Origin of the sequence: Micrococcus sp. KT16 (assembly GCF_003315015.1) — a bacterium.
GTDB classification, from domain to species: Bacteria; Actinomycetota; Actinomycetes; order Actinomycetales; family Micrococcaceae; genus Micrococcus; species Micrococcus luteus.
The window spans coordinates 1-55393 of the sequence record NZ_QNRG01000007.1 but is presented as its reverse complement, the minus strand read 5'-3'; the positions used below and the strand labels follow the sequence as shown (position 1 = coordinate 55393).

Below are 55393 nucleotides of genomic sequence, written 5' to 3'. Positions count from 1 at the left end.
TCCTCCGGCGGCGCGTCCTTGAGCAGGAACCCGCTGGCCCCGGCCTCGATCGCGTCGAACGCGTACTCGTCCAGGTCGAAGGTGGTCAGCACCACGACGCGCGGGGCGTCCGGGCGCTGCAGCAGCGTCCGGGTGGCCTCGATGCCGTCCATCTCCGGCATGCGCACGTCCATCAGCACGACGTCGGCGCCCGCCACGGACACCGACGCCACCGCCTCGCGCCCGCTGCCCGCCTCCGCCACGACCGTCAGGTCCGGCTGCGAGTCCACGAGCATGGCCAGCCCGGAGCGGATCAGTGCCTGGTCGTCCACCAGGGCCACGCGGACGGGGACGGTCTCCTCAGAGCTCATGGGGTCATCCTCTCAAGTCGGGCGGGGTGAGCGGGCGAGACGGGGGCGGCCACCCCTCACACCGCCGAGTACGGCAGGTGGGCGGACACGCGGTACCCGGCCCCGACGCGCGGCCCCGTCTCGAGCGTCCCGCCGAACAGGGCCGTCCGCTCGGCGGCCCCCCGCAGACCCTGGCCGCTGCCCCGGGTGGCGGGGTCGGCGGCGGCGCCGCAGCCGTCGTCGTCGATCTGCAGGTCCAGGCCGTGCGCCGTCCAGGCGAGCGTGACGAAGGCGTCCGCGTCCGGCCCGCCGTGGCGCAGCGTGTTGGTGAGCGCCTCCTGCACGATCCGGTACGCCGCCAGCTCCCCACCCGCCGGCAGCGTGCGGCGGGGTGTGCCGGTCTCCAGCAGGGACACCTCGAGCCCGGACAGGCGCATCGTCTCCACGAGGGCGGGCAGGTCCGCGAGTCGCGGCTGGGGCCGGCGGCCCGGGGGCAGGCGGGTGCCGCGGCCGTCGGGGGAGGCGACGACGTCGGCGGCGGGTCGCCGGGCGTCGTCGTCGGTCACGCCGGGCACCCCGGCCACGGTCTCGCCGGTCTCGCGGAGCACGCCGAGCAGCTGGCGCATGTCCGCGAGCGCGGAACGGCCGGTCTGGCCGATGGTCTCGAGCGCGGTGACCGCGAGCGCGGGCTTGGCGGCGGCGGCGTACCGGGCGCCGTCGGCCTGGGAGATGATCACCTGCAGGGAGTGGGCGACGATGTCGTGCATCTCCCGGGCGATGTGGCTGCGCTCGTCGGCGGCGGCGAGCTCGCGCTCCTGCCGGGACTGCACCTCGAGGCGGTGGGCGCGGTCCTCGAGGGCGCGCACGGTGAGGCGGCGGTTGCGCACGACGTCGCCGAACGCCCACGCGGTGAGCACCATGAGCCCGCAGCCGATCGCCATGATGACCATGGCCAGCGGCTCCGCGGGGGAGCGGACGGTGAGGCCGTCGGGGGTGACGAACTGCGCCGGGAACAGCCACACCTTCACCCCGTTGGCCACGCCGCCGACCAGCCCCAGGAGGAGCCCGGCCACGGAGACGCTCCGGGGCGCGTTCGCAGCGAGGTTGTAGACGGTGAGCGGCACCATCAGCAGGGACAGGCTGAACTCGGGCCCGGCGAGCAGGTGCAGGACGGCCGCGGCCGTCACGACGGCGGCCGAGGCCACCGGGCGCACCCGACGCACGGCCCACGGCAGGACCATGCCGGCCCCGGCCAGGAGGGAGACGGCCGTCTGCCGGCCCTGGGGGTCCGGGGCGACCATCGGCCCGAGCGCGATCCACGGGAGCGCCACGAGTACGGTGAACAGGGCTGCGGCGGCCATCACGTCCGTGCGCACGGGGTGCAGGCGCGTCCACTGGTCGAGGCGGCGCAGGGGGTTCACGCGGGCCAGCCTAGGCCGCAGGCGGAGGGGCCGGCGTCAGCCCGCGGGATGATCCGGGGCGGTCCTCAGGGCGTGAGGGAGGCGAGGACGTCGGCGGCCGGCGCCTCACGGACCCGGTGCGCCTCGGTGCCGGCCCACAGGTGGACGCGTTCGAGGTCGCCGACGGCCGCGGCGGCGGCGCGCAGCCCCTTCGTCAGGACGTTGACCTCGGGGTACGCGGCGGGGGCGTCCGGGTGCTCCGCCATGAACGCGGTGGCCAGCGACCGCGCCCACCGCCCCGTGTAGGCGCGGGTCAGGGCGGTGCGGGCCCGGCCGTCGTCGGCGGAGAAGCGTGTCCCGGCCGCACACGCCGCGACGGCGGCCCGGTGCGCCGCCGAGGTGCCCGCCTCCGGGGTGAGGAGGAACGCGGTGCCGGCCGCGACGGCGTCCGCGCCGGCGGTGAGCAGGGCGCGCACGTCCTCGGCGGTGCCCACGCCGCCGGCGGCCACCACGGGCATGGCGCTCGCGGCCCCCGTCCCGACGACGTCGCGCACCGCCGCCAGCACCGTCGGCATCTCGGCGCGGGTCGGCTCCGCGGCCGGGTCCGACGTGCCCCGGTGCCCGCCGGCGCGGTGGCCCTGCACCACGAGGAACGCGGCCCCGTGGTCGAGGGCGGCCCGCGCCTCGGTCGCGTCCGTCACGGTGGCTCCGGCCGGGATACCCGCGGCGGCGAGCCGGGCGAACACGTCGGCGGCCGGCAGGCCGAACGTGAAGGAGACCAGCGGCCACGCCTGCTCCTCGGCGGCGGTGAGCAGGGCGTCGAAGTCGGCCCGTTCGGCGTCCGGGTCCGGGACGACGTCCGCGGCGGTGGGCAGGCCGGCGGCGCCGTCGGCCGTCAGGCCCGCCCGGTACGCGGCGACGGCCGCCGTCCGCGCCGACCGTGCCGCCTCCGTGCGCGCCGCGTCCGGGATGGCCGTGTTCACCGCGTCCGGCACGAACAGGTTCACGCCCCAGCGGTCCGGCCCCTCCGCGCCCAGCAGCGCGCGCAGCGCGTCCACCTGCGCGCGCATCTGCGCGGCCGTCCGCATGCCGCCGGCGAGAAACCCGCCGCCGCCTGCGCCGACGACGGCGGCCACCAGCTCCGGGGTCGAGGGGCCGCCGGCCATCGGGGCCACCGCCACGGGCACGGGCGGGATCAGGCGGGCGCGGGTGACGTCGTCGGGGTGGGATGGCTGCGTCATGACCCCCAGAGTAAAGGGGAGGGGTGTCGGCCCCACCCCGCGCCTACAGTGGGGCGCAGTACACGAGGAGAGGGGGTGCGCCGTGGAGGTGCTGCTCGCGCTCTCACCCATCCTGCTCACCCTCGTGCTGCTGCTCACCCGGCTGCCCGCGTGGGTGGCCCCGGCCGCCGGGACGGCCGTGGCCGTGCTGCTGGCCCTCACGGCCTTCGGCGTGGCCCCGGGCGACCTGGGCGGCGCGATCGGCGCCGGCGTGCCCACGCTGCTCGAGATCCTGGCGATCATCGCTGGCGGTATCACCCTGTCCCGCGTCATGGAGTACTCGGGCGGGCACGCGCGCCTGGCCGCGTGGCTGTCGGCGGGCAACGGCCCCACGATCGCGACCGCGCTGCTCATGGTGCACGGCGTCATCCCGTTCCTCGAGACCGTGACCGGGTTCGGCGTCTCCCTGATCGTGGGTGTGCCGCTGCTGCTGGGTCTGGGCTACACGGCGTTCCGGTCCGCGCTGATCTCCGTCCTCGCGCTCACCATCGGCCCGTGGGGGTCCATGGCGCCGGGCACGCTCATGGGCGCCCGCCTGTTCGGCCTGGACTTCCGGGAGATCGGGGTCACCGCCGCGGTGTTCAACCTGCCGGCCTGCCTGGTGGCGGGCGTGGCCACGGTGCTGCTGCTGCGCGGGGCGCGCGGCATGCGAGTCGACGTCGGCCCGGCCCGGACACTGCCCTGGCTCGGCGTCGCCGTGCTCTCCGGGGTCGCCCAGTGGGCGCTGATCCTGGGGGCGAACCTCGTGGTCGGCACCGCGCCGGCGGGCGCCGTCGCCACGTTCGTGCTCACCGTGGCCTGGCTGCTCGTGATCCGCGGCGGCCGGCTGCTGCCCGGGCCGGGGCGGGACGTGGTGCCGTACCTGACGCTCATGGCCGGCACCGTGCTGGGCACCACCGTGAAGGGCGCGTTCGGGCTCGAGGGGGCGGCGGCCCTCGTGGGGACGCCGGCGCTGTGGGCGTTCGTGGCGGTGGGCGTGGGCGTGCAGCTGCTCCACCTCGACGCCGCCGCCCGCCGCCGCGTCCCCCGCGAGGCCGGGAAGCTGTGGGTGGGCACCGCCATCCCCAACGCGCTCTACGTGGCGTTCGGGCTCATCCTCTCCGCCGGCGGGGTCTCGCAGGCGCTCGCGGGCGCGCTCAGCGGGATGGGGGAGTCCTACCTGGTGGCGATGCCGTTCCTCGGTGCGTTCGCAGGCTTCATCACGGCCTCGAACACCGGGGCCATGGCCCTGATCGGCCCCCTGCAGATGGACACAGGCGCCGCCCTGGGCGTCCCCCCGCCCTGGTCCAACGGCCTGCACAACGCGGCCGCGGGCTGGGGCATCGTCGCCGGGCCCGCTCGCATCCAGGTGGCCCACGGCATGGCCGCGGGGGCGCAGTCGCCGCAGATGCCCGGCTGGGCCGTGACGCGGCGGAACCTGTTCGTGGTGCTGCTGCCGGCCATGCTCGCCGGGATCCTCGGCATGGCCGTGATGGGCTGGTTCCTGCTGCCGCGGTGACGCGCGGGGGGTGGAGCGGGGCCCGGGTGGGGCGGCCCGGTTCCGTGGGCGGAAGCGGCAGGCCAGAGCGTTCCGTGGGCAGAAGTGCCCTCTCTTCTGCCCACGGAGGCGACGGGGTTGTGGGTTCTGCCCACGGAGGCGATGGGGTTGTGGGTTCTGCCCACGGAGGCGATGGGGTTGTGGGTTCTGCCCACGGAGGCGCCGGGACTGCGGTGGCCGGCCGGGCGCGGGAGCCGGCCCGGTCCGCCCCGAGGCGGGGGCCGACGTCGACCTTCGGTGGACGCGCGGCGGCCTGTGCGCCTCCTAGGCTGGGCGCCATGATCCGAGTAGTCGTGGCCGACGACCAGGCGTTGATGCGCACCGCCCTCGAGCACTTCGTGGCCCAGGCCGAGGACCTCGAGGTGGTCGGCTCCGCCGAGGACGGGGTCCAGGCCCTCGAGGCGGCCCGCACGCTGGCCCCCGACGTCGTGCTGATGGACATGCAGATGCCCCGCATGGACGGCGTCGAGGCCACCGCGCGCATCTCCGCCGAGGCCCCCGGCGTGCGCGTCCTGGCGATCACCACCTTCTCCTCCGAGCAGTACCTCGTGCCCGCCCTGCGCGCCGGCGCCGCCGGCTACCTCGTGAAGGACGCCCCGCCGGCCGAGGTGGTGGACGCCATCCGCCGCGTCCATGCCGGGGACGCCGTGTTCTCCGCCCGCGTGGCCGCGGACCTGGTGGAGGCCGTCACCGCGGCCCCCGAGCACACCGCCCCCTGCCCGGCCGAGCCCCTCGCCCCGCACGAGCGCCTCACCGAGCGCGAGCTGGACGTGGTCCGCGAGCTCGCCAAGGGCGCCTCCAACGCGGAGATCGCCGGCGCCCTGTTCCTCGCGGAGGCCACGGTGAAGTCCCACATCGGCAAGGTCCTGGACAAGTGGCAGGTCCGTGACCGCGTGCAGATCCTCATCCGCGCCGCCCGCGCGGGCCTCGTGGACATCGGATGAGCATCGCGGCGCCCGCCCCGGCTCGGACGACGACGGCGACGTCGCCCCCGCCTGCCGAGTCTCCCCTGGGCTCCCGCCTGCCGGCGATCCTGCGCACGGAACCCGTCTCCCGGCACACGCGGATCGTCCTCTACGTGATCGTCGGGCTCATGGTGCTGGGGGAGATCCTCACCCTGATGCTGGGGCCCACGGTGGCCGCCGGGCTGAGCGCCGACCCCGAACTCGCGGGCATCCTCGAGGAGGACGGCGGGCTGACGGGTGAGGGGCGGGAGCCGCTCCTGCGCTGGGTCCTGTTCCTGGCGAGCGTGCTGGTCACGCTGCTGTTCGGGTGGCAGCCCACCCTCGCGGCGGTGTTCGTGCTGCTCGGGTGCACGTTCGGTCTGGTGGGCCTCGTGGAGGCGGACCACGCGCACCTCACCCCGCAGGCGTTCAGTGGCGGGGTCGTCCTGGGCGCGGCCATGGTGACGCGGTACTCGCACCGGGTGTTCGTCTGGTTCGCCCTGGGCGCCCTCATCCTGCTCACCGTCGCGGGCGAGGTCCTCACCGACGGCACGTGGGCGGACGAGGACTGCCTCAAGGGCGTCATGGTCATCACGCTCATCGTCGCGCTGTGCGTGGCGGTGCCGGCCTTCATGATCCGCCGATCCCGGCATCGGGCCCGGGACCGCGAGGCGGCCCTGCGCCGGGCCGAGGAGGCCGCCGCCTGCGCCGCGGAGGCCGAGCGGCAGCGGATCGCGGCGGAGCTGCACGACGTCGTCGCGCACGGGCTCACCGTGATCTCGATGCAGGCCGCCATGCTGCCCACCCAGAGGGACCCGGACAAACGGGCCGCCGCGGAGAAGGCCATCGAGGAGGCCGCCCGGCAGTCCCTCGTGGACCTGCGCCGCATGCTCACCGCGCTGCGCGGCTCCTCCCGCAACGCGCAGACGGCGGAGGGGGACGCCGTCGTGGACCTGCCGGCCCGCCTCGACGAGTTCGAGGCCCAGCTGCACGCGGCCGGGTTCGCGGTCGAGCGCTCGCTGACCGAGCTGGACGAGCTGCCGCGCTCCCTGGAGCTGACCGTGCTGCGTGTGGTGCAGGAGTCGGTGACGAACATCCTCAAGCACGCCCCGCGCCGCGGCACGGTGCGCCTGACCTCGCAGCTCGAGGGCGCGGACCGCCTCGTGCTGTGCATCGCCAGCCCCATGGACGAGGGCGAGCCCCGCCGCGACCGCGTGGTGGTCGCGATGGCCAGCGGCTTCGGCCTGGCCGGCATGCGCGAGCGCGTGGCCGTGTTCGGCGGCACCCTCACGGCCGGCCCGCTGGGCGGCTGCTGGGTGGTCCGCGCCGAGCTGCCGCTGCGCTGAGCCGGGGCGGCAGCCGCGTCCTCCCGCGTCCTCCCGCGTCCGGGGGCGAAAGTGGGCGGTATCCGCGCGGGATACCGCCCACTTTCGCCCCCAAAGGGACGGGGTGGGGTGGCCGACGACGGCGGCCCTCAGCCCAGCGGGACCGTCAGCTTCTCGCCGGGGGACAGGGTGTGCTCGCGGCCGGCGATGATCATCGGCACGTCGTGCCACATGCCCTCGCCCGCGGACACCGTCACCTCCCGCTGGGTCATGTGGATGACCACGGGCTGCTGGCGGAACCGGATGGTGAACCGGGCGCCGGGCAGCTGGGCGGGCATGCGGGGGTGCAGCCGGACGACGTCGTCGCGCGTCTCGAGGCCCGCGTAGCAGCGGATCACCGTGTCCACGGTGCCCGCCATCAGGCCCAGGTGGATGCCCTCCTTGGTGGTGCCGCCCTGCGTGTCCGAGAGGTCCGACTCGAGGGCCTCCGTGAACAGGTCCCACGACCGGTCCGGGTCCGTGCGGGCCGCCACCCACGCGTGCACCAGACGGGAGAGCGTGGAGCCGTGCGTCGAGCGGGCCTCGTAGTACGTGACCATCCGCTCGAACGCCTCCTGCGGCAGCTCGTAGCCCATGCGGCGCAGGATCCGGTCCAGCTCCTCGGCGGAGAACAGGTAGCCGAGCATGAGGGTGTCGGCCTGCTTGGAGAGCTTGTACCGGTTGGTGGCGTCGCCCTCGGCCTGCAGGATCAGGTCCATGCGGCCGATGTTCCCGTACTTGGCGCGGTAGGCCTCCCAGTCGAACTCGAGCAGGTCCTGGTAGCCCTCGAACTGGGCGAGGATGCCGGCCTCCTCGCCCTCCTCGAAGAACGGCACGGTCAGGCGGGTGCTGACCTCCTCCCAGCGCTCGATCTCCTCCTCGGAGATCTCCATGAGCTCGGGCAGGCCGTCGTCGATCGTGTCCAGCCAGCGGACCAGGCGGGCGGTCTCCGCGAGCACCCACGAGGTCAGCACGTTCGTGTACGCGTTGTTGCGCAGGCCGGAGCCGGGGGTCTCGGGATAGCCGTCGTGGAACTCGTCCGGGCCCATGACGCCGTGGATCTCGTAGCGGTCCGTGACGGCGTTGTGCAGGGTCATGGACATGAAGAACCGGGAGATCTCCACGAGCATCTCCGCGCCGTAGTCCGAGATGAAGGACGTGTCCTTCGTGATCTCGATGTACCGCAGCACCGAGTAGGCGATGTCCAGGGAGACGTGCCGCTGGTTGTGGGAGTTGTCCGGCATCCACATGCGCGAGCGCGGGTTCCACAGCTCGGTGGGCGTCTCCTCGGAGCCGTCCGCGCCGGACTGCCACGGGTACATGGCGCCGGCCCAGCCCGCGGCCTGGGCGTTGGCGCGGGCCTCGTTGAGACGCCGGTAGCGGTACATCAGCAGGCCCCGGGTGATCTCGGGGCGGCGCAGCGTGAGCATCGGGTAGACGTAGATCTCGTCCCAGAAGATGTGGCCGCGGTAGCCCTCGCCGTGCAGGCCGCGTGCCCCCACGGAGGCGTCCAGGTCCCGGCGGCGGCCGTAGGCCGTCTGGAGCACGTGGAACGTGTGCAGGTTCAGGGCGAGCTGCTGGCGCAGCGACGCGCCGTCCTTGCCCATCGGGACCGCGGACCCCACCGGGGCCGAGTGGCCGGCGTCGACGACGGGCGGCGCGTATTCGCCGCCGGCCTCCGCCGCCGTGGAGCGGCGCTGATGCCGGTACGGCTCGGCCAGGTCGATGCGCACGGAGAACCGGTCCCAGTTGGTGCCCCAGCGCTGCTCGTGCAGGGTCAGCAGGTTGCGGAAGTTCTGGGCGCGCTGGACGTCCTTCACCGCCGACTCCCACACGGAGGCGTTGGCGTGGTCGTGGCTCGTGGCGACGGCGGCGATCTTCTCCAGCACGAGCGGCACGCCCTCGTCCACGTGGAGGAGGATGTCCTGGCCGACCACCAGGTCCGAGCCGTCCACGGGGCGGCGGATGGGCTCGTGGTGGCCCACCGGCGCCACCTGGCGGGTGCGGGTGGCCACGGCCACGTGGATGCCGGACTGGTTGGTGGCGGTCTCGAGCAGGACGGTCTCGCCGTCGATCTCCCGGGCCTGGACCGGCTCGAGGTGCTGGTTGGCGAGGGTGCGGTCGTCGGAGACGTTGAGGTTGGCCACGCGGCCCTCGATCTTCGAGCGCACCGTGAGGTCCCCGGACCAGTTCTCCGCCACCACGGTCAGCTCGATCGCGGCGAGGTGCCGGTTGGCCAGCGAGGTGAACTGCCGGGTGTGGAGCGTGGTGCGCCGGCCCTGCTCGTCCTCGAAGGTCATGGTGCGGGAGAGCACGCCGCGGCGCAGGTCCATCTCCTGGCCGTACTCCACGAGGTTCTCCTCGCCGGGCAGCAGCGGGCGGCCGTGGCGCGGGGTCACCACGAGCGGGGTCCAGTCCTGGATGTTGACCATGTGCTCGGTCTCCACGACCCGGCCCTGGACCATCGAGGTCAGCCGGTTGAACACCCCGGCCATGTAGGTGCCGGGGTAGTGGACGGAGGAGATGCGCGTGCCGGGCACGGCGCCGCGGGTGCCCCAGTACCCGTTGGCCAGGGTGCACAGCACCTCGCGCGTGCCCTCGGAGGCCGGGTCGAAGCGGTCCCAGCGCAGCACCCACGCGGGGTCGAACGGGGTGGTGGTGCGGTCCTCCAGATGCAGGGTCCCGTAGTCCTGGACCACCAGGTGGGCGCCGGCCGCCTTGAGTCGGCCCTTGCCGAGCTCGGGTTCGCGGTCCACGCCGATCACGAGGCCGAAGCGGCCGTCCGAGGCGGCCTTCACACCGGAGACGGCGTCCTCGAGGACCATCGCGTCCGCGACGTCGACGCCCAGCTCGCGGGCGGCCTCCCAGAACATCGCCGGGTCCGGCTTGCCCGGCAGCCCGCGCTCGACGGCGGTGTTCCCGTCCACGATCACGGGGAAGAAGTCCAGCACGCCGCCGGCCGTGAGCACGGCGCGGGAGTTCTTGGAGCTGGTGACCAGTGCGACCGGCACACCCTTGGCCCGCAGCCGCTCGAGGAGGTCCTGGGCCTCCGGGAACACGCGGACGCCGTCGCGCTCGAGGACCTGCTCGAAGTAGCCCTGCTTGCGCTCGGCGAGGGCGAGGACGGTCAGCTCCGGGGCGGCGTCCGCCTCGGGGGCGTCGGCCTCCGGCACCCTCAGGCCGCGGGAGGCGAAGAACGTGCGGACCCCGTCCTCGCGGGGGCGCCCGTCCACGTGGTGCAGGTAGTCGGCGGCGGCGTCGAAGGGACGCAGCACGTCCGGGTCCGCGGCGACGACGGCGGCGTTGGCGGGCAGCGCGCCCACGGCGGGCAGCGCCCCGTCGAAGAGCTCCTTCCACGCCTGCGCGTGCACGCCGGCGGTGTCCGTGATGACCCCGTCCATGTCGAAGATGACGGCGCGGTAGCGGCGGAGCCGGTGACGGCGGGCGTTCAGGTCCTGCGGAGCGGCGGGGGTGAGCGTCTGCGACATGGGAACCAGCCTACGGGCGGGGAAGTGGGGCCGCACGGGGAGTGCCGCGGCGATGGTCACCGCAGCGAGCGCGCCGTCGTTCCGGCCGACCGCACCGCAGCGACATCACAGCGGTTCTCAGCTGCGGTGATGTCGCTGCGGCGCGGTGGGTTCCGGGAATAGGGTCGTGCCGACGGGGCGGACGTGTGCCCCCGCGCGCCGGAAGCGTGGCCCGGGAACGAGCAGGACACACTCGGCGGAGATGGCCGGGGGGCGAAGGGCTCATGAACTGGATGATGAGCAAGTGATGGATGCTAAGCCGACGCGGTTGCGGAAGAAGGCGACGCGGGAGGAGATCCTGGCGAGTCTGCCGGTGCAGGCGCGGGTGCGTCCGGCGCGGTGGTTGCTCCTGTGGCTGATCGTCGTGGTGTGCATCGCGGTGTTCGTGTGGGTGATCTTCCGGCCGCCGGAGGATGTCTCGGCCGGGTTCGGGGTGTGGCGTGTGGCGTCGTTCATCGGGTTGGCGCTGGCGTTGGCGGTGCTTCCCGCCGCGACGATGGGTCTGTTCCGGCCTCGGCATGTCACGTTCGATGAGCGACGGGTGTGGACGCGGGACTGGTCCGTGGACTGGGCGGACGTGAAGGAAGTCCGTGCTGTGGCGCCAGAGTCGGAGCACACGATGAAGGTGGCGCTCAAGGTGGACGAGCGGCTGTGGAACGAGGGTGGTCTGCGCAAGGCCAACCGGTGGGACTCGGGACGGCCGTTGCAGGGTGGCGGGTTGACCCGTGCGCAACCGCTCGTGCTCACGCAACCCGCGCTCGCGCCATCGGCTCTGACGCTGCTGCAGGTCTTCGTCGAGTTGAAGAAGCGGAACCGTCGGGCGGGGAGCCCGCGGTGACGCGCCCCGGCTTCCGTCACCGCCGGGTCAGCAGCGTGAGCACCTCCGCGTGCCGGGTCTGGGGGAACATGTCGAACACCTGCACCCGCGCCACCCGATAGCTCGGCATCCGGGCCAGGTCCTGCGCGAGCGTCGCCGGGTTGCAGCTGGAGTACAGGACGGTGGGCACACCCGAGTCCTCCAGCGCGTCGGCCAGCTCGGCGCCGATGCCCCGCCGGGGCGGATTCACGACGACGGCGTCCGGGCGGGGCCGCCGTTTCTTGGACGAAAGCGCCTCCGGAGCCCGCCGTTTCTCGAACGAAAGCGCGGAGGTGGCGTCGCCGGCGGAGAAGCGCGCCCGGTCGGCCAGGCCGAGCTCCGCGGCCGTCTCCCGGGCCGCGGCCACCGCCTCGGCGGAGGACTCCATGCCCCACACGTCGCGCACGCCGGCCCGGGCCAGGTGGAACGCGAACCCGCCCACCCCGCAGTACAGGTCCCACGCCGACGCCGGCACACCGCCCTCGGCGACCCACGCCGCCGCCGTCGCGTACAGCCCCTCGGTCACCGCGGTGTTCGTCTGGAAGAACCCCTGCGGGCGCAGCCGCAGGCCGATCCCGTTCAGTTCCATCCGCAGGGTCGGCCCGCCGGCGAGCACGATCTCCTCGTCGCCCTCGGGCAGGGCCACGTGCTCGGGCAGCAGGTTCGCGCTCACCACGGCGGCGGGTGTCCCGCGCGCCGCGAGGTCATCCAGCAGCCCCGGCACCGCCGCGCGCAGCGCGTCCAGCCGGTCGGCGGAGCGCAGCACGAACCGGACCATCGCCTCCCGGTCGGGGGAGAGCGTCACGATCACGTTCTTCAGCTCGCCCGTGCGGGCGGCGACGTCGTAGGGCTCCAGCCCGGCCGCCGTCACCGCCGCCGCGCACGCCTCGAACACGCCCTCCATGCCGGCCTCGTACAGGCCGCAGTCGCGCAGGTCCACGCCGGCGCCGTCGTGATGGCGGGGGTGCTGCCGCGGGTCCAGGATGCCCAGCCGCGGCGCCGCCGCCGACCCCGTGACCACGAGCTTCGCCTTGTTCCGGAACCCGGCCTCCGCGGAGGCGAACGGCTCGGCCACGACCGTGTCCGCATCGAGCGCGTCCGCCAGCGCGGCCAGGACCGCGGCCTGCTTGTCCGCGAGCTGCCGGGCGTACGGCACGCCCATCAGCGGGCAGGAACGGCACTCGCCGACATCGAAGTGGGGGCACTGCACGGGCGTCGCCTCAGCCCTCGAGGCTGACCCGCAGGCCGGGCCGGTCCAGGCGGATCGCGAGCTGCTCGAGGGCCAGCTCGGCGGCCGCGGCCAGGTCCGCGTCCACGTCCATCACCATGCCGGTGAGCACGGGCAGGGCGGACTCGAGGTCCTCGGGGCGGGCGAGGGCACCCAGTGCGGACGCGGCCGACGCGCGGACCTCCGGGTCCGGGTCGGCACAGCCGGCCCGCACCGCGTCCACGAGGGTGCGGTCGACGGCGGCATCGCGGCGCAGCGAGCCGGCGCGGGAGGCGAGCACGAGGTGGGCCGCCGAGCGGACGTCCGCCTCGGGGGCGGTGAGCGCCCCGGTCAGGGCGGGCAGCGCGCTGCGGTGCCACGCGTGCATCAGGGCCAGGGCGCCGGTCGCGGCGGGGCTGAGGTCGCCGTCGTCGCCGGTGAGGGCGCGGGCGGCGCCCGAGGTGACGTCATCGGGAGTGGCCGCGCCGGTCATCAGGCGCACCGCCAGCCCGGCGACGGCGGCCTCCCCGCGCTCGGCGACGGCGGCCTCGGTGCGGCGGCGCAGGCGGTCGTGCGGAGTCTGGGGCTCCGCGGGCAGGGGGAGACGGTCGAAGGCGGTCATGGGTCCATTGTCCCCCGTGCGCGGACCCGCCTGGGGCGCGGCCGGGAGGTTCCCCGCAGACTCCTGGACGGGGCGTGACCGGCCGCACAGGGCCCGGACTCGGGTGATACGTTCGACGGCATGAGACCCCCCGGAGCCCTCGCCCTCGAATTCCGGGCGGACAGCTTCGATCATCCCACCGGCCTGGTGGACGCCGGCACCGTCATCTCCTGGATCGAGAAGGCCGGCTACGCCGTCGCGGCGAGTTGGGCCGGGACGTTCGTGCGTGCCCGCTACATGGGGCACACTCAGTTCCGGCACCCCGTGCCGGTGGACCGCCGTGCCGTGGTGCAGGCGCGCGTGGTCCACACGGACGGCGCCGAGGTGCACGTCCAGACCCGCCTGCTGCTGCCGGAGATCCGCGACGACGACGGCGACCCCGTGGTCGCCACCTCGTCCCTCGTGGTCTACGCCGCGGAGGAGGGCGGGGTGCCCGTGACCGTGCCGGTCTGGGAGCCCTCGACCCCCGGCCAGATCGAGCGCGACGAACAGGCCCGCCGCTCCACCGTGGCCCGCCGCGCCGTCGAGCGCGGCATGGCCCGACTGCCGTTCCCCGCGCCCGGGGAGGCCCCCGAGGAGATGAGCACCCTCGCGTTCCTGGCCCCCAACGCGGAGGCCACCGTGGGCGGCACCATCAACGCGGGCGCGATCCTGCGCTGGGTGGACGAGGCGGCCGCCGTCTGCGCCGCCCGCTGGACCGGACATGAATCCGTGGTCGCGGTGTTCGGCGGCGGTGTGCGCTTCGTGCGGAACATCCACGTGGGCGACCTCGTGCGCGTGGAGGCCCTCCTGGTGAACACCACGGAGCGGTCCATGCATGTGGCGCTGCGCGTCTACGCGAGCCGACGCACCGGGGCGGAGTCCCGCCTGGTGGCGCACTCGATCGCCGTCATGGTGGACGTCTCCGCGGAGGACCAGGCCCAGCGGGTGCGGCAGTACATCCCCGAGAGCGAGAGCGCCCGGAGGCTGCAGGAGACGGCGATCGAACTCGTGCGCATGCGCTCCGAGGTGAGCGCGGCCTGGACCGAGATGCGCCGCTCGACCGATCCGCGCTGACGGGGCCCTGAGTAGACTGAGCGAATGCGTCGACCGTCCCTGCCGTCCCTGTCCCGCCTGCCGGTCCGTCGTCTCCTCCGGGGAGCGGCCGTGGCCGCGGGCGTCGGTCTCGTGGGACTGCCGCTGACGGTCGCCGCCGGGCTCACCGGCGTGGACATGGTCAAGCGCGGCGGCCGAGTGCGCCGACCCGCGCCGAACCCCGGCGTGTTCGACGCCCACGTGGAGGGCTCCGAGCTGCGCATCTTCACCTCGGGTGAGGACCTCTACAAGGAGATGATCGCCGCGATCGACGGAGCGCAGCGGATCATCAAGTTCGAGACCTTCATCTGGAAGGGCGACCCCACGGGCCAGCGGTTCATGGACGCCTTCAACCGGGCGGCCGCGCGCGGCGTGGAGGTCTACGTCTCCTACGACGGGTTCGGGAACCTCGTGGTCCCGCCCCGCTTCTACCGTCAGCTGGACCCGCGCATCCACGTGTTCCGGCTGCCGGCCTTCGCCCGCCCGATCTGGCGAGGCGTGGTCCGGCACAGCGGGTTCAACCACTCGAAGATCATGGTGGTGGACGACGAGGTCGGCTTCGCCGGCGGCTTCAACATCGGCGACGACTACGCCCGCCTGTGGCGGGACACCCACGTGCGTGAGCGCGGCCCGGCGGTGTGGGCGCTGGGCCAGTCGATCTCCATCAAGTGGAACGCCCACCACCGCGCGGGCGAGCAGATGTCCTGGCGCCCCCCGGACACGTGGGACCCGCGCGTCACCGTGGCCGCGAACCAGCCGCCGCTCCTGGTCTACCCGATCCGGCTGAGCTACCTCGACGCCATCCAGCGGGCGCAGCACCGCATCCTCATCAACACGCCGTACTTCATCCCGGACCAGCAGGTCCTCGAGGCGCTGCTGCACGCGGCCCGGCGCGGGGTGGACGTGCAGGTGATGGTGCCGGAGGACTCCAACCACATCGTGGCGGACTGGGCCTCGCGCGGCTTCTTCGGGAAGATGCTCGAGGCCGGCATCACGATCCTGCTGTACAGGGCCAGCATGATCCACGCGAAGACCGCCACCGTGGACGGCATCTGGTCCACCGTGGGCTCGGCCAACGTCGACCGCCTCTCCCTGGGCTTCAACTACGAGTCCAACGTGGTGGTCGTGGACCGCGACTTCGCCGCCCGGATGGAGGAGATCTTCGCTCTCGACGCCCAGCGGGCCGTCCGGATCGACACCCCGCGCTGGGAGGACCGTCACGGCCTCGCCCGCGTGGTCGAGGCCCTGCTGGTACCACTGCGTCCCCTGCTCTGAGGACCCCGGGCGCTGAGCCAGACGTTTCTGCAGTTCTGACGCCCGATCCGCAGCGGAATCATCTGGCTCACGCTCCCCGCCGCGCGAGCCAGACGTTTCTGTCGTTCTGACGCTCGATTCGCAGCGGAATCATCTGGCTCACGCCCCCTGCCGCGTGAGCCAGACGTTTCTGTAGTTCTGACGCCCGATCCGCAGCGAAATCATCTGGCTCACGCCCCCTGCCGACGTCTCCTGATCGTGCCGTCCCTCCCCGTCGCCGCCCGGGCTCACCCTCTCTCTTGCATACCCCTGGGGGTATACCTTACGCTCGTTCTCGACATACCCCAGGGGGTATCGGATGGACATCGAGACCCCCCGACCCGGAGGAGAACCATGCTGCTCGAGCGCATCTACGACGAGGACCTCGCCCAGGCCAGCTACGTGATCGGCTGCCAGGCGAAGAACGAGGCGATGGTGGTGGACCCCCGCCGCGACATCCAGGTGTACCTGGACCTGGCCGCCAAGAACGGCATGACCATCACCCACGTGACCGAGACCCACATCCACGCGGACTACCTCTCCGGCACCCGCGAGCTGGCCCACGCCACCGGCGCCCAGATCCACCTGTCCGGCGAGGGCGGCGAGGACTGGGCCTACGGCTTCGAGGGCAACCTCCTCAAGGACGGCGACACGGTGACGCTCGGCAACATCACCGTCGAGGCCGTGCACACCCCGGGCCACACCCCCGAGCACCTGTCCTTCCTCGTCACCGACGGCGCCTTCGCGGACGCCCCGGGCTACATGCTCACCGGCGACTTCGTGTTCTCCGGCGACCTCGGCCGCCCGGACCTGCTGGACGAGGCCGCCGGCGGCGTCGACACCCGCTTTGAGGGCGCCCAGCAGCTCTTCGCCTCCCTCAAGGCGAAGTTCCTGACCCTCCCGGACCACGTGCAGGTGTTCCCGGCCCACGGCGCCGGCTCCGCCTGCGGCAAGGCACTCGGCGCGCTGCCCTCCACCACGGTCGGCTACGAGCGCAAGTACGCGTGGTGGTCCGACTACCTGAAGAACGACGACGAGCAGGGCTTCATCGACGAGCTGCTCGACGGCCAGCCCGACGCCCACGCCTACTTCGCCCGCATGAAGCGCCAGAACAAGCAGGGGCCAGCCATCCTGGGCGAGCTGCCCGAGCTCGAGGAGCTGGACGCCGGGGGCGTGCAGGCGACGCTCGCCGAGGGCGCCGTGTTCGCGGACACCCGCGGTGTGGACGAGATCCTCGCCGGCACCGTGCCGGGCGCGCTGGCCTTTCCGTCCCGCGGCAAGGTCGCCACGCACGCCGGCTGGGCCTACGACCCGGAGAGCGACGACGCCGCCCTCGTCCTGCTCGCCGAGGACCGCGAGGACGCGCACACGATGCGCGACCACATGATCCGCGTGGGCGTCGACGCCGCCGCCGCGTTCACCACCTCCGTGGACGGCCTCACGTTGGAGCCGGTGCCCACCGTGCAGGCCGACGAGCTGCGGTCCCGCATCGAGGCCGGCGAGGTCGGCGCGGAGCAGGACACCGTGCTGGTGGACGTGCGCAACAAGACCGAGTTCTCCCACGGCACCGTGGCGGACGCCCGGCAGCTGAACGCCGGCAAGGTGCTCTTCCACCAGGAGGAGCTGCCGAAGGACAAGACCCTGGTGACCTTCTGCCAGTCCGGCCTGCGCAACATCGTGGCCGCCCAGGCGCTGCGCCGCGCCGGGTTCGACGTGATCGAGCTCGAGGGCAGCTACGCCGCCTGGCAGCAGTCCTGACACACCCCCAGACCAACCCCGAGGAGCCCCTCCCATGAGCGTCACCCTGTCCCCCGTCGCCCCGCGCGACCTGAAGGCCGAGCTGGCCGCCCGCCCCGACGCCGTCGTGCTGGACGTGCGCACCCCCGGCGAGTTCGAGACCGAGCACATCGCCGGCTCCTACAACGTGCCGCTGGACCTGCTCCAGGAGCACGCGGACGAGGTCGCCGCCCGCCTGGACGGCACCGCGGTGCTCGTCTGCCAGTCCGGCAGCCGGGCCGGCACCGCCCAGGACCGTCTGGCCCAGGCCGGCTTCACCTCCGCGCGCGTCCTGCAGGGCGGCATCTCCGCCTACGCCGAGGCCGGCGGCGAGGTCGTCCGCAGCGGCAACCGCTGGTCCATGGACCGTCAGGTCCGCATGACCGCCGGGTCCATCGCGCTGGTCGGGGCCGTGGCCTCCCAGGTCGGCTCGAAGCGGTTCGGCCTCATCCCCGCCGCGATCGGCGCGGGCCTGTCCTTCTCCGCCGTGTCCAACACGTGCGCCATGGCGTCCGTGCTGGCCAAGATGCCGTGGAACCGCCCCGCGCAGGAGCGCTCCGCGGGCGACGTGATCGGCCGCATCCCCACCGGCGCGGGGAAGCGGAGCTGACCCGTGATGTGGATCGTCCTCGCCCTGGCCCTCGTGGTCGGCCTGCTGCTCGGCCTCATGGGTGGCGGCGGGTCGATCCTGATGGTGCCCCTGCTGACGTACGTGGCCGGCCTCGAGCCGAAGCAGGCCATCGCGGGCTCCCTGTTCGTGGTGGGTGTGACCTCGCTGGTCTCAGTGCTGCTGCACTCGCGGCACGGCACCGTCCGGTGGCGCACCGGCCTGATCTTCGGCGCGGCCTCGATGGTGGGTGCCCTCCTGGGCGGCGTCGTCGGCGGCTTCCTGCCGGGGACCCTGCTGCTGATCGCCTTCGCGGTGATGATGCTCTTCACGGCGTGGGCCATGATCCGGCCCAAGAAGACGCAGCCGGCGGCCGCCCCCTCAGTGGAGGCCTCGGCTGACGTCGAGCCCCGCCGCCACCCGCTCGGGAAGATCCTGCTGGAGGGCGTCGTCGTCGGCTTCGTCACGGGCATCATCGGCGCCGGCGGCGGGTTCCTCGTGGTCCCCGCGCTCGTGCTGCTCGGCGGCCTGCCGATGTCCGCCGCGGTGGGCACGTCCCTGCTGGTGATCGCCATGAAGTCCTTCGCGGGCCTCGGCGGCTACCTGACCAGCGTGACGCTGCCGTGGGACCTGCTGCTGTGGGTCACCGGTGTGGCCGTGGTCGGCGGGCTGATCGGCGTTCCGCTCGTGAAGCGGGTCCCGGAGAAGGCGCTGAAGAAGGGCTTCGGCTGGTTCGTGCTGGCCATGGGCCTGGTGATCCTCGTCCGGGAACTCATCGGTCTCCTCGTGTGACCTCCGGCGACGTCGCCGGATACCCCTGGGGATATGATTCCCCTCCCCGCCACCGTGACAAAGGAGGTCGCCGTGCGCACCGCCGACGCCGAGACCCAGCGCAAGATCCTCAACCGCCTCAAGCGGGCCCGCGGCCAGCTGGACGCCGTGATCCGCGAGGTCGAGGGCGAGGGTCGCTGCAAGGACGTGGTCACGCAGCTCTCCGCCGTCTCCACCGCGCTGGATCGCGCCGGCTTCGCGATCGTCTCTGCGGCCATGCAGTATTGCCTCGCCGACCCCGAGAAGGCGGAGGACGAGGAGAAGCTCACCGTCGCCGAGCTCGAGAAGCTCTTCATGACCCTGGCCTGACCGGCCACCCCGAAGCCCCCTCGCCGAAAGGATCCCTCATGTGCCGTCCTGCGCGCTGCCGCGTCTGCCGCAGGGCCACCTGGGCCGGATGCGGCCGGCACGTCGAGTCCGTCAAGGCCGTCGTCCCCGCGGCGCAGTGGTGCGATGGCCGTCACTCTGATGCCGAGCGCGACGCAGCCCGCGCGGGCCGTGCCGGGGCCGCAGGGTTCTTCGCGAGGCTCTTCGGGCGCTGAGCCAGGCGTTCCGGGGGCGTGAGCCAGATGTTCGTGCTGTTCTGAGGGACCCTCAGCAGCGGAAACGTCTGGCTCACGCCCCCCGTCTGGCGTCGCTCAGTCCTCGTGCGGGTCCGCCAGCGGGTGGTTCGGCAGCCGGCTGTCCGGGGTGCGCCCGCGGCGTCCGACGACGACGGCTGCTGCCCGACCTCCTCGCCCGCGGCTGGGGCACAATGAACCCGGCCCCCTTCGGCCCATCTCCCTGCGGCCCACGCGGCCGCGCGCCCATCCCGACTCCCTGGGAGCCCCATGCTCTGGACCCTGCTCCGCCGTCACGGCCGGCGCTATCGCGGCGCCGTCGCGGCCGTCGTCGTGCTGCAGCTGATCAGCACGCTGGCCATGCTGTACCTGCCCAGCCTCAACGCCCGCATCATCGACGAGGGCGTGGCCCGCGGCGACACCGCCCGCATCTGGGACATCGGCCTCGTGATGCTCGGCGTCGCGCTGGTGCAGGTGGTCGCCGCGATCGCCGCCGTGTGGTTCGGCGCGAAGGCCTCGATGGGCGTCGGCCGGGACCTGCGCCGCGCCGTCTACACCCGCGTGGACGCGTTCTCCGCGGAGGAGCTCGGCCGCTTCGGCGCCGCGACCCTCATCACGCGCGGCACCAACGACGTCAACCAGGTGCAGATGCTCACCCTCATGGCCCTGAACTTCATGGTGGCCGTGCCGATCATGGCGGTCGGCGGCATCATCATGGCCATCCGCGAGGACCCGGGCCTGTCCTGGCTCGTGTGGGTCTCCGTGCCGGTGCTGCTGGTGATCGTGGCGTGGATCGTCGCGCGTCTCATGCCGCTGTTCCAGCGGATGCAGGACAACATCGACGACGTCAACGGCGTGATGCGCGAGCAGATCCAGGGCATCCGCGTGGTCCGCGCGTTCGTGCGCGAGCGCCACGAGGCGCGCCGGTTCACGGACGCCAACGCCGCCCTGACGGAGACGTCCGTGCGGATCGGCCGGCTGTTCGTGCTGCTCGGCCCGGTCATCACGATGATCCTCCACCTGGCCACCGCCGCCGTCCTGTGGTTCGGCGGCGAGCGCGTGGACGCGGGGCTCGTGCAGGTCGGCGCGCTCACCGCGTTCATGCAGTACCTGCTGCAGATCCTCATGGCGGTGATGATGGGCACCTTCATGATGATGATGCTCCCGCGCGCCGTGATCTCCGCCCGCCGCATCGGCGAGGTCCTGGACACCGTCCCCACGCTCGCTGAGCCGGTCCGCCCGGTGACCCCCGATCGTCGCGACGGCGCCGTGGAGCTGCGCCACGTCACCTTCCAGTACCCCGGCGCCGAGGCGCCGGTGCTCGACGACGTCAGCTTCGTCGTCGCCCCCGGCACCACGACGGCGATCATCGGCTCGACCGGCTCCGGCAAGTCCACGCTGATCAGCCTGCTGCCGCGGCTGTACGACGCGACGTCCGGCGAGGTGCTCGTGGACGGCGTGCCGGTGACCGACCTGGCCCGGGCCGAGCTGACCGAGGCCGTGGCCCTCGTGCCGCAGAAGCCGTACCTGTTCTCGGGCACCGTGCGGGAGAACATGCAGTTCGGGGCCCCGGACGCCTCGGACGAGCGCATCTGGGCGGCCCTCGAGACGGCCCAGGCCGCGGACTTCGTGCGCGCCCGCACCACGGGCAGGGGAGAGGCGGCGGCCTCCGGTCTGGACTCGCGCCTGTCCCAGGGCGGCACGGACGTCTCCGGCGGCCAGCGCCAGCGCCTGTCCATCGCGCGTGCCCTCGTGGCCGAGCCGCGGATCCTCGTGTTCGACGACTCGTTCTCCGCGCTGGACGTCACCACCGACGCGCGGCTGCGGTCGGCGCTCGACCGCGCGGCGGCCGGGGTGACCCGGATCGTCGTCGCCCAGCGGGTGGCCACCATCACCGACGCCGACCAGATCATCGTGCTGGACGAGGGCCGCGTGGTCGGCCGCGGCACCCACACCGAGCTGCTGGCGGACAACCAGACCTACCGGGAGATCGTGGACTCCCAGCTGACCGCGGAGGACGTGGCATGAGCGAGCACCTGACCGACGAGGAGATCCTCGAGATCCAGGAGCAGGGCGCCACCGACGACTGGGGCGGCGGCCCGGCCCGCAAGGCCAAGGCGTTCTGGCCGTCCGCGAAGCGGCTCATGAGCCTGTTCCGCACGGAGAAGCTGGGGCTGGCCGTCGTCGCCGTCATGGTGCTGGTGGCCGTGGTGTTCAACGTGTGGGCGCCGCGCGTGCTCGGCCGGGCGATGGACGTGATCTTCGGCGGCGTGGTCTCCGCGCAGATGCCCGGCGGGCTGAGCCGCGAGCAGGTCATCGACGGGCTGCGCGCCCAGGGCGAGGACCAGGCCGCGGAGATGCTCTCCGGCATGGCGTTCACGCCGGGTGAGGGGATCGACTTCACCGAGCTGGGCCGGCTGATCCTGATCGTGCTGGCCATGTACCTCGTGGCCCAGCTGTTCATGTGGCTGCAGGGCCGCGTGCTCAACGATCTCGTGATGCGCCTCGTGTTCCGCCTGCGCGAGGACATCGAGGCCAAGATCAACCGGCTGCCGCTGAGCCACTTCGACCGCGGGCAGCGCGGCGACCTGCTCTCCCGCACCACCAACGACGTGGACAACGTCCAGCAGGCCCTCCAGCAGGCGTTCGCCTCGCTCGTCTACTCGGCGCTGACCGTGATCGGCATCGTCGGCATGATGTTCTGGCTGTCCTGGCAGCTCGCGCTCATCGCCCTGATCGCGCTGCCGGTGGCCGGCGTGGTGGTGGGCGTGATCGGCAAGAAGTCCCAGGCGCTGTTCTCCGCGCAGTGGCGGGAGACGGGCCGGCTCAACGGGCACATCGAGGAGTCGTTCACGGGGCACGAGCTGGTGACCGTGTTCGGCCGGCAGCGGGACATGGCCGCGCGCTTCGACGAGCGCAACGAGGAGCTGTACGAGGCCGCGTTCACGGCGCAGTTCTACTCGGGGATGATCATGCCGATCATGCAGTGGGTGAACTGGCTGGGATACGTGGGCATCGCGGTGGCCGGCGGCCTGCGCGTGGCCAACGGGCAGATGACCCTCGGCGCCGTGACCGCGTTCATCCAGTACTCGCGCGAGTTCAACCAGCCGCTCGGGCAGATCGCCGGCATGTCCAACATGCTGATCTCCGGCGTGGCGTCGGCCGAGCGCATCTTCGAGCTCCTCGACGAGCCGGAGGAGACCCCCGACGGCACCCCCGCCCGCACCCCCGACGGCACTTTCGTTTGGGAAACGGCGCCCTCCGAGAGCGCTTTCGTTCGGGAAACGGCGCCCTCCGCCATCCCCGGGCCCGACGGCGTCGCCCACCTCCCGCGCCCGCTGCGCGGTCGCGTGGAGTTCGAGCATGTGCGCTTCTCCTACACGCCGGAGAAGCCGCTCATCACGGACCTGAACTTCGTGGCGGAGCCGGGGCAGACGGTCGCGATCGTCGGGCCGACCGGTGCCGGCAAGACCACCCTGGTCAACCTGATCATGCGGTTCTACGAGGTGGACGGCGGGCGGATCCTGCTGGACGGCGTGGACACCCGCACGGTCAGCCGCGGCGAGCTGCGCGCCGCCACCGGCATGGTGCTCCAGGACGCCGTGCTCTTCGGCGGGACCATCCGGGAGAACATCCGCTACGGCCGACTCGACGCCACGGACGAGGAGGTCGTCGCGGCGGCGAAGGCCACCTACGTGGACCGTTTCGTGCACACCCTGCCCGACGGCTACGACACCGTGATCGAGCAGGACGCCGCCAACGTGTCCGCGGGCGAGCGGCAGCTCATCACCATCGCCCGTGCGTTCCTGGCCCAGCCCTCGCTCCTGATCCTGGACGAGGCCACCTCCTCCGTGGACACCCGCACCGAGGTGCTGGTCCAGGGCGCGATGGCGGCGCTGCGCTCGGACCGCACGAGCTTCGTGATCGCCCACCGCCTCTCCACCATCCGGGACGCGGACGTCATCCTCGTGATGGAGGACGGCGACATCGTGGAGCAGGGCTCGCACGATCAGCTGCTGGCCGCTCGCGGCGCGTACTTCCGGCTGTACAGGAGCCAGTTCCAGGGCGGGGAACAGGCGGAGGAGCAGGACGACGACGGCGCGCCCGCCGCGCGCGAGGACGCCCGCTGAGGCCGGGGCTGGATGGCGCCGGCGCCCAGCCACTGGCCGCTGGCGTCGCTGCGACACGGGACCACCCGATGACCTTCTCGATCCAGGTGCCGGTGAGCTTCACGAGCCCGCACCTCTCCGGAGCCGGAGGTGTACGGGGCTAGGGCGCGCGGCGGTGACGGGAGTATCGAAACCCGATCGTCGGGCCACCCCTGCCGGTGTGGCCGCGCTCATTCGTCCCCTGAGATTGCGCATCCGTCACGCGCAGGACCCTCTTGACTCCCTGGTGGGGCACGTCTGTGGACCGACCGAGAATTCTCTGGACACAGGGCGAGCACCTTCATAGAGTATGACGTAGATCACGACTGAGCGTCAACCATAAGGAGGAGCGACATGGGTATGAAGCAGCGGATTTCTAAGGTCGGTGCCGGCGTGGCCGTCGCTGGACCGTTGGCCGTCTCCGGTGCGGTGCCAGCGCAGGCGCTGACGGACTCCGGTCGGCAGGACTGCAGCGCAGGACTCCTCCTGTCGGGCACCTACGGCTACTGCTACTACCCGTACTGACTCGCCGGCACCGATGACTTCATTACGCATTCCTGCGACGGCCGCCCTGGTGGCGGCCGTCGCCCTGACCCTCACCGGCTGCGTCGGTCGGGAGTCTGCGGGCCTCGGCGGTTCATCCACGGTCGCCGCTCCCCCCACCGCGACGGCCGAGAAGACCTGGGACGCCTCGCAGTGGGTTCCCACCGAGAGGATCGAACCCCTCCTGACGACGGAGGCGGAGAAGGAGCGCGCCTACCGTGAGCAAGTCGCGCGGCACGCTCAGGGGGCGGGAATGCCCGCGCCGCCTCAGGTGGAGCGCTCCGGGTGGTACGCCACGTCCCTCGAGTCGGACCGCATGGTGTCCACATGCCTGGCCGAGGCCGGGTGGCCGAACTCGGTCGGTCCGACCGGGGGAATTCAGATCGACACCCCACCTGAGTCCCAGAGGTCTGCTTTCGAGGCGGCCTACGTGACCTGCTACGCACAGCACCCGGTGGATCCGAGCTACACCCAGGACTGGACCGATCCGCAGCTCCGCCTCGTCTATGACTACTGGGACCAATACCTCATCCCGTGTCTCGAGGCCTACGGCTACACGGTCGACACCTCCGCGCGCCCCTCCAAAGAGGCATTCGTCTCCGCGTTCTACACTCCAGGCCGCCACCAGTGGTGGCCCTTCGCGGACAGCATGAGGGGCGTGTCGGCAGAACACCAGGCCGAGGTCGCGCAGACATGCCCGGAGCTTCCGCCGCAGGATGTCTTCTGGGGGTCATCCGGATGAATCGCCCCGCCCGCTGGGCCGCCCTCGTCCTTGCGCTCGTGGCCGTCGCCGCGCTCGCCTTCTGGGCCGGCCGGGTCACGCTCACCCCTCCGGCTCAGGCCGAGCAGCGTCCGGCCGCGAGCGCCCTCGTCACCGTCGCCGAGCAGGAGCTCGGCCGCGTCATCACCCTCGGCGTCTCCGTGTCGCGCGAGCAGACGCCGGCGGCGGTGAACGCGCTGACCGGCGTCGTCACCCGGGCCGGAGAGTCCGGCGAGGTGGCTGCCGGGGAGGTGCTGTACGCCGTCGCCCAGAAGCCCGTGCTCGTCCTCCAGGGCGAGCTTCCCCAGTGGCGCCCTCTCGGGGAGGGCACTTCCGGCGACGACGTCGCCGCGTTCCAGCGCATGCTTGCCGCCACCGGCGCGAAGGTGGAGGACACCGGCACGTGGGACGAGGCCACCGCGGACGCCTGGGACGACTGGCTCACCGAACGCGGCTACCCCGCCGCGGACACCGTGGAGCTCGGCCAGCTCGTGGTCCTCGACGCCCTCCCCGCGCCCCTCAGCGTGGACGCGAAGACCACCGCCGTCGGCACCACCCTCGCCGGCGGCGAGAACGTGGTGGCCCGCCCCGGCGACCAACCGGACTTCGCCCTCGAGGTCAACCAGGAGCAGGCCGCCCTCATCCCGGCCGGCACCCAGGTCACCGTGCCCCACGGCGAACACGAATGGGAGGCCGTCGCCGGCGAGTCCACCTCCGACGAGCAGGGCCTGATCCGCATCACCCTCACCGCCCCGGACGGCGGCGTGGTCTGCGGCGAGGACTGCGACACCCTGCCCGCCGACGCCACCACCTCCCTGCTCTCCCAGGTCAGCGTGGTCCCGCCCGTCTCCGGGCCCGTGGTCCCCGTGTCCGCCCTGCGCACCCAGCCAGACGGCGCCGCGACGGTCACGGTGGTCCGGGACGGCGCCGCGGAGGACCGCACCGTCACCGTCCTCGGCTCCGCCGACGGCCTCGCCGTCGTGGACGGCGTGGACGCCGGCGAGCAGGTGCGCGTGCTGAACGGCACCCGATGACGGGGCCCGCCACCCCGGGCACGCCCGCCGCCCCTGTCGTCCCCGCCGCCCTCGCCGTCGAGGACCTGCGCTTCGCCTACACCCGCGCCGCCGAGGAGCTGTTCGACGGCCTCACCCACGCGTTCACGCCGGGCGCCGTCACCGCCCTCACCGGACCCTCCGGGCGCGGCAAGTCCACCCTCCTGTACGTGCTCGGGCTCATGCTCACGCCCACCTCCGGAGTGGTGCGCCTCGGCGACGTCGACGCCTCCACCCGCCCGGACCGGGAGCGCTCCCGCCTGCGCGCCACCTCCGTGGGATTCGTGTTCCAGGACTCGGAGCTGGACCCGTCCCGCCCCATCCTGGACTCCGTGGTGGAGCCCGGCCTCTACGCCGGGCTGGAGCGCCAGACGCTCGAGGACCGGGCACGGGCGCTGCTCGAGCGCTTCGGCCTCGCCCACCGCGCCGACCACCGGCCCGGGCAGGTCTCCGGCGGGCAGGCGCAGCGGGTGGCCGTGTGCCGCGCCCTCGTGAACGCGCCCGCCGTCGTCCTCGCGGACGAGCCCACGGGCAACCTCGACCCGGACAACGCCGGCCTCGTCATGGACGCCCTCGCCGATGCCGCCGCCGAGGGGCGCACCGTGGTGGTCGCCACCCACGACCCCGCCGTCGTCGCCCGCGCCGACGAGGTGGTGCGGCTGTGAACCGGGAGGACCGCCCATGAACCTGCGCACCCTGCTGCGTGAAGCCGTCACCGCCGCACGCACCTCTCCCGTGCCCTCCGCCCTCGTACTGCTCGTGGCGGCCGCCATGTGCTTCGCCGCCGTGGCCACCGTGGGCAGGCAGGCCGCCACCGAGGCGGCCGTCGCCGCAGAGCTCTCCGGCCCCGGCGCCCGCGTGCTCACCGTCACCGACACCGACGGCACCGGTTTCCTCACCGGCGCCACCGCGGCCACCCTCGCCGGACTCGACACCGCCGAGGCCGCCCTCGCCCGGGACTCGCCCATGGACGCCGTGAACACCGGGATCGGCCGGGGCGGCGCCCGCGTGGCCGTGACGAACGTGGTCGGCACCCTGGACCGTGGCATCGAGCTGACCCGCGGCCGCCTGCCCGCCCCCGGCGAGGTGGTGGTCCCCGAGGCCAAGCTCGCCGAGCTCGGCCTCGCCCAGCCCTCCGGAGCGATCGAGGCCACGGACGGCCGCCAGTGGGCCGTCGTCGGGGCGTTTCAGGCCCAGGACCCCTTCCAGGACCTCGACGGCTACGCCCTCACCGTCCCCGCCGCCCCGGACGCCCTCGTGATGCAGCAGGTCCGCGTCCTCGCCGCCGACACCGCCGGCACCCGCGCCATGCAGGAGGCCGCGCTCGCCGTGATCGACCCCGACCCGCGCGCCTCCTCCATCCAGACCGCCCGTGCCCTCTCCGCCGGCAACCAGGTGATCACCGGCGAGCTCGCCGGGCTCGGACGCTCCCTGCTGCTGCTGATCCTCGGAGCCGGCGCGTTCTTCGTGTCCATCGTGGTGCTCGCCGACGTCCTCATCCGCCGCCGCGACCTCGGCCGCCGCCGCACCCTCGGCATCGGCCGCGGAGACCTGATCCTGCTCGTGGCCGTGCGCACCGCCGTGCCTGCGCTGCTGGGCGCCGTGCTGGGCTCCGGAGCCGGGTACGCCGTCGTCGCCGGCCAGGGCGGGACGCTGGGGGTGGACTTCGTGGCGGCGGTGGCCGTGCTGGCCGCCCTCACCGCGCTGCTGGCCAGCCTCGCCCCGGCGGCGTTCGCCGCGTTCCGCGACCCCGTGCGGGTGATGCGGACGGCGTGAGGGGTGGCGGGCGGACCCGCTCACCGGCGGGCACCCCGCCCGCGCACCGCTACCCTCGGGAGCATGCCCGCCTTACCCGCCGCGCCCCCGCCTGCCCTCACGCCGCTCCAGCGGCAGTCCGTCCTGCGCACCCTGCGCAGCCCTCGGCTGCTGGGCACCGAGGTGCTGGCCGCCGTCGTGGTGGCGCTCGCGCTGATCCCGGAGGCCATCGCGTTCTCGATCATCGCGGGCGTGGACCCGCGCGTCGGGCTGCTCGCGTCCTTCACGATGGCGGTGACGACGGCGATCGTCGGCGGCCGGCCCGCCATGATCTCCGCGGCCACCGGTGCGGTGGCGCTCGTGGTGGCGCCGCTGTCCCACGAGCACGGGGTGGGGCACCTCCTGGCCGCGATCATCCTCGGCGGCGTCATCCAGATCCTGCTCGGCGTGTTCGGGGTGGCCCGGCTCATGCGGTTCGTCCCGCGCTCGGTGATGGTGGGGTTCGTCAACGCGTTGGCCATCCTCGTGTTCACCTCGCAGCTGCCCGAGCTGATCGGCGTCCCGTGGCTCGTGTACCCGCTCACGGCGTTGGCCCTGGTGATCGTGGTGCTGTTGCCGCGGCTCACCACCGCGGTGCCTGCGACGCTCGTGGCCGTCGTCATGGTCACCGCCCTGGTGATGGCCGCCGGCCTGGCCGTGCCGCGCGTGGGGGACCGGGGCGCGCTGCCGGATGCGCTGCCCGTGCTCGGCCTGCCGGACGTCCCGCTGACGTGGGAGACCCTCCGGTTGATCCTGCCGTTCAGCATCGGCATGGCATTCGTGGGGTTGCTCGAGTCCCTGCTCACCGCGAAGCTCGTGGACGACATCACCGACACCCGCTCGGACAAGACGCGCGAGTCCTGGGGGCAGGGTGTCGCGAACGTGGTCTCGGGGTTGTTCGGCGGCATGGGCGGCTGCGCCGTGGTGGGGCAGACCATGATGAACGTCAAGGCGAACGGCGCCCGCACCCGGATCTCCACGTTCCTCGCGGGCGTGTTCCTGCTGGTGCTCGTGGTGGCCTTCGGCGGCTTCGTGGCGCAGATCCCCATGGCCGCGCTCGTGGGCGTGATGATGTTCGTGGCCGCCGCGACCTTCGACTGGCACTCGGTGCGCCCCGCCACCCTGCGCGCGATGCCGCGCTCGGAGACCGCCGTCATGGCCGTGACCGTGGCGGCCACGGTGCTCACTCACAACCTCGCGATCGGCGTGGGTGTGGGTGTGCTCACTGCGCTGGTGCTCTTCGCCCAGCGCGTCTCGCGTCTGGTCACGGTGGCCCGCGAGGTCCACGACGACGGCGGCGCCGTCACGTATCGCGTGCACGGCGCCCTGTTCTTCGCGTCCTCGAACGACCTCTACTCGCAGTTCGAGTACGCCCTCGATCCGCCGTGCGTCGTGATCGACATGGGTGCCGCGCACGTGTGGGACGCCTCCACTGTGGCCGCGCTCGACTCGGTGCTGACCAAGTACGCCCAGCACGGGATCCACGCCGAGGTGACGGGGCTGAACGAGGCCTCCGCGGCGATGCACGCGCGCCTCACCGGGCGGCTCGGCACCTGAGCCGGCGGGCTCAGGCGGTGATGAACTCCCACTGGTGGCCGTCCGGGTCGACGATCTCGCGGGAGTGCATGCCGGAGTCGGCCATCTCCTCGCGCAGGTCCACGGGCAGGGGCACCTCGGCGGCGCCGAGCTCGACCGCCCGGTCCGCCAGGGCGTCCACCGCCGCGGCGTCGCCGACGCTCAGTGCCATGAGGGCGGAGTTGGTGGTGAGGCAGTCGGCGATCTCACGGTTGCCGATGAAGTCGGTGTAGTAGCCGGGGCTGAGGTACATCGCGTACGTCGACTCGGTGAGCTCGATGCACACCGAGTGCTCGTCCGAGTAGTCGTCCATCGCGGTGGCGCCCAGGGTCGTCCAGAACTCACGGATCCGCTCGGTGTCCGTCGTCGGGAGGTTGATGAACACCGGCTGGGAGAACAAGGCCATGGGGAGCACCGTAGACGAGGGGTTCGGCCCACCGCCACCGCGCGCGTGTCGCGGGCGCGCGGGCGTGGTGTGGGCCACGGGGCCGCTCCCGACGACGGCGCCCGCGGCCTGGCGCGTCCGCCCCCGTTGGTAGCGTGGCCGCCATGAGCGTTCCTCCCTCCGGCCCGCCGTCCGGTCCGCCCGCCGGCTGGCCGCCGTCGGGCCGGCCGTCCGACCGCCGCGCCGCCGTCGCCCCGAGCCCGTACGGGCACCCCGGCGCCCCCGGTGGCGTCCCCGCCGGCTGGCCCGGCCACCGGCCCGCGGCCCGCACCGCGCCGGACTGGACCCCGGGTCGGTTCCACTGGGGCGACGCCGTCGTGGTGCTCGTGTACGTGGCGCTCATGGTGCTTGGCCTGGGGCTGTGGCTGGCGGTGTCGCTCGGCCTGGTCCCCGGTGACCTCGAGGCGTTCGACCTGGTCCGCGACGGGTTCACGGTGAACATCGTCAGCTACACGATCCTCGTGGTGCTCGTGCTGGCCGTGGCCTGGCGACCCCTCGTGACGTCGCTGCGGGTGTTCCGCACGGGCACGTGGTGGAAGCTGTTGCTGCTGCCCGCCACGTGGCTGGCGTGCATCGTCGTGAACATGATCGTGCTGAGCCTCATCGGGGAGGCGCAGACCAGCGCCAACCAGGCCGCGCTCGAGGAGATGACCACGCAGGCCCCGCCCGTGCTCATGATCCTCATGACCGTGGTGGCCGCCCCGCTCGTGGAGGAGTACGTGTTCCGCCACCTGCTGATCGGCAAGCTCTCCCGCTGGATCAACGTGTGGGTGTGCGCCGTGGTCTCCGTGCTCGCGTTCACGCTCCTGCACTTCCTCGGCACCGGCGGCGACTTCCGTCTCGTGGAGACCGTCCCGTACCTGACCCTCGCGGTGGCGATCACGGTGTCCTACATCCTGATGGGCCGCTCGTTCGGGTACGCGGTGCTGCTGCACATGGTGAACAACGGCATCGCCATCGCGATGCTCTACCTCGTGGCCCCCCTGCTGCCGGACACGCTGCCCGACCCCACTGCCCCGACCACGGCGCTGGCCCCGCTGCTGGCCCTGCTGGGCTGAGATGGCGGGACCCTCCGGCTCGACGGCGGCGCCCGCCCCGCAGGACGCGCGCGCCCTCACGCGGCGCATCCTCGCGCTCGCGGTCCCCGCATTCGGCGCGCTCATCGCGGAGCCGCTGTTCCTGCTGGCCGACACCGCGATCATCGGGCACCTGGGCACGGCCCAGCTGGCCGGCGTCGGGATCGGCACCACCATCCTGCACACGCTCACCGGCCTCATGATCTTCCTGGCCTACGCCACCACCCCGGCGGTGGCCCGGCTGATCGGGGCGGGGAACCCGGCCGCCGCGATGGACCGCGGCCGCGACGGCATCTGGCTGGGCCTGCTGCTCGGCGCGGTGCTGGCCGTCCTCGGCTGGCTCGCGGCCCCCGCGCTGACGGCGGCCCTCGGCGCGACGGGTGAGGTGCAGGCCCACGCCGTCGCCTACCTGCGCTGGTCCATGCCGGGGCTGCCGGCCCTGCTGGCCGTGCTCGCGGCCACCGGGGTGCTCCGCGGCCTCCAGGACACCGTGACGCCGCTCGTGGTGGCGGGTGTGGGCTTCGGCGCGAACATCGGGCTGAACGTGGCCCTGGTGTACGGGCTGGGCTGGGGCGTGGCCGGCTCGGCCGTCGGCACGTCCGTGGTGCAGTGGGCGATGCTCGTGACATACCTGTTCGTGCTGGCCCCGCGCTTCCGCCGCTCGGGCACGGTGTGGGCGCCCCGTGCGTCGGGCATGCGCGCCACGGCCCAGGTGGGCTCGTGGCTGCTGCTGCGCACCGCGAGCCTGCGCGCGGCCATCCTCATCACCGTCATGGCCGCCGCCGGCGCGGGCGACCTCACCCTCGCCGCGCACCAGCTCGTCTTCACGCTGTTCTCCACGCTGGCGTTCGCACTCGACGCCCTCGCGATCGCCGCGCAGGCCCTGATCGGCGCCGAGCTCGGGGCCGCCCGGCCGGATGCGGCCCGTCGCCTCACCCGGACGATGGTGCGCTGGGGGCTGGGCTTCGGCGTCGTGACCGGGGCCGTGCTGGCCCTGGCGGCACCGGTGCTGCCGGGGCTGTTCACCACGGACCCGACCGTGCAGGCCGCCGCCACCGTGGGCCTGTGGGTGCTGGCCGCCGGGCAGCCGGTGGCCGGGTACGTGTTCGTGCTGGACGGCGTGCTGATCGGCGCCGGCGACGCCCGCTACCTCGCCCTCGCCGGCCTCGTGAACCTCGTGGTCTACGCGCCGGCGCTCTGGGTGCTCGCGCAGCTCGCCACGGGCGGGTTCGGCTGGACCGCGGCCTGGCCCGGACCGAACGCCGCCGTGCCCGACGCCGGTGTGCAGCTGGGCCTGCTCTGGCTCGGGTTCGCCGGGGTCTACATGGGGATGCGGGCGCTCACCCTCGGCTGGCGGGCCCGGCGCGACGACTGGATGCGGCTCGGCGTCGGGTGAGCGCGTCCGGGCGGTGACGCGTGGGCCGGGCCGCGGCCGCACGGCTCCTAGACTGGGGCGGTGGCTACCGTGCAGACCCCCCTCGAGATCTCGTCCGTGGTGTTCAAGCCGATCCTGATCCGCGCCGTGGTGGCGCTGGCGTTCGGTCTGACCACCGTGTTCGTCGCCGAGCCGGGCCTGACGTGGATGAAGGTCATGTTCGCGCTGTACCTGGCATTCTCCGGTTCGGCGATGTGGGAGTACCTGCGCCGCGACCCGGTGCCCGTGGCCATGCGCTCCCCGCTGTCCCTGGCGGCGGCCGCGTGGATGCTCGGCGTGATCGTGCTGCTGTTCCTGGGGTCCCCGGCGGCGGTGGGCGTGGCGGCCGGCGCCGCCCTCGTGCTCGGCGGCGTCGCCGAGCTCGTGGCGTGGGCCCGCCACCGCCGCGCGTTCATCCCCGCGCGGGACCAGCTGTGGACCGGCCTCGTGGGCCTGCTCTCCGGGGGCGGCGTGGTCGTGGCCGCCCTGCAGGGCTTCGGCCCGCACGCCCTGCTCGGCATCGCCGGCGGCGGGGCGATCCTGATCGGGGTGCTCCTGATGGTCTCCGGGCTCGGCTTCCACCACGAGGTGCGCCGGGACCGCGGCACGGCCAGGGGCCTCTGAACCGGGTCGACGTCGCCGCCCTGGCCCGCATGGCGGACGTTCGCCGGGGGAGGACCTCGGGGCCCCGAGGGGCCACCCGCCGGCCGGACGCGTAGACTGGCTCCGGTCCGCCGCGCCCCGAGGGCCTCAGCCCCGGGCGCCTGCGCGGGCCGTGTCGCCCCAGCCGCCCCCAGCCGTCAGGAGTCCCGTCGTGAGCGCACCGTCCCCCCGCCCGTCCGCCGATCGCGCCGGATCCGGCCGCCCGGCACGCGGCGGTCTGCGCACCACGGTCAAGGGCCCGCTCGTCTTCTCCGCCGTGCTCGGCCTGATCGGCGGGGTGATCGCCGGCATCACGGCCTCGGGCGGCACGCAGAACCCGCTGCGCGTCGACATCGCGCTGATCGCCTTCGGCGTCTTCTTCATGACCTCGCTCGTGGTGGTGGCCATGCTGCAGCTCGCCGCGCGCGAGAACCCGGACCACCTCTCCCAGGGCTCCGGCGTGAACCGGTCCTCCGAGGAGATGTTCCGCAAGGCCGCCGCCGACCGCCGCGCCCAGGCCGCCGCCGAGCGCCGCGAGCAGGGCGGCACCGGAGGCGACGCCCCCCGCGCCTGAGGCCGGCGCCTCAGAACCCGAGGCTGCGTGCCTCCCTCCGCAGCGCGTCCGCCGAGGCGTGTAGCGCTCGCATCTCCGCGTCGTCCAGCTCGGGCTGGATCACGCGGGTGACGCCGTCGCGCCCCACCACGGACGGCATGGACAGGGCGACGTCCGAGAGCCCGTGGACGCCGTCGAGCACGGTGGAGACCGGCAGAATGGCGTGCTGGTCGCGCAGGATCGCCTCGAGCAGGCGGGTCGTGGCCACGCCGACCGCGTAGGTGGTGGCGCCCTTGCCCTGGATCACCTCGTACGCGGCGTGCACCACGGTGTCCGCCACCTCATCCAGGTCGGCGCGGGTGAACAGCGGGTCGGCCGGCGTCGGCCACTCCAGGATGGGCGTCGGGCCGATGCGCGCCGAGCTCCACGCGGGGAACTCCGTGTCCCCGTGCTCGCCGAGGATGGCCGCGTGCACCGACGACGCGTGGACCTGCGCCCGCGACGCCAGCAGCCACCGCAGGCGGGACGTGTCCAGGAGGGTGCCCGAGCCGATCACCCGGCCGGCAGGCAGACCGGTGAGGCGCTGGGCCACCAGCGTGAGGACGTCCACGGGATTGGTGACGAGCACGATCAGCGCGTCCGGCGCGTGCGCCTGCACCTGGGGCAGCAGGCCGCGCAGGATCTCCACGTTGTGCGCGCCGAGGTCGAGGCGGGTCTGCCCCGGCTTCTGCTTGGCGCCGGCCGTGATCACCACGACCTCGCAGCCGGCCAGGACGTCCGGGTCCGCGCCGCCGGTCATCGCGGACGCGGAGGTGAACGGGGTGCCGTGGGCCAGGTCGAGGACCTCGGCGCGGACCTTGGGCTCGTCGATGTCGTAGAGGGCGACCTCGCGGGCGACGCCGCGGATCAGCGCCGCGTAGCAGATCGCCGTGCCGACGCCGCCGGCCCCCACGACGCCGACCTTGCGGTGGGCGGGTCCGAGGGACGCGGGGGCGGCGGGGGAGTGGGCGGGGGTGTGCTCGCTCATGCCTCGCAGGCTAGGGGTGTGCGGCCGGCCGACGGAACCAGAGGCCGCCCCATCCCCCGATGTTCAACGCCGGGTCACCTGGCAGGCAGGGCCGGGTCAGTCCTTCTTCTTGCCGGACTTCTTCTTGCCGGACTTCTTCTCCGCCTTCTTGCGGGCCTTCTTCTCCGCCTTCTTGCGCTCCTTCTTCTCCGCCTTCTTGCGCTCCTTCTTCTCCTTCTTGGTCTCCTGGCGGTGCTCGTCGGCGGGGGCCTCGGAGTCCACGACGGCCTCCGGCGCCTCCGCCTCATCCGGCCCGGCCGGATGCGTCGCGGGCGTGGCCTCCGCCGCCTCGGCCAGGCGTGCCCGGTAGGAGCGCACGTGGGTGCGGTTGGCGCAGTTGGCCTCGTCGCAGAACCGCTTGGACCGGTTCCGGCTGGCGTCCACGAGCGCGTTCTCGCAGTCCTCGCCCTCGCACACGCGCAGGCGGGTCAGCTCGCCGTCCATCGCGGTCTCCGCCAGCGCGAGGGCGGCCATCGCGGCCAGCCGCTCCACCGCGTCGGCGGGGACCTGCGCCGGGGCCAGCCCGACGACGTCGCCCCCGGCCGTCAGCCGCAGCGGGCCGGCCGCGGCGAGGAGGGCGTTCACGCGCTCCACGGCGGCCGCCTCGTCCCCGGCGGCGAGGGCCCAGACCTCGGCCAGACGGCCGCGGAGCTCGCGGCCACGCACGGCCGCGGCGGCGGCCAGGCGGAGGCGGACCGCGTCCTCCTGGAGCTCAGGGACGAGGGAGGGCAGCTGCGTGGCGGCGGTGAACCGCTCGTCGGCCGGCTGACCGCCCCGCAGGCCGGGGGCGGTGTTCAGGAACGCGGCCAGGGAGGCGAGGCGGGAGAGCGTCGGCGCGGAGAGCATGGGGAAAGCGTACGGCGGGCCCGCCCTCCCGTCACCGGCTTCACGCCGCGTATCGGGTCGCCTCCGGCGCCGTCCCGTCCAGTACCCTGACCCCCACGGACCCCGTCTGCGCGGCGGGGTGCACCCACGGGGCCGGAGGGGCCCCCGAACCAGCACAGGAGACCTCCATGTCCCAGACCTCCCAGGCGACCGGTCGCCTCTCCGCCGGGCACGTCATCGTCAAGACCCTCGAGTCCCACGGCGTGAAGCGCGTCTACTCCGTGCCGGGCGAGTCCTACCTGGACGTCCTGGACGGCCTGCACGACTCGGGCATCGAGAACGTGGTGTGCCGCCACGAGGGCGGCGCCACGTACATGGCCGAGGCCGACGGCAAGATGAACGAGGTCCCCGGCGTCGCCATGGTGACGCGCGGCCCGGGCGCCGCGAACGCCCACGTCGGCCTGCACACCGCGTGGCAGGACTCGACGGCACTCGTGCTGTTCGTCGGCCTGATCCCGTTCGAGCACCGCGACCGCGAGGCCTTCCAGGAGTTCGACCCGCACGCCTGGTTCGGCACCGGTGCGAAGCGCGTGATGGTCCTGGACCACCCGGAGCGCGCCTCCGAGATCGTGGCCGAGGCCATGTTCGCCGCGAGCTCGGGCCGGCCCGGGCCCGTCGTCGTCGGCCTGCCGGAGGATGTGATCCGCCAGGAGATCGACGCGCACCTGCACCCGCAGATCCCCGTGGCCCCGGGCGGCATGACCGTGGAGGACTGGAAGTCCCTGCACGCCGCCCTCAAGGAGTCCAACAAGCCGCTGTTCATCACCGGTGGCAACGACTGGACGGACGAGGGCGCGCAGACCCTGACGACGTGGCTCGAGGAGCACAAGATCCCCGCCGCCGCCGAGTGGCGCTGCGAGGGCACCGTGCCGTTCTCCTCGCCGTCCTACGTGGGCCCGATCGGCTACGGCCGCCCGAAGCCGACCTACGACATGCTCGAGGAGACCGACCTCATCGTGTTCGTCGGCACCGTGCCCGGCGACGTCGTGACCAACGGCTTCACCATCCGCCAGAACTGGGACAAGAAGAACTTCCTGGTCACTATCGACCCGTCCCTGCGCGGCCGCTCCGGCCCCGTGTCCCACCAGATCGTGGCCAAGCCGGACGTGTTCATCCGCGACCTCGTCCGCATGGAGCTCGAGGTCAAGCCGGAGTGGGAGGAGTGGACCTCCCGCATGCGCGGCGAGCAGGAGAAGTTCGCGGCCCTGCCCCCGGCCGAGCCGTCCGAGGGTCAGGCGAAGATGGCCACCCTCATGGCCAACCTGGTGCCGAAGCTGCCGAAGGACTCGATGATCTCCCTCGGCGCGGGCGAGCACACCAACTGGGCGCACCGGTACTTCCCGACCGAGGGCTACCGCGCCATGATCTCGGCCCGCAACGGCTCCATGGGCTACTCGGTGCCGGGTGCCGTGGCCGCGTCCCTGAACTTCCCGGACCGCACCGTGGTGACCATCGCCGGCGACGGCGAGTTCCTCATGAACGGCCAGGAGCTGGCGACCGCCGCGCAGTACGGCGCGAAGCCCCTCGTGATCGTCATGGACAACCAGGAATACGGCACCATCCGCACCCATCAGGAGCGCGAGTACCCCGAGCGCGTCTCCGGCACCCAGCTGAAGAACCCCGACTTCGCCGCCATGGCCCAGGCGTTCGGCGGCTTCGGGGTGCGCGTGGAGCAGGACGCGGACGTGCCGGCGGCCGTGGACGCGGCGCTCAAGGCGGTCCAGGAGGAGGGCCGGTTCGCGCTCATCCACCTGATCGTGGAGCAGCGCGTCAAGGCCTACTGAGGCCGGCGGCGCGGCCCGTTCCGCGCCGCCCCTCCGGTCAGGCCGCCGTCGTGGCGACGTCGAAGCGCAGCTTCGGGACGGGGAAGGGTGCACCGTCGAGGTCCGTCTCGACCCGGTCCCGCAGCACGCCCCCGCACGCGCGGATCGTGGCCACGGAGGCGGTGTTCGTCTCGTCGCACGTGAGCAGGGCGGTGGAGACCCCGCGTGCGGCCAGCAGCATCAGGGCGCCGCGCAGCAGGCGTACGGCGTGCCCCCGCCGCCGGAACGCGGGCCGCACCGCGTAGCCCACGTGCCCGTTGACGTGGCGCAGCGCGTCGTTCAGCTCCCACCGCACGGACACCCGGCCCACCAGATGGCCCGCCTCGTCCACGCCCACGTAGAAGGACGCGGGCACCCGGCCGGGTTCGACGTCGCCGCGCGCCTCGGCGGCGAACGCGCGGCGGATCGCGGGGAAGGAGCGGGTGCCGGCCATCAGGAAGTCGAACCCCTCCCGATGCAGCTCGGCGTCCGCCTCGCGCGCCGCGATCTCGTCTGCGGCGCGCAGCGGGCGCAGCAGGAGGCCGTCCACGGTGACGGTGGGGCTGGGGTCCGGGAGCATGTGCCGAGTGTACGAGGGTGGACGCCGGGCGCGGCCGCGTGAGCCGCCCGCCGCCCCCGCCCTCGTGCTTTCCCCACCCCCGCGCCGTGAGCCAGACGTTTCGGTCGTGATCAGCCCCTGATTGCGGCTGAAACGTCTGGCTCGCGGCACATCCCTCGGTGCACCCTCCGGGCTGCCGCGCCCCCATCACGCCGACCGGGGTGACGTGGATCACGTTCGGGGCTAGGGTGTGGGGACCGACGATCGCCCATCCCCAGGAGGTCGCGATGACCGTGCCGTCCTCGTCGGCGGAGCATGCGCTCGACGCTCGCCCCGAGCTGCCGGGCGAAACCGTGTCCCGCGTCGCCATGACGCCCGCGGCGCTCGAGCTGATCCGCCGACTCCTCCCGATCCACGGCCCGCTCATGTTCCACCAGTCCGGCGGCTGCTGCGACGGCTCCGCGCCCATGTGCTATCCCGCCGGCGACTTCACGACCGGCGCCGCCGACGTCCTGCTGGGCACCTTCGCGCTGCCGGCCGAGGGGGACCAGGCCGCCGTGGAGATCCCGTTCTGGATGTCCGCCGCCCAGTTCGAATACTGGAAGCACACCCACCTCACCCTGGACGTGGTGGACGGGCGCGGCTCCGGCTTCTCCGTCGAGGCGCCCGAGGGCAAGCGGTTCCTGATCCGCTCGCGGTTGATGGCAGGCTCGGGATGAGCTCGACCCTCGCCACCGGCGCCTACCGACGCGCCGTGGACCGGGCCCACGAGTCCCTCGCCGCGGTCCGCCTGTCGCTCGCGCCGTCGTCGCCCACCGCTCCGGCCGGCGCAGACCAGGGCCTGCGCGCCGCCCTCCAGGGGCTGCGCCGGGAGGTCCGCGAGTCCTGGCTGCGCTCCCTCGGCGCCCTCACCCCCGTGGTGCCCGGCCAGACCGACCCGGCCACCCTCTCCGACGACGACCTCGCCGCCGCCCGCCGAGACCAGCGCCTCGCCGTGGCCCTGCCGGTGGTCCGACGCATGCTCATCCACCCCGCGGCCGAGGCCGGGATGCTCGCCGCGATCGGCAACGCGCGCGGCCACCTGCTGTGGGTCGAGGGCGACCGGACCGCGGTGCGCCACGCCGAGACCATGGGCTTCGTGGCGGGCGCCGACTGGTCCGAGGCGTCCATGGGCACCTCCGCCCCCGGCATCGTCCTCGCGACCGGCGCCCCCACGCAGGTCAGCCGCGGCGAGCACCTGAGCCCGCGCGTGCACCCGTGGAGCTGTTCGGCCGTCCCGCTCACGGACCCGGCCACCGGGCGGCTCGTCGGGGTCCTGGACCTCACGGGCGGGGAGGACGCCGTCAGCCACCTCGCCCTGCCGCTGCTCCAGGCCACCGTGGACGCCGTGCACGCCGCCTGGCGGGACCTGCCCGCCCCGTCCCGGGGCCGTTCCCGCGGTACCGCCCCGACGCCGGGCCCCTCGGCGCCGCCGTCCGCCTCGCCGGGGCCGAGCCCCGCCGGCGCGCCGCACCGCCACGACGCCGCCGCGGGCCTGCTGCGCGTCACCGGCCACCTGCCGGCCACGCTGGACGGGGTCGAGCTCACCGGCCGGCACGCGGAGATCCTCACCCTCCTCGCGTGGCACGGCCCGGGCCTGACCGGCGCCGAGCTCGAGGTCGCGCTGTATCCGGAGGAGACCGCCGGGCCCCGGCCCGCGCCGGGCGATTCCCCCGCCCGCGCCATCTCGCTGCGCGCCGAGGTGCATCGACTCCGCCGGGCGCTGCGGGACGTGGGGGCGCCGGTGGAGCTGCTGTCCCGGCCGTACCGGCTCGTGGGGGAGGTGCACGCGGACCTGCTGTGCGCGCGGGAGGCGCTGCGCGCCGGGGATCTGGACCGTGCGCTGCACGCGGCGGCCGGGCCGGTGCTGCCGCGGTCGGCGTCCCCCGGTGTCGCCTCGATCCGCGCGGAGCTGGGGGAGGCGCTGCGCGAGGCCGTCGCCCAGGACGCGGATGTCGAACAGCTCTGGGCCTACCTGGGCCGCCCCGAGGCCCGCGACGACGTCGAGCTCTGGGGCGCCGCCCTGCGTCTGCTGCCGGCGGACTCGCCGCGGCGGGCGCTCGCCGTGGCCACGCTCGAGCGGATCGAGCGGGACCTGGCCTGACCCGGCCCGCCCCTCACCCGCGCCCGGCTGCAACCTCCGTGCAACCTCCTTGTGACTAGCGTCACAGCCACGGCAGGGCGCCACCCGGCGTCGAGGCAACCGCAGGCAAAGGAGCCAGCACCATGACCGTCTACGCATTCCCCGGCACCGAGGGAGCCAAGGTCGAGTTCAAGTCCCGCTACGAGCACTTCATCGGCGGAGAGTGGACACCCCCGGTCAAGGGCCAGTACTTCGAGAACGTCACGCCCGTGACGGGCAAGGTGTTCTGCGAGGTCGCCCGCGGCACGGCCGAGGACATCGACGTCGCCCTCGACGCCGCCTGGAAGGCCGCCCCGGCCTGGGGCGCCACCTCGGCGGCCGAGCGTGCGCTCGTGCTGCACCGCATCGCGGACCGCATGGAGGAGAACCTCGAGATGCTGGCGGTCGCGGAGACCTGGGACAACGGCAAGGCCGTCCGGGAGACCCTCAACGCGGACGTTCCCCTGGCCATCGACCACTTCCGGTACTTCGCCGGCGCGATCCGCGCGCAGGAGGGCGGCCTGTCCCAGGTGGACGAGGACACCGTCGCCTATCACTTCCACGAGCCGCTCGGCGTGGTCGGCCAGATCATCCCGTGGAACTTCCCGCTGCTGATGGGGGTGTGGAAGCTGGCGCCCGCGCTGGCCGCGGGCAACGCCGTCGTGATCAAGCCCGCCGAGCAGACCCCGGCCTCGATCATGGTGTTCATCGAGCTGATCGCGGACCTGCTGCCGGCCGGCGTCGTCAACGTGGTCAACGGCTTCGGCCTCGAGGCCGGCAAGCCGCTCGCGCAGTCGCCGCGCATCCGCAAGATCGCGTTCACGGGTGAGACGACGACGGGCCGGCTGATCATGCAGTACGCCTCGGAGAACATCATCCCGGTGACCCTGGAGCTGGGCGGCAAGTCGCCCAACGTCTTCTTCGAGGACGTCATGGCGAACGACGACGCCTACTGGGACAAGGCGCAGGAGGGCTTCACCCTGTTCGCGCTGAACCAGGGCGAGGTCTGCACGTGCCCGTCGCGTGCGCTCGTGCAGGAGTCGATCGCGGAGAAGTTCCTCGACGCCGTCGTGGAGCGGACCTCGCGCATCGTCACCGGCAACCCGCTGGACACGGACGTGATGATGGGCGCCCAGGCCTCCAACGACCAGCTCGAGAAGATCACCTCCTACCTGGACATCGGCCGTCAGGAGGGCGCCGAGGTGCTGATCGGCGGCGCCCGCGCCGAGATGGAGGGCGAACTGTCCGGCGGCTACTACGTGCAGCCCACGATCTTCCGCGGGGACAACTCGATGCGCATCTTCCAGGAGGAGATCTTCGGGCCGGTGGTCTCGACGACCACGTTCACCGACTTCGACGACGCCATGCGGATCGCCAACGACACGCTCTACGGGCTCGGCGCCGGCGTGTGGTCCCGGAACGGCAACACCGCCTATCGCGCGGGCCGGGCGATCCAGGCCGGCCGCGTGTGGGTGAACAACTACCACGCCTACCCGGCCCACGCCGCGTTCGGCGGGTACAAGTCCTCCGGCATCGGCCGCGAGAACCACCTGATGATGCTCGACCACTACCAGCAGACCAAGAACCTGCTCGTCTCCTACTCCGAGGACAAGCTCGGGTTCTTCTGAGCCGGTGCCGGCACCGCACGACCCCCCTCCCCACTCCACGAAAGGTGATCCCCATGACCACGATGAAGGCAGCCGTCGTCACCCAGTTCGGCACAGAGGCCGACGTCACGGAGGTCGAGCGCCCGACGCCCGGCCAGCACCAAGCGCTCGTGAAGCTCATCTCCTCGGGCGTCTGCCACACGGACCTGCACGCGATGGAGGGTGACTGGCCGGTGAAGCCGACCCCGCCGTTCATCCCGGGCCACGAGGGCGTGGGCATCGTCGAGGAGGTCGGACCCGACGTCGAGAACCTCAAGGTCGGGGACATGGTCGGCAACGCGTGGCTGTGGGGCGCGTGCGGCCACTGCCAGTACTGCCGCACCGGGTGGGAGACCCTGTGCGAGGAGCAGGTCAACGGCGGCTACTCCATGAACGGATCCTTCGGCGAGTACATGCTCGTGGACGCCCGCTACGCGCCCCTGATCCCCGAGGGCGCGGACCCGATGGAGGTCGGCCCGATCCTGTGCGCCGGCGTCACGGTGTACAAGGGGCTGAAGCAGACCGAGGTGCGGCCCGGGCAGTGGGTCGTGATCTCCGGCATCGGTGGCCTGGGGCACATCGCGGTGCAGTACGCCGTGGCGATGGGCATGCGCGTGGTGGCCGTGGATGTCGCGGACGACAAGCTGGCGCTCGCCTCCCGGCACGGCGCGGAGCTGACCGTGAACGCGAACGTCGCGGACCCCTCCGTGGAGATCCAGGAGAAGATCGGCGGCGCCCACGGCGTGCTCGTCACGGCCGTGCACCCGCAGGCGTTCGGCCAGGCCATCGCGATGACCCGCCGCGGCGGCACCATCGTGTTCAACGGCCTGCCCCCGGGCGACTTCCCCGCGCCGATCTTCGACATCGTCCTCAAGGGCCTGACCATCCGCGGCTCGATCGTGGGCACCCGGCAGGACATGGTCGAGGCACTCGAGTTCTACGAGGCCGGGAAGATCCACCCGACGTTCCACACCCGCCCGCTCACCGAGATCAACGACGTGTTCGACGAGATGCGCCACGGCAAGATCGAGGGCCGCGTCGTCATCGACTACGCGATGCAGGACTGACGTGTCGCCTGGGCGTCGGCTGGGCGCGGGGTAGTATCGACACATCACGCGCACCAGTGCGACGGCGGTCGTCCCGCCCGGAGACCCGGGCCGGGGCGGCCGCCGTCGTCGTCGCGGGGACGGGGCGGGCCGCAGCGATTCCGGTGCGCGAGCCTCAGCGGGCCGCGGCCGGGGCGACGCCGTCGCGCAGCCACTCCAGCGTGGCCGGCCAGAAGGTCGGCGCGAACCGCGCGTGGAACAGTCCGAAGTGCCCGATCTCCGCGACACCGAGTTCCTCCGGTCGCACCCGCCAGCGCACCGTCCGCCGACCCGGCGAGTAGGCGTCCGCGCGGTCGAGGGCGGCGTCGGTGCCGAAGTCGTCGTCCACGGGCGCCACGATCAGCGCGTCCGCCGTGAACGCGGCCAGACGACGGCGCAGCTCGTCCCGGCCGGCGGCGGTGCGGGCGCTCGCGGTGAAGTCGCGGCGACTGCGCGCCCAGTCCAGGGCGACCCCGCGCGGCAGGTCCTCGAGCCAGCCGAGCCGCCGCCCCGGGAAGTGCCCGCGGGCCAGCGTGACCGCCGGCATCGCCACGTGCCAGCGCGCCCACATCCGTGCACGCCCCGGCCGCGCCCGGTAGTCCCGCCAGTGGGCGTGCTGCCCGCCCACGGCCACGTGCCGGGCCACATGCCGCGCCTCGTCCGCGAGCCCGATGCCGAACCCGCCGTAGCTGTGGCCCACCGTCAGGAGGGGGCCGGGCAGGTGCGTCCGGGCCCAGCCGAGCACGGCGTCCGCGTCGAGGGCGCCCCAGTCCGCCCACCGCGCCCGCCGGGCCACGGCGAACGGCTCGCGGGATTCCCCGACACCCCGGTAGTCGAACGTGACCGCGTGGAACCCGTGGCCGGCGAGGAACTCCGCGTAGCGCCGGTAGTACGTGGCCTTCACCCCGGTCGCCGAGGCGATCACCACCGCGCCGGCGGGCCGGGCCGGGGGCGTCGTCGTCGTGGGGGCGAAGTGGCGGGCCGCGAGCACGAAGCCGTCGCGGGCGCGGAGGCGCACGGGGGTGGAGGTGGTCTGCGTCACGCCGCCACCCTAGGCGCGAGGCGGCGCGACCTGCGACACAGACCTGCGACACAATGGGCCCATGACTGAGACCCCCCAGAGCTCGTCCGGCCAGAGCCGGGACGAGATCCTCGCCCGCCTCGAGGAGATCTACGCGAACGACCCCGCGGTGCGCGAGCACGGCGTCACCCTCGGCGAGGTGGCCGAGGGGCGCGTGGTGCTGCACCGCGACGTCACCGCGGACATGGTGAACTCCCACGAGATCTGCCACGGCGGCTTCCTGTTCCACCTCGCGGACTCGGCGCTGGCGTACTGCGTGGCGACCTTCGGTGCCGCGCCCGTCACCCGGCGCGCCGAGATCACCTACGTGGCGCCCGCCAGGCTCGGCGCGCACCTCGTGGCGACCGCCCGCCAGTCGGTGGAGTTCGGACGCGACCGCATGATCGAGGTCGGCATCGAGGCGGACGGCCAGCTCGTCGCCTGGTTCACCGGCCACGCCACGAGCCCGCGGGCGCGCGCGTGAGCGCCGGGCAGGACGCGACGACGGCCGGGCCGGTCGTCGAGTCGGTGGAGCTGCACGTGGCCGCGGGGGCGGAGGCGGCGTTCGAGGCCGCCGTCGCCGAGGCCGAGCCGCTGTTCCGGGACAAGGGCGCGACGTCCTTCGCGCTGTCCCGGCAGGTGGAGGACCCGGCGCGCTACCGGCTGCTGATCGGCTGGCGCACGCTCGAGGACCACACCGTGGGCTTCCGCGAGTCCGAGTCGTTCCTCGCGTGGCGTGCGCTCGTCACCCCGCACCTGGCGCAGCCGCCGGCCGCGACCCACTGGTCCGCCGTCTGACCCCCGCACCCCCCGTTTTCGTTCGAGAAACGGCGGTCCCCGACGCGTTTTCGTTCGAGAAACGGCGCGAGGGCCGACCGTTTCCCGAACGAAAGTGCCCGACACGCCGCCGTTTCCCGAACGAAAGTGCGGACGGAGACGCGGTCGGTTCAGAGGTGACGGCCGGCCAACCGCGTGAGGCTCGACTGGATGCCCCGCCCGTTGTCCGCCGGCACCCGCAGCAGCTCGTACGCGCGGCGCACGGCCGGCCGGGCCCACGAGTAGTCGAAGGTCTCGGTGACCTCGGTGGTGCCGTCCCCGTTGTCCTGGAACGCCCAGCGCCACCGGTGTCCGCCCGGGTGGGCCCACTCCACGAGCTCGTCCTCGTCCACGGCGGTGGCGGTCAGCGTCATCGTGTACGGCACCCCGTACTTCCGCATGGCCACGCGGAACCGGTCGCCCACGGCCAGCCGGTGCGGCCCGCTCACCTTCGGCCGCACGGTCCCGGACCCGTCCGCCTCGTGATGGCGGTGCGGGTCCGCGAGCATCGCCCACAGCTCGTGCGCCGGCGCGGCCACGGTGGCCCGGTAGGACACCTGGTGCTCGCCGGTCTCCACGCGCTCGGGCCACGCCGCCTGCGGGGCGGCCTGCGGCAGCCCGGACGACGACGGCGCGGCGGGCTCGGTCTCGGGGGCGGCGGACGAGGGGGTCGGCTCGGTGCTCATGCCGCCCAGTCTAGGAACCGCCGCGGACACCGGAAGCGGAGGCGACGGCACCCCTCGGCGGGACACCACAGGACTCTTGCCGGGGGCCCGCCCCGGGCCTAGGGTCAGGTCATGGGCGCATGGGGCAGAAACGTCTTCCAGAACGACACCGCGCTGGACATCGTGGACGAGGTCCTCGACGGCACCTTCGACCTGGACGAGTTCCGCAGGAACTTCCGTCGCGACGAGGACGAGGGCTACCTGACCGCGAGCCAGGGCGCCGCACTCCTCGCCCTCGGGGCGCTCGTGCGGATCGCCCGGAACGAGGACCACGCGGACCTCGAGGCCCTGCTCGAGCACGCGGAGACGGACGAGGTGGACCTCACCGCCTTCATCGACCAGTTCTCGGACGAGGACATCGAGACCCTGCGCGAGCTGATCGGCGTGGTCATCCGCGAGCCCTCCTGCTCCGAGCTCTACCAGCTCTGGGAGGAGTCCGGGGAGCTCGAGCAGTGGCTCGAGTACTCCCGCGAATGCCTGCCCTGACCGGCCGGCCGGGCCGGGGTGGACCCGGCCCGCGCTCGGCCCCGCCCCGGCTCAGCGCGCGTAGCGGGTGAGCCGCAGCGAGTTCAGCACCACGAGCACGCTCGAGGCCGCCATCGCTCCGCCGGCGATCATCGGGTTCAGCAGGCCCAGGGCCGCGACCGGGATGCCGAGCACGTTGTAGAGGAACGCCCAGAACAGGTTCATCCGGATGATCCCCAGGGTGCGGCGGCTCAGGTCGAGCGCCTGGACCACCTGGTGCAGGTCGTCGCCCATCACGGTGATCTGCGCGGCCTCGCGGGCCACGTCCGTCCCCGAACCCATGGCGATGCCCATGTCCGCCGCGGCGAGCGCCGGGGCGTCGTTGACGCCGTCGCCCACCATGGCCACCACGGCGCCCTCGGACTGCAGGCGCGTCACCACGTCCACCTTGTCCTCGGGGCGCACGCCGGCCACCACGTCCGCGGCCGGGATCCCGACGGCGTCCGCCACGTCGGTGGCGACGGCGGCGTTGTCGCCGGTCACCAGCAGCGGGCGCAGGCCCATCTCCCGCAGGCGGGCGATCGCGTCGGCGGAGGTGTCCTTCACGGTGTCCCGGACGGACAGGACGCCCGCCACGCGGCCGCCGACCGCGACCCACACGGCCGTGGCGCCGGCCTGCTCCGCGGCCTCGAACGCGGCCCGGTGCTCGGCGGGGATGCCGCCGTCGAGGGCGGTCTCGAGGACGGAGCCGCGGCCGACGGCCACGAGGACCGGGGCCGGGTCGGCGGCGCCGTGCGCGCCGGAGGCGAGGGCGCCGTCGTCGTGGGGGAGGGCCACCAGCCCGGACACGCCGCCGCCGGCCGTGGAGGCGAAGTCCGCCACGTCGGGCACGGTCAGGCCGCGCTCCTCGGCGCCGGTCACGATCGCGCGGGCGATCGGGTGCTCGGACCCGCGCTCGACGGCGGCCGCCAGGGTCAGCAGGACGTCGGCGGCCTGGTCCGGCGCCGTTTCGGCCACGGAAGCGCTCCGGGGAGCGCCCGTGTCGGTGACGAAGGCGGGGTCGAGGACGAGCACGTCCGCGAGCGCCATGCGGCCCTCGGTCACGGTGCCGGTCTTGTCCAGCACGATCGTGTCCACGGTGCGCGATTCCTCGAGCACCTCGGGGCCGCGGATGAGGATGCCCAGCTGCGAGGCGCGGCCGGTGCCGGCCAGGAGGCCGACCGGGGTCGCCAAGCCGAGGGCGCACGGGCACGCGATCACGAGTACGGCCACGCCGGCGCGCAGCGCGGACGGCAGTTCGCCGGTCACGAGCATCCACACCGCGAAGGTCAGCACGGCGATCCCGAGCACGATCGGCACGAACACGGCGGAGATCCGGTCGGCCAGCCGGGCCACGCGGGCCTTGCCGGTCTGCGCCTCGGAGACGAGCCGCCCCATCTGGGCGAGCGTCGTGTCCGAGCCGACGCGGGTCGCGCGGGCCACGAGCCGGCCCGAGGTGTTCAGGGTGGCGCCGGTGAGGGCGTCCCCGGGGCCGACCTCCACGGGCACGGACTCGCCCGTGAGCAGGGAGGCGTCCACGGCGGAGGTGCCCTCGAGCACCTCGGCGTCCGTGGGCACCTTCTCGCCGGGGCGGATCAGCACGACGTCGCCCGGCGCGAGGGACTCGGCGGGCACCGTGCGCTCGTCGTGGGTCTCGGGGTCGTAGAGGGTGGCCCGGGCCGCGCCCAGGTCCAGGAGCGCGCGCAGCGCGGCGCCGGCCTCACGCTTGGCGCGGGCCTCGAGCCAGCGGCCCAGCAGCAGGAACGTGGTGATGACCGCGGCCGCCTCGAAGTACAGGCTGTGGTGGGCCATCTCCGCCATGGTCCCGCCCACGTGGGCGGTCATGTCCGGCGCCAGGATCAGCTCCACGGCCGAGAAGGAGAAGGAGACGAGCACGCCCAGGGACACGAGGGTGTCCATCGTGGACGAGCCGTGCCGGGCCGCGCGGAACGCCGCCGAGTGGAACGGCCACGCCGCCCACAGCGCCACGGGTGCCGCCAGGGCGAACGCGACCCAGCCCCAGTGCGGGAACTGCAGCGCCGGGACCATGGAGATCAGCACGAGCGGCACCGTCAGCACCGCCGCGCCGATCAGGCGCGGTTTGAGCACGTCCTCACCCGGACCGTGGGCCATGTGGTCGTGGTGGTCCACGCCGTCATGGTCCGCGGCGTGCTCCTCGCCGTGGTCGGAGGTGTGGGCGTGCCCGGCGTGTCCCGCGTGCCCGGCCTGGCCGGCCGGCGGGGCGGGACGGCGCACGGTGGCGCCGTACCCGGCCTTCTCGACGGCGGCCACGAGCTCCTCGTCCGACACGCCGGCGGGCGCGGTGACGGTGGCCTGTTCGAGCGGCAGGTTCACGGACGCCGTGACGCCCTCGAGCTTGCCCAGCTTGCGTTCGACGCGACCCACGCACGAGGCGCAGGTCATGCCGGTGACGTCCAGGTCGACGCGGCGGGTGGTCTCGGGCTGCGGGCCGGCCGGGGTGGAGGAGGCGGGGCGGGTCATGGGGTCAGCCCTCCACCAGCGTGTAGCCGGCCTCCTCGACGGCGGCGCGCGCGGCGGCGGGGTCGAGGGGGCCCTCGGAGGTGACGGTGGCGGTGGACACGCCCCCGGCGTTCAGGTCGACGTCTACGGCGGAGACGCCGGCGATCTCACCGAGCTCCTCCCGGACGGAGGCGACGCAGTGGCCGCAGGTCATGCCGGTGATCTTCAGGTCGGTGGTGGTCATCTCGTGCTCCTCGTGCGGTGGTGGGTGGGCGACGGCGCCGGTCAGCGCAGCAGGCGGCCGAGGGCTGCCGTCGCCTCGGCGACCTTCTCGTCGATGAGCTCGGTGCGGCCCTCCGCCTCGGCCTGCACCGCGGCCTCGGCCACGCAGTGACGCAGGTGCTCCGAGGTGAGGTTCAGGCTGAGGGACTGCAGCGCCTTCGTGACGGCGGCGACCTGCGTGAGGATGTCGATGCAGTACACGTCCTCGTCCACCATGCGGTGGAGGCCGCGCACCTGCCCCTCGATGCGGCGCAGTCGCGCCAGGTGCTTCGCCTTGTCCCGGTGGACTTGGTGCGGGGGTCGGTGGCCGTCGCAGGCGTCCGCCGCGGCGGACGGAAGGGGCGAGGCGGCGGCGGGCGCCGTCGTCGTGCTGTCCGTGCTCATACCCCCGTTCTATACCCCAGGGGGGTATAGGTCAAGGGGTCAGCCGGTGCGGGTGCCCTCGTCCGGCAGCGGGGCGGCGGCGGCTTCCCCCAGATCGGCGATCAGACCGCGGACCTGCAGGTCCAGGGCGTCGCGCACGCCGCGCACCTGCTCGAGGCTCATGCCGCGGATCGACGGCACGGACCACTTCTGCACCTGCGCGCCCTCGGGGATCTCGAACGGATCCGCGCCGTCGAAGAGCACCACGATCTCGGCGGCCCGGAGCACGTCCGGGTCCAGACCCTTGGTGTACGTGTGGTGCAGCGGGATGCCGATCTCGTTCATCGCCTCGAACGCGGTGGAGATGACCTCGCCGGCGGGCTCCGTGCCGGCCGAGCGGGCCCTGACCTCGCCGTGGGTGCGGTTCTCGAGCAGGGCCGCGGCCATCTGCGAGCGGCCGGCGTTGCCGTGGCAGACGAACAGCACACGCGGGTGGCGGGACTCGATGCTGCCCTGGTTGATCGCCCTGGCGCGCAGGCGCGAGGCGGCATGCTGCACCGCGGTGGTCGGCAGCATCTCCGGGTGGCGGCTCGTCGCGGCGAGCTCGGCGTAGGAGTCGAACAGGAGCTGACGCACCGTCGCCTCGTCGGCCACGCCGGGGAAGCGCGCCATCAGCGGCCCGACCTCGCGCTCGAGCACGTGCGCGGCCATCCCGTGCGGCACGGGGTGCACCGCGGCGGGGATGTCCGGCGCGGCCGTCGTGTCCAGCGGCATGTCGTCCACCGCCGGTGCGTGATCGGCGTGGGGGTCCGGGGGGATGGGGGCCATGGTGCGAGTCCTCCGGGGAAGGCGGTCGGCTGAACGCGAGGTGAACAGGTGCCCCCACCCTGCGACGTCGGGTGTGCCGGCGCAAGCCTTGACGGGATCCCTCCGCGCACGACGACGCCGCTCGCCGCCGTCGTCGGGGCGGCCGCCGAGGCCTGGGCCCGGAGCGGGGGTCCGCCGAGGTGGGAGAGAATGGGGGCCATGTCTGTCCGCTCCCTGCTCCCGGACCTCGGCACCCCCGCGACCGGGACCCCCGAGGCCGCCGTCCCCCCGTTCGCCCGGGCGGTGCTGTGGGCGCACGGGGACGACGCGTGGCGGGGCGAGGGCGGCTGGACCGTGCTCCTGGACGGCACCGACCGGCTCCGCCGGCTCTCCGCGCTGTGGCAGGCCGCCGTCGCCGGGCGACCGGACCCGAGGGCCCCGCTGCGGGGCTGGATCTCCTCGACCTTCTCCGATGACTCGCCCGAGCCCGCGGTCCTGCGCATCCCCGCGGATCTGCGCCGCGCCACGCCGTCCGGCGTGCGGGACGTGGCCCAGCACGTGGACGCGAACGCGCTCGCAGCCGCCGTCGCCGCGGACCGCGGAGCCCGGCTGCTGGCCGACGGTGCGGTGGCCCTGCCCGCCGACGTCGCCGACCGTGCCTGGGACGACGCCGGCTACGCGGCCGGGGTGCGTGAACTGCTGACACGGATGGCCGACTCGGGCGGAGAGCTGGCGAAGGTCGTGATCAGCCGCACGATGACCGTCCCCGCGGACGACGCCGACCTGTGGCGGGCGATCGGGGCCCTGCGCCGCGAGTACCCGCAGACCTGGGTGTTCGCCGTCGGCGGGCTGCTGGGCGCCACGCCCGAGGTCCTCGCCACGCGGCACGCGGGGCTCGTGGGCTCGCGGGTGCTGGCGGGGTCCATGCCGCGCGGCGCGGACGAGGAGGAGGACGCCGCGCTGCGGGAGCGTCTGGCCTGTGATCCGCGGCTGGCGGAGGAACATCGCTGGGCGGCGCGGTCGGTGCTGGACGCGCTGGCGCCCGTCGTCGACCTCGCCGACGACGACCCCGCACCCACCGTCCTGACCCTGCCGAACGTGCACCACCTGGCCACGTCCGTGCGCGGCCGGCTGCGGGACGGGCGGGGGACCGTGCTGGACGTGGTGGCCGCGCTGCATCCGACGGCAGCCGTCGGCGGGACCCCCACGATGGACGCTGTGCGGGTGATCGCGGAGGTCGAGCCCGTGGACCGCGGCCGCTACGCCGGGCCGGTCGGGTGGCTGGACCAGGACGGCGACGGTGAGATCGCCCTGGCGCTGCGCTGTGGCCAGCAGGTGCCCGGCGGGGTGCGGCTGCAGGCCGGGGGCGGGATGGTCCCGGGAGCGGTGCCCGAGGAGGAGGTCACGGAGATCCGGGCCAAGTTCCTGCCGATGCGCCGAGCGCTGGGCGTCGCCGAGGACTGAGGTCTCCCGCGCTTTCGTTCGGGAAACGGCGGCGTGTCGCGGTGCTTTCGTGTGGGAAACGGCGCCGCACGCCGGATTCGCGTGAGCGGCGATGGAACGGCGCCCCGGAGCGGACGTGCCGGTCGACCTCGTCAGCAAGGAGCGGTGACGCCGTTTCTCGAACGAAAGCGTCCTGGGGCCCGCCGTTTCCAGAACGAAAGCGTCCTGGGGCCCGCCGTTTCCCGAACGAAAGCGTCTGGGACGCGAGAAGACCCGCCGGCCACGGCCCCTCGCGGGGCGGGCCGACGGGTCTTCGCGTCGGTGTGGGGGATCAGGCGGCGACGGCCATGGCCTCGTGGGCCGGCGTCGTGGCCTGGAGGCGGCGGGTGGCCTCGCGCTCGGCGAGGGCCGGCAGGAAGGTGGTGATGCGGGCGCCGCGCTTGAGGTCGGCGACGACCTCGCGGACGACCGAGCGGACGGTCTCGGCGGTGACGGTGCCCTCGAAGCGGCGGAGGAGGGTCTCCTCGACGCGCTGGAGCACGTGGCGCTGCATGAGGGGGCTCGGGGCGGTGGGCAGGTGGTGGCTGGTCGTGTTGATGCTCACGGTGAGCACCTCCTTCGGTTGCCGGACCACGAGTCCGGCGGATCGTCGCGGCGGGGCCGCGGGTGATGAGTTCGGTGGAGTCCCGACCTCGCGTTCCGTAAACGCTAGGTGAACTGCTTGTGAACAAGTTTACAGATTTCCTCCCAGAGTGCAACTCCGTGTTCACCAACGTGACCTGAGGCACTCCGCCACACATGCCTGGATGGCGCAAAATCAGCGCAATCATGCGGTTTCCGGATCGAGGTGCCACGAGCGGCAGGCGAACAGCAAGATGAACAGAAGGTGAACGGCACCGTTCATCTCGGCCCCCTGCCCCTCCGCCCGGCCCGGTGCGAGGCTGGGACCATGCGCCCCGACCGCCACTCCGCCCCGACCTCCGCGGCCGCCCTCGCCCGCGAGGCCGTGATCCTCGCCGGCGCCGGTGCGGCGATCCTGCTCCAGGTGGCGCACCGGCCGGTGGGGGCCGGCGTCGCCGTCCACTCCCGGTTCACCGAGGACCCGATGCGCCGGCTCCGCCACACGCTCGCCTACATCTACGCGGTCACCCTCCCCGAGGCCGCGCCGCTGCGCGACGCGGTCGTCGACCGGGTGCGGGCGGCGCACCGCCCGGTCCGCGGGGTCGACGCCGGAGGCCAGCCCTACGACGCCGCCGACCCGGACGCCCAGCTCTGGGTGGCCGCCACCCTCTATGCGATGGGGGAGCAGGTGCGCCGCCGGATGTGGGGCGCCCTCGACGCCGAGGACGCCGACCGCCTCTACCGCGGGTACGCCCCGCTCGCCACGAGCCTCGAGGTCCCCGCCTCCGCCTGGCCGGTCGACCGCGCGGCGTTCGCGGACTACTGGGACGACCGGGTGGCCCGGCTCGAGGTCACGGACGACGCGCGGCGGGTCGCCGCCGACCTGTTCTCCGGCCATGGCGTCCCCGCGCCGCTGCGGACGGCTATGCCCTTGGCCCGCTTCGTCACCGCCGGCCTCCTCCCGGGGCGCGTGCGCGCCGGCCTCGGCTGGTCCTGGAGCGGGCGGGACTCCGTCCGGGAGGCACGCCTCTGGGGGCTGGCGCGCACCGTGTACCGGCCGCTGCCGGCGACGGTGCGCGGCGTCGTCGTCCGCTGGGTCCTGCGGGGGCTGCCCCGGACGCGAAAGCCGCGCGGCGCCGTCGACGTGGAGGCGACCCGCCGCGAAGTCCGCCCCGTCTGGGAGAATGGTGCCGATGTCTGACTACCAGCCCCGCCGCCCCGGATCGAAGCCCACCCCGAACCGCCAGAGGGACCGCGCCGGCAAGCCGGCCCTCGGCCGCCCCGAGCGCGGCCTGATCGACGAGTCCGAGGCGCGCCAGCTCGCCGAGGACCGAGAGCGCATGCGCCGCGCCGGCGTCGGCCACCAGCTCTCCGCGCCCAAGCGCCGCGAGGCCGCCACCGCCGAGCGCCCCCAGGTGATGCCGAAGACCGAGGGCTGGACCCAGCCGATGGGCCCGGACGGCCGACCGCAGCTGCAGTTCAAGCAGCCGCGCGTCTCCCAGCCGCCCACGCACCTGGCCGACCTCACGCTGAAGGAGCGGCAGGAGAAGGCCAAGGAGATCGGGCTGCCGGCGTTCCGCGCCAAGCAGCTCTCGGTGCACTACTTCGAGCACTACACCACCGATCCGGAGCAGATGACGGACCTGCCCAAGGACAAGCGGGAGGCGATCGCGGAGGCGTTCTTCCCGCCGCTGCTCACCGAGGTCCGGCGCATGGAGACCGACCGCGGGGACACCGTCAAGTTCCTGTGGCGGCTGTTCGACGGCGCGCTCGTGGAGTCCGTGCTCATGCGGTACCCCGGCCGCGTGACGCTGTGCGTGTCCAGCCAGGCCGGCTGCGGGATGAACTGCCCGTTCTGCGCCACGGGCCAGGCCGGGCTGACCCGCAACATGTCCACGGCGGAGATCGTGGAGCAGATCGTGCTGGCCAACCAGGTGATCGCCCAGGGCGGACTGGGCGGCAAGCGCAAGGACGGCGGGCACGACGCCGACCGCGTCACCAACGTCGTGTTCATGGGCATGGGTGAGCCCCTGGCTAACTACAAGCGCGTGATGGCCGCCGTGCACCGCATGGTGGACCCCTCGCCCGAGGGCCTGGGCATGTCCGCGCGGAACATCACGCTGTCCACTGTGGGCCTGGTGCCGGCCATCCGGAAGCTGGCCGAGGAGGGGGTGCCGCTGACGTTCGCCCTGTCCCTGCACGCGCCGGACGACGAGCTGCGCGACGAGCTGATCCCCGTGAACTCGCGCTGGAAGGCGGACGAGGCGATCGACGCCGCGTACGACTACTTCGTGGCCACCGGGCGCCGGGTGTCCATCGAGTACGCGCTCATCAAGGACATGAACGACCACGCGTGGCGCGCCGACCTGCTGGCCAAGAAGCTCAACGCCCGGGGCAAGGGCTGGGTGCACGTGAACCCGATCCCGCTGAACCCGACGCCGGGCTCCATCTGGACCGCCTCGGAGAAGGACGTGACGCGCGAGTTCGTGGACCGGCTCAACGCCGCCGGCATCCCCACCACCCTGCGTGACACCCGTGGCAAGGAGATCGACGGCGCGTGCGGCCAGCTGGCGGCCGAGGACGTGGACTGACGTCCCGAGGCCCCGCGCGCGGCGCTCACCGGCCCCGCGGATGAGCCGCGAGGCCGGCGTCGGGAGGCGCCGTCAGAAGCGGACGGTCTCGCTGTCGCCCGGGTGGGCCTCGCCGCCGGTGACCTTGGCCTTCACCAGCTCGACGGCGGTGGCCACCGCGCCCGGGGACTCCCAGAACTGGGCGGTCTGCACATCCACGCGCACGAGCACGATCTGCGGATCCTCGGGGCTCGAGCCCTCACCGAAGAACGCCTCGGTGGCCGGGTTCCAGAACTCCTTCTTGCGCGCGTCGTCGCGGACGAGCTGACCGTGGCCCGCGAGGGAAGCCCAGAAGTCCTTGTCCTGCACGGCGACGTTGACCGGGCGCTGCGGAGCGTCCGCGGCGACGTCGGAGGTGGCGCGCGTGAGGAACCAGAGCGTGCCACCGTCCTCGGCCTGCTGCAGGCCCATCGGGCGGGTGACGAGCGTGCCGTCCTGCTCAGCGGTGGTCAGCATGCAGACGTTCACCTTCGCGAGCTTCTCGAGCAGACGGGCGCGGGGATCCTGGGTGCCCATAGCGTGACTCCTTCGTCGTCGGGTGCCGGCGCCCTGATGCGGCCACCGGCTCGTAGCACCGACCCTAGACACGGCCAGGCGGGCCCTGACCAGCGCTCAGCGGCGCACAGTCGTGGCGAGCCAGTCGACGGCGAGGGCGTAGCCCTGGACGCCCGCCCCGGCGATCACGACGTCGGCGACGGCGGAGACGTGCGAGTGGTGCCGGAACGCCTCGCGCCGGTGGACGTTGGAGATGTGCACCTCGGCGATCGGCCGGTCGACGGCGGCGAGGGCGTCCCGGATGGCGATGGAGGTGTGCGAGTACGCGGCGGGGTTGATGAGGACGCCCGCGTGGGAGGTGCGGGCCTCCTGGATCCAGTCGATGAGCTCGCCCTCGTGGTTGGACTGTCGGAAGTCCACGGTCAGCCCGTGCTCGGCCGCGCGGGCCTCGGTGAGCGCACGGACGTCGTCGAGGGTGGCCGTGCCGTAGACCTCGGGCTCGCGGGTGCCGAGCAGGTTCAGGTTGGGGCCGTTGAGCACGAGCAGGGGCAGGGCGGGAGTGGCGGTCATGCGGTCAGTCTAGGTGTTGTGGGTCATGAGGTTCTTGCCACGGGGTACGGGCTGAGATGAGACGAGTGGGCCTCTCCCGCAGGATGGAAGTTCCTACACCACCGACCTGCCCGAGAAGACCCACTCATGACTCACGCTAACGCA

The 55393-nt window shown here is 73.4% G+C and carries 52 protein-coding genes (1 of these 52 cut by a window edge); 33 read left to right on the top strand and 19 right to left on the bottom strand.

Features of this window, described 5'->3' with window-relative positions; translation table 11 throughout:
• From DE149_RS07440 to DE149_RS07430, 3 genes are all read right to left on the bottom strand, one after another.
• Nucleotides 1–350: the 5' portion of a response regulator transcription factor gene (locus tag DE149_RS07440; protein WP_113914249.1), read on the bottom strand. It extends 343 nt beyond the left edge of the window; 350 of the gene's 693 nt are visible here — the first part of the coding sequence; its start codon is at nucleotides 348–350; its stop codon lies off the left edge, out of view.
• Between the two features lie 56 nt (nucleotides 351–406).
• Complete coding sequence (locus tag DE149_RS07435; protein WP_069941556.1) at nucleotides 407–1750, bottom strand: sensor histidine kinase; 1344 nt, start codon at nucleotides 1748–1750, stop codon at nucleotides 407–409.
• A gap of 65 nt (nucleotides 1751–1815) precedes the next feature.
• Complete coding sequence (locus DE149_RS07430) at nucleotides 1816–2970, bottom strand: nitronate monooxygenase (protein WP_069941557.1); 1155 nt, start codon at nucleotides 2968–2970, stop codon at nucleotides 1816–1818.
• Between the two features lie 82 nt (nucleotides 2971–3052).
• Here DE149_RS07430 and DE149_RS07425 point away from each other — a divergent pair, with 82 nt between their 5' ends.
• The 3 genes from DE149_RS07425 to DE149_RS07415 all read left to right on the top strand — a co-directional run bounded on the left by DE149_RS07425 (nucleotide 3053) and on the right by DE149_RS07415 (nucleotide 6836).
• Nucleotides 3053–4507 (top strand): L-lactate permease, encoded by a 1455-nt coding sequence (locus DE149_RS07425; RefSeq protein WP_036339358.1) that lies wholly within the window; start codon nucleotides 3053–3055, stop codon nucleotides 4505–4507.
• Nucleotides 4508–4824: 317 nt separating this feature from the next.
• Nucleotides 4825–5490, top strand: a complete 666-nt coding sequence (locus DE149_RS07420) for a response regulator transcription factor (RefSeq protein ID WP_036316202.1) — start codon at nucleotides 4825–4827, stop codon at nucleotides 5488–5490.
• On the top strand, nucleotides 5487–6836 hold the full coding sequence (locus DE149_RS07415) for a sensor histidine kinase (protein ID WP_113914248.1): 1350 nt from the start codon (nucleotides 5487–5489) through the stop codon (nucleotides 6834–6836). Before DE149_RS07420 ends, DE149_RS07415 begins: the two co-directional genes overlap by 4 nt.
• Before the next feature lie 128 nt (nucleotides 6837–6964).
• Here the strand turns inward: DE149_RS07415 and DE149_RS07410 are convergent, their stop codons facing one another.
• Nucleotides 6965–10342, bottom strand: coding sequence for a beta-phosphoglucomutase family hydrolase (locus DE149_RS07410; RefSeq protein WP_113914247.1), 3378 nt, complete (start codon nucleotides 10340–10342; stop codon nucleotides 6965–6967).
• Nucleotides 10343–10628: 286 nt separating this feature from the next.
• Between DE149_RS07410 and DE149_RS07405 the strand changes: the two genes are divergently transcribed.
• Entirely contained in the window at nucleotides 10629–11219 is a 591-nt protein-coding gene (locus DE149_RS07405; protein WP_036316210.1) for a hypothetical protein, read from the top strand.
• 16 nt (nucleotides 11220–11235) lie between these two features.
• Here the strand turns inward: DE149_RS07405 and rlmC are convergent, their stop codons facing one another.
• Together rlmC and DE149_RS07395 are read right to left on the bottom strand one after the other, a co-directional pair.
• A complete protein-coding gene (gene rlmC, locus DE149_RS07400) occupies nucleotides 11236–12447 on the bottom strand; it encodes a 23S rRNA (uracil(747)-C(5))-methyltransferase RlmC (protein ID WP_036384552.1) in 1212 nt (403 codons plus the stop codon).
• Nucleotides 12448–12457: 10 nt separating this feature from the next.
• The gene (locus DE149_RS07395) at nucleotides 12458–13066 is read right to left on the bottom strand and encodes a HEAT repeat domain-containing protein (protein WP_020628173.1); all 609 of its coding nucleotides are present in this window, start codon (nucleotides 13064–13066) and stop codon (nucleotides 12458–12460) included.
• A gap of 120 nt (nucleotides 13067–13186) precedes the next feature.
• Here DE149_RS07395 and DE149_RS07390 point away from each other — a divergent pair, with 120 nt between their 5' ends.
• From DE149_RS07390 to DE149_RS07325, 14 genes are all read left to right on the top strand, one after another.
• A complete protein-coding gene (locus DE149_RS07390; RefSeq protein ID WP_036316197.1) occupies nucleotides 13187–14161 on the top strand; it encodes an acyl-CoA thioesterase in 975 nt (324 codons plus the stop codon).
• A gap of 24 nt (nucleotides 14162–14185) precedes the next feature.
• Nucleotides 14186–15454: a phosphatidylserine/phosphatidylglycerophosphate/cardiolipin synthase family protein gene (locus DE149_RS07385; protein ID WP_036316196.1), complete on the top strand. Its 1269-nt coding sequence runs from the start codon at nucleotides 14186–14188 to the stop codon at nucleotides 15452–15454.
• Between the two features lie 372 nt (nucleotides 15455–15826).
• On the top strand, nucleotides 15827–17230 hold the full coding sequence (locus DE149_RS07380; RefSeq protein WP_036384546.1) for an MBL fold metallo-hydrolase: 1404 nt from the start codon (nucleotides 15827–15829) through the stop codon (nucleotides 17228–17230).
• A gap of 34 nt (nucleotides 17231–17264) precedes the next feature.
• Nucleotides 17265–17858 carry a rhodanese-like domain-containing protein gene (locus DE149_RS07375; protein WP_052007121.1) on the top strand — a complete coding sequence of 198 codons (594 nt, stop codon included), beginning with the start codon at nucleotides 17265–17267 and terminating at the stop codon, nucleotides 17856–17858.
• A gap of 6 nt (nucleotides 17859–17864) precedes the next feature.
• Entirely contained in the window at nucleotides 17865–18647 is a 783-nt protein-coding gene (locus DE149_RS07370) for a sulfite exporter TauE/SafE family protein (protein ID WP_081339249.1), read from the top strand.
• A 72-nt stretch (nucleotides 18648–18719) separates the two neighbouring features.
• Nucleotides 18720–18995, top strand: coding sequence for a metal-sensitive transcriptional regulator (locus DE149_RS07365; protein WP_036384544.1), 276 nt, complete (start codon nucleotides 18720–18722; stop codon nucleotides 18993–18995).
• Nucleotides 18996–19516: 521 nt separating this feature from the next.
• The gene (locus DE149_RS07355) at nucleotides 19517–21274 is read left to right on the top strand and encodes an ABC transporter ATP-binding protein (protein WP_113914246.1); all 1758 of its coding nucleotides are present in this window, start codon (nucleotides 19517–19519) and stop codon (nucleotides 21272–21274) included.
• Nucleotides 21271–23376: an ABC transporter ATP-binding protein gene (locus tag DE149_RS07350; protein ID WP_113914245.1), complete on the top strand. Its 2106-nt coding sequence runs from the start codon at nucleotides 21271–21273 to the stop codon at nucleotides 23374–23376. Before DE149_RS07355 ends, DE149_RS07350 begins: the two co-directional genes overlap by 4 nt.
• 372 nt (nucleotides 23377–23748) lie before the next feature.
• Nucleotides 23749–23919 (top strand): hypothetical protein, encoded by a 171-nt coding sequence (locus DE149_RS11630; RefSeq protein WP_020621742.1) that lies wholly within the window; start codon nucleotides 23749–23751, stop codon nucleotides 23917–23919.
• A gap of 49 nt (nucleotides 23920–23968) precedes the next feature.
• The gene (locus DE149_RS07345; protein WP_233490719.1) at nucleotides 23969–24679 is read left to right on the top strand and encodes a hypothetical protein; all 711 of its coding nucleotides are present in this window, start codon (nucleotides 23969–23971) and stop codon (nucleotides 24677–24679) included.
• Entirely contained in the window at nucleotides 24676–25731 is a 1056-nt protein-coding gene (locus DE149_RS07340; protein WP_113914244.1) for a hypothetical protein, read from the top strand. Before DE149_RS07345 ends, DE149_RS07340 begins: the two co-directional genes overlap by 4 nt.
• Nucleotides 25728–26414, top strand: coding sequence for an ABC transporter ATP-binding protein (locus DE149_RS07335; protein ID WP_069941561.1), 687 nt, complete (start codon nucleotides 25728–25730; stop codon nucleotides 26412–26414). Before DE149_RS07340 ends, DE149_RS07335 begins: the two co-directional genes overlap by 4 nt.
• Before the next feature lie 16 nt (nucleotides 26415–26430).
• Nucleotides 26431–27525 (top strand): permease, encoded by a 1095-nt coding sequence (locus DE149_RS07330; protein ID WP_113914243.1) that lies wholly within the window; start codon nucleotides 26431–26433, stop codon nucleotides 27523–27525.
• A gap of 63 nt (nucleotides 27526–27588) precedes the next feature.
• Entirely contained in the window at nucleotides 27589–29100 is a 1512-nt protein-coding gene (locus DE149_RS07325; RefSeq protein WP_113914242.1) for a SulP family inorganic anion transporter, read from the top strand.
• A gap of 10 nt (nucleotides 29101–29110) precedes the next feature.
• Here the strand turns inward: DE149_RS07325 and DE149_RS07320 are convergent, their stop codons facing one another.
• Nucleotides 29111–29524: a VOC family protein gene (locus DE149_RS07320; protein ID WP_100058966.1), complete on the bottom strand. Its 414-nt coding sequence runs from the start codon at nucleotides 29522–29524 to the stop codon at nucleotides 29111–29113.
• Nucleotides 29525–29667: 143 nt separating this feature from the next.
• On the opposite strand from DE149_RS07320, the gene DE149_RS07315 reads away from it, so the two are divergent.
• The 4 genes from DE149_RS07315 to DE149_RS07300 all read left to right on the top strand — a co-directional run bounded on the left by DE149_RS07315 (nucleotide 29668) and on the right by DE149_RS07300 (nucleotide 33269).
• Entirely contained in the window at nucleotides 29668–30621 is a 954-nt protein-coding gene (locus DE149_RS07315; protein WP_113914272.1) for a CPBP family intramembrane glutamic endopeptidase, read from the top strand.
• A 1-nt stretch (nucleotide 30622) separates the two neighbouring features.
• On the top strand, nucleotides 30623–32035 hold the full coding sequence (locus tag DE149_RS07310) for an MATE family efflux transporter (RefSeq protein WP_069942010.1): 1413 nt from the start codon (nucleotides 30623–30625) through the stop codon (nucleotides 32033–32035).
• A gap of 60 nt (nucleotides 32036–32095) precedes the next feature.
• A complete protein-coding gene (locus tag DE149_RS07305) occupies nucleotides 32096–32677 on the top strand; it encodes a hypothetical protein (protein ID WP_036334843.1) in 582 nt (193 codons plus the stop codon).
• A gap of 190 nt (nucleotides 32678–32867) precedes the next feature.
• Nucleotides 32868–33269, top strand: coding sequence for a hypothetical protein (locus tag DE149_RS07300; protein ID WP_049144854.1), 402 nt, complete (start codon nucleotides 32868–32870; stop codon nucleotides 33267–33269).
• Nucleotides 33270–33279: 10 nt separating this feature from the next.
• On the opposite strand, the gene DE149_RS07295 is transcribed toward DE149_RS07300, so the two are convergent.
• Nucleotides 33280–34275, bottom strand: a complete 996-nt coding sequence (locus tag DE149_RS07295) for an L-lactate dehydrogenase (RefSeq protein WP_113914241.1) — start codon at nucleotides 34273–34275, stop codon at nucleotides 33280–33282.
• A 96-nt stretch (nucleotides 34276–34371) separates the two neighbouring features.
• Nucleotides 34372–35160, bottom strand: coding sequence for a CGNR zinc finger domain-containing protein (locus DE149_RS07290; RefSeq protein ID WP_113914240.1), 789 nt, complete (start codon nucleotides 35158–35160; stop codon nucleotides 34372–34374).
• Between the two features lie 167 nt (nucleotides 35161–35327).
• Here DE149_RS07290 and DE149_RS07285 point away from each other — a divergent pair, with 167 nt between their 5' ends.
• Nucleotides 35328–36983, top strand: coding sequence for a thiamine pyrophosphate-dependent enzyme (locus tag DE149_RS07285; protein ID WP_113914239.1), 1656 nt, complete (start codon nucleotides 35328–35330; stop codon nucleotides 36981–36983).
• A gap of 37 nt (nucleotides 36984–37020) precedes the next feature.
• Here DE149_RS07285 and DE149_RS07280 read toward each other — a convergent pair whose 3' ends face one another.
• Nucleotides 37021–37581 carry a GNAT family N-acetyltransferase gene (locus DE149_RS07280; RefSeq protein ID WP_113914238.1) on the bottom strand — a complete coding sequence of 187 codons (561 nt, stop codon included), beginning with the start codon at nucleotides 37579–37581 and terminating at the stop codon, nucleotides 37021–37023.
• A 266-nt stretch (nucleotides 37582–37847) separates the two neighbouring features.
• On the opposite strand from DE149_RS07280, the gene DE149_RS07275 reads away from it, so the two are divergent.
• The 4 genes from DE149_RS07275 to adhP all read left to right on the top strand — a co-directional run bounded on the left by DE149_RS07275 (nucleotide 37848) and on the right by adhP (nucleotide 42434).
• Entirely contained in the window at nucleotides 37848–38279 is a 432-nt protein-coding gene (locus DE149_RS07275) for a DUF779 domain-containing protein (protein WP_036316759.1), read from the top strand.
• A complete protein-coding gene (locus DE149_RS07270) occupies nucleotides 38276–39703 on the top strand; it encodes a GAF domain-containing protein (protein ID WP_113914237.1) in 1428 nt (475 codons plus the stop codon). Before DE149_RS07275 ends, DE149_RS07270 begins: the two co-directional genes overlap by 4 nt.
• Before the next feature lie 122 nt (nucleotides 39704–39825).
• Entirely contained in the window at nucleotides 39826–41349 is a 1524-nt protein-coding gene (locus DE149_RS07265) for an aldehyde dehydrogenase family protein (RefSeq protein WP_113914236.1), read from the top strand.
• Nucleotides 41350–41402: 53 nt separating this feature from the next.
• Nucleotides 41403–42434: an alcohol dehydrogenase AdhP gene (gene adhP / locus DE149_RS07260; RefSeq protein WP_113914235.1), complete on the top strand. Its 1032-nt coding sequence runs from the start codon at nucleotides 41403–41405 to the stop codon at nucleotides 42432–42434.
• A 154-nt stretch (nucleotides 42435–42588) separates the two neighbouring features.
• On the opposite strand, the gene DE149_RS07255 is transcribed toward adhP, so the two are convergent.
• Nucleotides 42589–43494 (bottom strand): alpha/beta fold hydrolase, encoded by a 906-nt coding sequence (locus DE149_RS07255; protein WP_113914234.1) that lies wholly within the window; start codon nucleotides 43492–43494, stop codon nucleotides 42589–42591.
• 61 nt (nucleotides 43495–43555) lie between these two features.
• Here DE149_RS07255 and DE149_RS07250 point away from each other — a divergent pair, with 61 nt between their 5' ends.
• Nucleotides 43556–43996: a PaaI family thioesterase gene (locus tag DE149_RS07250; RefSeq protein WP_113914233.1), complete on the top strand. Its 441-nt coding sequence runs from the start codon at nucleotides 43556–43558 to the stop codon at nucleotides 43994–43996.
• Nucleotides 43993–44310 (top strand): putative quinol monooxygenase, encoded by a 318-nt coding sequence (locus DE149_RS07245; protein ID WP_113914232.1) that lies wholly within the window; start codon nucleotides 43993–43995, stop codon nucleotides 44308–44310. The genes DE149_RS07250 and DE149_RS07245 overlap by 4 nt, the downstream gene beginning before the upstream one ends.
• Before the next feature lie 149 nt (nucleotides 44311–44459).
• Here DE149_RS07245 and DE149_RS07240 read toward each other — a convergent pair whose 3' ends face one another.
• Nucleotides 44460–45014 carry an SRPBCC family protein gene (locus DE149_RS07240; RefSeq protein WP_113914231.1) on the bottom strand — a complete coding sequence of 185 codons (555 nt, stop codon included), beginning with the start codon at nucleotides 45012–45014 and terminating at the stop codon, nucleotides 44460–44462.
• Nucleotides 45015–45125: 111 nt separating this feature from the next.
• On the opposite strand from DE149_RS07240, the gene DE149_RS07235 reads away from it, so the two are divergent.
• Nucleotides 45126–45539 carry a DUF4259 domain-containing protein gene (locus DE149_RS07235; RefSeq protein WP_113914230.1) on the top strand — a complete coding sequence of 138 codons (414 nt, stop codon included), beginning with the start codon at nucleotides 45126–45128 and terminating at the stop codon, nucleotides 45537–45539.
• A 51-nt stretch (nucleotides 45540–45590) separates the two neighbouring features.
• Here DE149_RS07235 and DE149_RS07230 read toward each other — a convergent pair whose 3' ends face one another.
• Genes DE149_RS07230 through DE149_RS07215 form a run of 4 tightly spaced genes read right to left on the bottom strand, consistent with a single transcriptional unit; the run spans nucleotide 45591 to nucleotide 49511 of the window.
• Nucleotides 45591–48059 (bottom strand): cation-translocating P-type ATPase, encoded by a 2469-nt coding sequence (locus tag DE149_RS07230; RefSeq protein WP_113914229.1) that lies wholly within the window; start codon nucleotides 48057–48059, stop codon nucleotides 45591–45593.
• Nucleotides 48060–48063: 4 nt separating this feature from the next.
• Nucleotides 48064–48282: a heavy-metal-associated domain-containing protein gene (locus DE149_RS07225; RefSeq protein WP_041103399.1), complete on the bottom strand. Its 219-nt coding sequence runs from the start codon at nucleotides 48280–48282 to the stop codon at nucleotides 48064–48066.
• A gap of 41 nt (nucleotides 48283–48323) precedes the next feature.
• Nucleotides 48324–48704: a metal-sensitive transcriptional regulator gene (locus DE149_RS07220; RefSeq protein WP_100058590.1), complete on the bottom strand. Its 381-nt coding sequence runs from the start codon at nucleotides 48702–48704 to the stop codon at nucleotides 48324–48326.
• Nucleotides 48705–48743: 39 nt separating this feature from the next.
• Complete coding sequence (locus DE149_RS07215; RefSeq protein ID WP_113914228.1) at nucleotides 48744–49511, bottom strand: low molecular weight phosphatase family protein; 768 nt, start codon at nucleotides 49509–49511, stop codon at nucleotides 48744–48746.
• A 198-nt stretch (nucleotides 49512–49709) separates the two neighbouring features.
• Between DE149_RS07215 and DE149_RS07210 the strand changes: the two genes are divergently transcribed.
• Entirely contained in the window at nucleotides 49710–50954 is a 1245-nt protein-coding gene (locus DE149_RS07210; protein ID WP_113914227.1) for an isochorismate synthase MenF, read from the top strand.
• A gap of 310 nt (nucleotides 50955–51264) precedes the next feature.
• On the opposite strand, the gene DE149_RS07205 is transcribed toward DE149_RS07210, so the two are convergent.
• A complete protein-coding gene (locus DE149_RS07205; protein ID WP_223247481.1) occupies nucleotides 51265–51537 on the bottom strand; it encodes a three-helix bundle dimerization domain-containing protein in 273 nt (90 codons plus the stop codon).
• A 345-nt stretch (nucleotides 51538–51882) separates the two neighbouring features.
• Here DE149_RS07205 and DE149_RS07200 point away from each other — a divergent pair, with 345 nt between their 5' ends.
• On the top strand, nucleotides 51883–52755 hold the full coding sequence (locus DE149_RS07200; protein ID WP_113914226.1) for an oxygenase MpaB family protein: 873 nt from the start codon (nucleotides 51883–51885) through the stop codon (nucleotides 52753–52755).
• Nucleotides 52748–54145, top strand: a complete 1398-nt coding sequence (rlmN, locus tag DE149_RS07195) for a 23S rRNA (adenine(2503)-C(2))-methyltransferase RlmN (RefSeq protein ID WP_036384305.1) — start codon at nucleotides 52748–52750, stop codon at nucleotides 54143–54145. Before DE149_RS07200 ends, rlmN begins: the two co-directional genes overlap by 8 nt.
• A gap of 72 nt (nucleotides 54146–54217) precedes the next feature.
• Here rlmN and DE149_RS07190 read toward each other — a convergent pair whose 3' ends face one another.
• Both DE149_RS07190 and aroQ read right to left on the bottom strand, forming a co-directional pair.
• Complete coding sequence (locus DE149_RS07190) at nucleotides 54218–54700, bottom strand: pyridoxamine 5'-phosphate oxidase family protein (protein ID WP_036384307.1); 483 nt, start codon at nucleotides 54698–54700, stop codon at nucleotides 54218–54220.
• Nucleotides 54701–54796: 96 nt separating this feature from the next.
• The gene (gene aroQ / locus DE149_RS07185; RefSeq protein WP_113914225.1) at nucleotides 54797–55249 is read right to left on the bottom strand and encodes a type II 3-dehydroquinate dehydratase; all 453 of its coding nucleotides are present in this window, start codon (nucleotides 55247–55249) and stop codon (nucleotides 54797–54799) included.
• Nucleotides 55250–55393 lie beyond the last annotated feature (144 nt).

Bases quoted from the DNA above. Each gene is read 5' to 3' on its own strand.
- DE149_RS07240 (WP_113914231.1), bottom strand. From the start codon at position 45,014: ATGAGCACCGAGCCGACCCCCTCGTCCGCCGCCCCCGAGACCGAGCCC.
- DE149_RS11630 (WP_020621742.1), top strand. From the start codon at position 23,749: ATGGGTATGAAGCAGCGGATTTCTAAGGTCGGTGCCGGCGTGGCCGTC.
- DE149_RS07325 (WP_113914242.1), top strand. From the start codon at position 27,589: ATGCCCGCCTTACCCGCCGCGCCCCCGCCTGCCCTCACGCCGCTCCAG.
- DE149_RS07270 (WP_113914237.1), top strand. From the start codon at position 38,276: ATGAGCTCGACCCTCGCCACCGGCGCCTACCGACGCGCCGTGGACCGG.
- DE149_RS07235 (WP_113914230.1), top strand. From the start codon at position 45,126: ATGGGCGCATGGGGCAGAAACGTCTTCCAGAACGACACCGCGCTGGAC.
- DE149_RS07320 (WP_100058966.1), bottom strand. From the start codon at position 29,524: ATGGCCTTGTTCTCCCAGCCGGTGTTCATCAACCTCCCGACGACGGAC.
- DE149_RS07230 (WP_113914229.1), bottom strand. From the start codon at position 48,059: ATGACCCGCCCCGCCTCCTCCACCCCGGCCGGCCCGCAGCCCGAGACC.
- DE149_RS07405 (WP_036316210.1), top strand. From the start codon at position 10,629: ATGGATGCTAAGCCGACGCGGTTGCGGAAGAAGGCGACGCGGGAGGAG.
- DE149_RS07380 (WP_036384546.1), top strand. From the start codon at position 15,827: ATGCTGCTCGAGCGCATCTACGACGAGGACCTCGCCCAGGCCAGCTAC.
- DE149_RS07290 (WP_113914240.1), bottom strand. From the start codon at position 35,160: ATGCTCTCCGCGCCGACGCTCTCCCGCCTCGCCTCCCTGGCCGCGTTC.
- DE149_RS07395 (WP_020628173.1), bottom strand. From the start codon at position 13,066: ATGACCGCCTTCGACCGTCTCCCCCTGCCCGCGGAGCCCCAGACTCCG.
- DE149_RS07410 (WP_113914247.1), bottom strand. From the start codon at position 10,342: ATGTCGCAGACGCTCACCCCCGCCGCTCCGCAGGACCTGAACGCCCGC.
- DE149_RS07215 (WP_113914228.1), bottom strand. From the start codon at position 49,511: ATGGCCCCCATCCCCCCGGACCCCCACGCCGATCACGCACCGGCGGTG.
- DE149_RS07375 (WP_052007121.1), top strand. From the start codon at position 17,265: ATGAGCGTCACCCTGTCCCCCGTCGCCCCGCGCGACCTGAAGGCCGAG.
- DE149_RS07330 (WP_113914243.1), top strand. From the start codon at position 26,431: ATGAACCTGCGCACCCTGCTGCGTGAAGCCGTCACCGCCGCACGCACC.
- DE149_RS07415 (WP_113914248.1), top strand. From the start codon at position 5,487: ATGAGCATCGCGGCGCCCGCCCCGGCTCGGACGACGACGGCGACGTCG.
- DE149_RS07280 (WP_113914238.1), bottom strand. From the start codon at position 37,581: ATGCTCCCGGACCCCAGCCCCACCGTCACCGTGGACGGCCTCCTGCTG.
- DE149_RS07385 (WP_036316196.1), top strand. From the start codon at position 14,186: ATGCGTCGACCGTCCCTGCCGTCCCTGTCCCGCCTGCCGGTCCGTCGT.
- DE149_RS07430 (WP_069941557.1), bottom strand. From the start codon at position 2,970: ATGACGCAGCCATCCCACCCCGACGACGTCACCCGCGCCCGCCTGATC.
- DE149_RS07315 (WP_113914272.1), top strand. From the start codon at position 29,668: ATGAGCGTTCCTCCCTCCGGCCCGCCGTCCGGTCCGCCCGCCGGCTGG.
- DE149_RS07340 (WP_113914244.1), top strand. From the start codon at position 24,676: ATGAATCGCCCCGCCCGCTGGGCCGCCCTCGTCCTTGCGCTCGTGGCC.
- DE149_RS07350 (WP_113914245.1), top strand. From the start codon at position 21,271: ATGAGCGAGCACCTGACCGACGAGGAGATCCTCGAGATCCAGGAGCAG.
- aroQ (WP_113914225.1), bottom strand. From the start codon at position 55,249: ATGACCGCCACTCCCGCCCTGCCCCTGCTCGTGCTCAACGGCCCCAAC.
- DE149_RS07225 (WP_041103399.1), bottom strand. From the start codon at position 48,282: ATGACCACCACCGACCTGAAGATCACCGGCATGACCTGCGGCCACTGC.
- DE149_RS07390 (WP_036316197.1), top strand. From the start codon at position 13,187: ATGAGACCCCCCGGAGCCCTCGCCCTCGAATTCCGGGCGGACAGCTTC.
- DE149_RS07420 (WP_036316202.1), top strand. From the start codon at position 4,825: ATGATCCGAGTAGTCGTGGCCGACGACCAGGCGTTGATGCGCACCGCC.
- DE149_RS07190 (WP_036384307.1), bottom strand. From the start codon at position 54,700: ATGGGCACCCAGGATCCCCGCGCCCGTCTGCTCGAGAAGCTCGCGAAG.
- DE149_RS07370 (WP_081339249.1), top strand. From the start codon at position 17,865: ATGTGGATCGTCCTCGCCCTGGCCCTCGTGGTCGGCCTGCTGCTCGGC.
- DE149_RS07275 (WP_036316759.1), top strand. From the start codon at position 37,848: ATGACCGTGCCGTCCTCGTCGGCGGAGCATGCGCTCGACGCTCGCCCC.
- DE149_RS07220 (WP_100058590.1), bottom strand. From the start codon at position 48,704: ATGAGCACGGACAGCACGACGACGGCGCCCGCCGCCGCCTCGCCCCTT.
- DE149_RS07310 (WP_069942010.1), top strand. From the start codon at position 30,623: ATGGCGGGACCCTCCGGCTCGACGGCGGCGCCCGCCCCGCAGGACGCG.
- rlmN (WP_036384305.1), top strand. From the start codon at position 52,748: ATGTCTGACTACCAGCCCCGCCGCCCCGGATCGAAGCCCACCCCGAAC.
- DE149_RS07210 (WP_113914227.1), top strand. From the start codon at position 49,710: ATGTCTGTCCGCTCCCTGCTCCCGGACCTCGGCACCCCCGCGACCGGG.
- DE149_RS07265 (WP_113914236.1), top strand. From the start codon at position 39,826: ATGACCGTCTACGCATTCCCCGGCACCGAGGGAGCCAAGGTCGAGTTC.
- DE149_RS07355 (WP_113914246.1), top strand. From the start codon at position 19,517: ATGCTCTGGACCCTGCTCCGCCGTCACGGCCGGCGCTATCGCGGCGCC.
- DE149_RS07335 (WP_069941561.1), top strand. From the start codon at position 25,728: ATGACGGGGCCCGCCACCCCGGGCACGCCCGCCGCCCCTGTCGTCCCC.
- adhP (WP_113914235.1), top strand. From the start codon at position 41,403: ATGACCACGATGAAGGCAGCCGTCGTCACCCAGTTCGGCACAGAGGCC.
- DE149_RS07295 (WP_113914241.1), bottom strand. From the start codon at position 34,275: ATGAGCGAGCACACCCCCGCCCACTCCCCCGCCGCCCCCGCGTCCCTC.
- DE149_RS07285 (WP_113914239.1), top strand. From the start codon at position 35,328: ATGTCCCAGACCTCCCAGGCGACCGGTCGCCTCTCCGCCGGGCACGTC.
- DE149_RS07250 (WP_113914233.1), top strand. From the start codon at position 43,556: ATGACTGAGACCCCCCAGAGCTCGTCCGGCCAGAGCCGGGACGAGATC.
- DE149_RS07200 (WP_113914226.1), top strand. From the start codon at position 51,883: ATGCGCCCCGACCGCCACTCCGCCCCGACCTCCGCGGCCGCCCTCGCC.